The organism is Cytophagales bacterium (assembly GCA_033344775.1).
In the GTDB taxonomy this organism is placed as follows: Bacteria; Bacteroidota; Bacteroidia; order Cytophagales; family Cyclobacteriaceae; genus JAWPMT01.
Genome location: JAWPMT010000002.1, coordinates 576715 through 634385, shown reverse-complemented (window position 1 = coordinate 634385; position 57671 = coordinate 576715). Strand labels below are relative to the sequence as shown.

52 protein-coding genes (2 of these 52 only partly in view) are annotated in these 57671 nt (G+C 44.0%); 25 read left to right on the top strand and 27 right to left on the bottom strand.

What is annotated here, in order from left to right; genetic code table 11:
• The 3 genes in view from R8G66_07010 to R8G66_07000 are tightly spaced (at most 27 nt apart) and all read left to right on the top strand, a layout consistent with a single transcriptional unit that may run on beyond the window.
• Positions 1–715 carry the 3' end of a sulfatase gene (locus tag R8G66_07010; GenBank protein ID MDW3192094.1) on the top strand. The gene continues 947 nt to the left of window position 1, outside the view, so only the last 715 of its 1662 coding nucleotides appear in the window; its start codon lies beyond the left edge, outside the window; it ends in the stop codon at positions 713–715.
• 27 nt (positions 716–742) lie between these two features.
• Positions 743–1660, top strand: a complete 918-nt coding sequence (gene mmuM / locus R8G66_07005; GenBank protein MDW3192093.1) for a homocysteine S-methyltransferase — start codon at positions 743–745, stop codon at positions 1658–1660.
• A 21-nt stretch (positions 1661–1681) separates the two neighbouring features.
• Positions 1682–2608 carry a glutaminase gene (locus tag R8G66_07000; GenBank protein MDW3192092.1) on the top strand — a complete coding sequence of 309 codons (927 nt, stop codon included), beginning with the start codon at positions 1682–1684 and terminating at the stop codon, positions 2606–2608.
• A gap of 52 nt (positions 2609–2660) precedes the next feature.
• On the opposite strand, the gene R8G66_06995 is transcribed toward R8G66_07000, so the two are convergent.
• Positions 2661–3425 (bottom strand): SDR family oxidoreductase, encoded by a 765-nt coding sequence (locus tag R8G66_06995; GenBank protein ID MDW3192091.1) that lies wholly within the window; start codon positions 3423–3425, stop codon positions 2661–2663.
• Positions 3426–3619: 194 nt separating this feature from the next.
• On the opposite strand from R8G66_06995, the gene R8G66_06990 reads away from it, so the two are divergent.
• Entirely contained in the window at positions 3620–3970 is a 351-nt protein-coding gene (locus tag R8G66_06990) for a hypothetical protein (GenBank protein ID MDW3192090.1), read from the top strand.
• Positions 3971–4046: 76 nt separating this feature from the next.
• Positions 4047–4433 (top strand): alpha/beta hydrolase, encoded by a 387-nt coding sequence (locus tag R8G66_06985; protein ID MDW3192089.1) that lies wholly within the window; start codon positions 4047–4049, stop codon positions 4431–4433.
• A 24-nt stretch (positions 4434–4457) separates the two neighbouring features.
• On the opposite strand, the gene R8G66_06980 is transcribed toward R8G66_06985, so the two are convergent.
• Together R8G66_06980 and R8G66_06975 are read right to left on the bottom strand one after the other, a co-directional pair.
• Positions 4458–5195: a LytTR family DNA-binding domain-containing protein gene (locus R8G66_06980; GenBank protein ID MDW3192088.1), complete on the bottom strand. Its 738-nt coding sequence runs from the start codon at positions 5193–5195 to the stop codon at positions 4458–4460.
• On the bottom strand, positions 5196–6737 hold the full coding sequence (locus R8G66_06975) for a histidine kinase (protein MDW3192087.1): 1542 nt from the start codon (positions 6735–6737) through the stop codon (positions 5196–5198). It lies immediately after the preceding gene.
• A gap of 94 nt (positions 6738–6831) precedes the next feature.
• On the opposite strand from R8G66_06975, the gene R8G66_06970 reads away from it, so the two are divergent.
• Both R8G66_06970 and R8G66_06965 read left to right on the top strand, forming a co-directional pair.
• Positions 6832–7377: an NADAR family protein gene (locus R8G66_06970; protein ID MDW3192086.1), complete on the top strand. Its 546-nt coding sequence runs from the start codon at positions 6832–6834 to the stop codon at positions 7375–7377.
• Between the two features lie 172 nt (positions 7378–7549).
• Entirely contained in the window at positions 7550–10978 is a 3429-nt protein-coding gene (locus R8G66_06965; protein MDW3192085.1) for a HEAT repeat domain-containing protein, read from the top strand.
• On the opposite strand, the gene R8G66_06960 is transcribed toward R8G66_06965, so the two are convergent.
• From R8G66_06960 to R8G66_06940, 5 genes are all read right to left on the bottom strand, one after another.
• Positions 10979–11671: a hypothetical protein gene (locus R8G66_06960; protein ID MDW3192084.1), complete on the bottom strand. Its 693-nt coding sequence runs from the start codon at positions 11669–11671 to the stop codon at positions 10979–10981.
• Positions 11668–12027 (bottom strand): hypothetical protein, encoded by a 360-nt coding sequence (locus R8G66_06955; protein MDW3192083.1) that lies wholly within the window; start codon positions 12025–12027, stop codon positions 11668–11670. The genes R8G66_06960 and R8G66_06955 overlap by 4 nt, the downstream gene beginning before the upstream one ends.
• Before the next feature lie 24 nt (positions 12028–12051).
• The gene (locus R8G66_06950; protein ID MDW3192082.1) at positions 12052–13173 is read right to left on the bottom strand and encodes a hypothetical protein; all 1122 of its coding nucleotides are present in this window, start codon (positions 13171–13173) and stop codon (positions 12052–12054) included.
• Positions 13174–13382: 209 nt separating this feature from the next.
• Positions 13383–14588 carry an MFS transporter gene (locus R8G66_06945; protein ID MDW3192081.1) on the bottom strand — a complete coding sequence of 402 codons (1206 nt, stop codon included), beginning with the start codon at positions 14586–14588 and terminating at the stop codon, positions 13383–13385.
• A 129-nt stretch (positions 14589–14717) separates the two neighbouring features.
• Positions 14718–15395, bottom strand: a complete 678-nt coding sequence (locus tag R8G66_06940) for an HAD family phosphatase (protein ID MDW3192080.1) — start codon at positions 15393–15395, stop codon at positions 14718–14720.
• Positions 15396–15581: 186 nt separating this feature from the next.
• Between R8G66_06940 and R8G66_06935 the strand changes: the two genes are divergently transcribed.
• On the top strand, positions 15582–17675 hold the full coding sequence (locus R8G66_06935) for a PQQ-binding-like beta-propeller repeat protein (GenBank protein ID MDW3192079.1): 2094 nt from the start codon (positions 15582–15584) through the stop codon (positions 17673–17675).
• A 7-nt stretch (positions 17676–17682) separates the two neighbouring features.
• Positions 17683–18177: a hypothetical protein gene (locus R8G66_06930; protein MDW3192078.1), complete on the top strand. Its 495-nt coding sequence runs from the start codon at positions 17683–17685 to the stop codon at positions 18175–18177.
• On the opposite strand, the gene R8G66_06925 is transcribed toward R8G66_06930, so the two are convergent.
• From R8G66_06925 to R8G66_06915, 3 genes are all read right to left on the bottom strand, one after another.
• The gene (locus R8G66_06925) at positions 18178–19944 is read right to left on the bottom strand and encodes an ATP-binding protein (protein MDW3192077.1); all 1767 of its coding nucleotides are present in this window, start codon (positions 19942–19944) and stop codon (positions 18178–18180) included.
• 116 nt (positions 19945–20060) lie between these two features.
• A complete protein-coding gene (locus R8G66_06920; protein ID MDW3192076.1) occupies positions 20061–23204 on the bottom strand; it encodes an ATP-binding protein in 3144 nt (1047 codons plus the stop codon).
• A gap of 321 nt (positions 23205–23525) precedes the next feature.
• Complete coding sequence (locus R8G66_06915; protein ID MDW3192075.1) at positions 23526–23900, bottom strand: response regulator; 375 nt, start codon at positions 23898–23900, stop codon at positions 23526–23528.
• A 173-nt stretch (positions 23901–24073) separates the two neighbouring features.
• Between R8G66_06915 and R8G66_06910 the strand changes: the two genes are divergently transcribed.
• The 8 genes from R8G66_06910 to R8G66_06875 are packed head-to-tail and all read left to right on the top strand — an operon-like array spanning position 24074 to position 31389.
• Entirely contained in the window at positions 24074–24919 is an 846-nt protein-coding gene (locus R8G66_06910) for an EboA domain-containing protein (GenBank protein MDW3192074.1), read from the top strand.
• Positions 24920–24942: 23 nt separating this feature from the next.
• On the top strand, positions 24943–25848 hold the full coding sequence (locus R8G66_06905; protein ID MDW3192073.1) for a TatD family hydrolase: 906 nt from the start codon (positions 24943–24945) through the stop codon (positions 25846–25848).
• Positions 25845–26741, top strand: a complete 897-nt coding sequence (gene eboC / locus R8G66_06900) for a UbiA-like protein EboC (protein ID MDW3192072.1) — start codon at positions 25845–25847, stop codon at positions 26739–26741. The genes R8G66_06905 and eboC overlap by 4 nt, the downstream gene beginning before the upstream one ends.
• A 19-nt stretch (positions 26742–26760) precedes the next feature.
• Positions 26761–27921 carry a 3-dehydroquinate synthase gene (locus R8G66_06895; GenBank protein MDW3192071.1) on the top strand — a complete coding sequence of 387 codons (1161 nt, stop codon included), beginning with the start codon at positions 26761–26763 and terminating at the stop codon, positions 27919–27921.
• Positions 27911–29122, top strand: coding sequence for a metabolite traffic protein EboE (eboE, locus tag R8G66_06890; protein MDW3192070.1), 1212 nt, complete (start codon positions 27911–27913; stop codon positions 29120–29122). The genes R8G66_06895 and eboE overlap by 11 nt, the downstream gene beginning before the upstream one ends.
• Positions 29119–30480, top strand: a complete 1362-nt coding sequence (locus tag R8G66_06885; GenBank protein ID MDW3192069.1) for an alkaline phosphatase family protein — start codon at positions 29119–29121, stop codon at positions 30478–30480. Before eboE ends, R8G66_06885 begins: the two co-directional genes overlap by 4 nt.
• Positions 30481–30494: 14 nt before the next feature.
• Positions 30495–30893: a hypothetical protein gene (locus tag R8G66_06880; protein ID MDW3192068.1), complete on the top strand. Its 399-nt coding sequence runs from the start codon at positions 30495–30497 to the stop codon at positions 30891–30893.
• A 40-nt stretch (positions 30894–30933) separates the two neighbouring features.
• Positions 30934–31389 carry a nuclear transport factor 2 family protein gene (locus R8G66_06875; GenBank protein MDW3192067.1) on the top strand — a complete coding sequence of 152 codons (456 nt, stop codon included), beginning with the start codon at positions 30934–30936 and terminating at the stop codon, positions 31387–31389.
• An 89-nt stretch (positions 31390–31478) separates the two neighbouring features.
• Here R8G66_06875 and R8G66_06870 read toward each other — a convergent pair whose 3' ends face one another.
• From R8G66_06870 to R8G66_06860, 3 genes are all read right to left on the bottom strand, one after another.
• On the bottom strand, positions 31479–34598 hold the full coding sequence (locus R8G66_06870) for a HEAT repeat domain-containing protein (GenBank protein MDW3192066.1): 3120 nt from the start codon (positions 34596–34598) through the stop codon (positions 31479–31481).
• A gap of 110 nt (positions 34599–34708) precedes the next feature.
• Entirely contained in the window at positions 34709–35374 is a 666-nt protein-coding gene (locus R8G66_06865; GenBank protein ID MDW3192065.1) for an alpha/beta hydrolase, read from the bottom strand.
• Between the two features lie 3 nt (positions 35375–35377).
• Positions 35378–36451, bottom strand: coding sequence for a GDSL-type esterase/lipase family protein (locus R8G66_06860; protein ID MDW3192064.1), 1074 nt, complete (start codon positions 36449–36451; stop codon positions 35378–35380).
• A 98-nt stretch (positions 36452–36549) separates the two neighbouring features.
• Between R8G66_06860 and R8G66_06855 the strand changes: the two genes are divergently transcribed.
• Positions 36550–36765, top strand: a complete 216-nt coding sequence (locus R8G66_06855; GenBank protein ID MDW3192063.1) for a hypothetical protein — start codon at positions 36550–36552, stop codon at positions 36763–36765.
• A 20-nt stretch (positions 36766–36785) separates the two neighbouring features.
• On the opposite strand, the gene R8G66_06850 is transcribed toward R8G66_06855, so the two are convergent.
• Positions 36786–38750, bottom strand: a complete 1965-nt coding sequence (locus R8G66_06850; protein ID MDW3192062.1) for a bifunctional aldolase/short-chain dehydrogenase — start codon at positions 38748–38750, stop codon at positions 36786–36788.
• Between the two features lie 253 nt (positions 38751–39003).
• Between R8G66_06850 and R8G66_06845 the strand changes: the two genes are divergently transcribed.
• The 5 genes from R8G66_06845 (at position 39004) to R8G66_06825 (ending at position 45084) form a co-directional block, all read left to right on the top strand.
• A complete protein-coding gene (locus tag R8G66_06845; GenBank protein MDW3192061.1) occupies positions 39004–39894 on the top strand; it encodes a response regulator in 891 nt (296 codons plus the stop codon).
• Between the two features lie 172 nt (positions 39895–40066).
• Entirely contained in the window at positions 40067–41074 is a 1008-nt protein-coding gene (locus R8G66_06840; protein MDW3192060.1) for a glutamine synthetase beta-grasp domain-containing protein, read from the top strand.
• A 137-nt stretch (positions 41075–41211) separates the two neighbouring features.
• Positions 41212–42324, top strand: a complete 1113-nt coding sequence (locus R8G66_06835) for an AraC family transcriptional regulator (GenBank protein MDW3192059.1) — start codon at positions 41212–41214, stop codon at positions 42322–42324.
• A 79-nt stretch (positions 42325–42403) separates the two neighbouring features.
• A complete protein-coding gene (locus tag R8G66_06830; GenBank protein ID MDW3192058.1) occupies positions 42404–43954 on the top strand; it encodes a serine hydrolase domain-containing protein in 1551 nt (516 codons plus the stop codon).
• The gene (locus R8G66_06825; GenBank protein MDW3192057.1) at positions 43951–45084 is read left to right on the top strand and encodes a serine hydrolase domain-containing protein; all 1134 of its coding nucleotides are present in this window, start codon (positions 43951–43953) and stop codon (positions 45082–45084) included. Before R8G66_06830 ends, R8G66_06825 begins: the two co-directional genes overlap by 4 nt.
• 115 nt (positions 45085–45199) lie before the next feature.
• On the opposite strand, the gene rplT is transcribed toward R8G66_06825, so the two are convergent.
• The 8 genes from rplT to R8G66_06785 form a co-directional block, all read right to left on the bottom strand.
• Complete coding sequence (rplT, locus tag R8G66_06820) at positions 45200–45547, bottom strand: 50S ribosomal protein L20 (protein MDW3192056.1); 348 nt, start codon at positions 45545–45547, stop codon at positions 45200–45202.
• 80 nt (positions 45548–45627) lie between these two features.
• A complete protein-coding gene (rpmI, locus tag R8G66_06815; protein ID MDW3192055.1) occupies positions 45628–45825 on the bottom strand; it encodes a 50S ribosomal protein L35 in 198 nt (65 codons plus the stop codon).
• 18 nt (positions 45826–45843) lie between these two features.
• The gene (infC, locus tag R8G66_06810) at positions 45844–46395 is read right to left on the bottom strand and encodes a translation initiation factor IF-3 (protein ID MDW3192054.1); all 552 of its coding nucleotides are present in this window, start codon (positions 46393–46395) and stop codon (positions 45844–45846) included.
• Between the two features lie 127 nt (positions 46396–46522).
• Complete coding sequence (gene thrS, locus R8G66_06805) at positions 46523–48460, bottom strand: threonine--tRNA ligase (GenBank protein ID MDW3192053.1); 1938 nt, start codon at positions 48458–48460, stop codon at positions 46523–46525.
• Positions 48461–49531: a hypothetical protein gene (locus tag R8G66_06800; GenBank protein ID MDW3192052.1), complete on the bottom strand. Its 1071-nt coding sequence runs from the start codon at positions 49529–49531 to the stop codon at positions 48461–48463.
• A 1-nt stretch (position 49532) separates the two neighbouring features.
• Positions 49533–52019 carry a DUF5686 family protein gene (locus R8G66_06795; protein ID MDW3192051.1) on the bottom strand — a complete coding sequence of 829 codons (2487 nt, stop codon included), beginning with the start codon at positions 52017–52019 and terminating at the stop codon, positions 49533–49535.
• An 81-nt stretch (positions 52020–52100) separates the two neighbouring features.
• Complete coding sequence (locus tag R8G66_06790) at positions 52101–52877, bottom strand: LexA family transcriptional regulator (protein MDW3192050.1); 777 nt, start codon at positions 52875–52877, stop codon at positions 52101–52103.
• Between the two features lie 101 nt (positions 52878–52978).
• Complete coding sequence (locus tag R8G66_06785) at positions 52979–53314, bottom strand: hypothetical protein (GenBank protein ID MDW3192049.1); 336 nt, start codon at positions 53312–53314, stop codon at positions 52979–52981.
• Between the two features lie 92 nt (positions 53315–53406).
• Between R8G66_06785 and dinB the strand changes: the two genes are divergently transcribed.
• On the top strand, positions 53407–54609 hold the full coding sequence (gene dinB / locus R8G66_06780) for a DNA polymerase IV (GenBank protein MDW3192048.1): 1203 nt from the start codon (positions 53407–53409) through the stop codon (positions 54607–54609).
• Between the two features lie 107 nt (positions 54610–54716).
• Positions 54717–55112, top strand: coding sequence for a TM2 domain-containing protein (locus tag R8G66_06775; protein MDW3192047.1), 396 nt, complete (start codon positions 54717–54719; stop codon positions 55110–55112).
• A gap of 232 nt (positions 55113–55344) precedes the next feature.
• On the opposite strand, the gene R8G66_06770 is transcribed toward R8G66_06775, so the two are convergent.
• The 4 genes in view from R8G66_06770 to R8G66_06755 are tightly spaced (each overlapping or abutting the next) and all read right to left on the bottom strand, a layout consistent with a single transcriptional unit that may run on beyond the window.
• Complete coding sequence (locus tag R8G66_06770) at positions 55345–56112, bottom strand: hypothetical protein (GenBank protein ID MDW3192046.1); 768 nt, start codon at positions 56110–56112, stop codon at positions 55345–55347.
• Positions 56102–56965 carry a TM2 domain-containing protein gene (locus R8G66_06765; protein MDW3192045.1) on the bottom strand — a complete coding sequence of 288 codons (864 nt, stop codon included), beginning with the start codon at positions 56963–56965 and terminating at the stop codon, positions 56102–56104. Before R8G66_06765 ends, R8G66_06770 begins: the two co-directional genes overlap by 11 nt.
• Positions 56949–57335, bottom strand: a complete 387-nt coding sequence (gene yidD, locus R8G66_06760; GenBank protein ID MDW3192044.1) for a membrane protein insertion efficiency factor YidD — start codon at positions 57333–57335, stop codon at positions 56949–56951. The genes R8G66_06765 and yidD overlap by 17 nt, the downstream gene beginning before the upstream one ends.
• Positions 57332–57671, bottom strand: the 3' portion of a protein-coding gene (locus R8G66_06755) for a hypothetical protein (protein ID MDW3192043.1). The gene runs 347 nt beyond the window's last position; only the last 340 of its 687 coding nucleotides appear in the window; its start codon lies beyond the right edge, outside the window; its stop codon occupies positions 57332–57334. Before R8G66_06755 ends, yidD begins: the two co-directional genes overlap by 4 nt.

Genomic DNA, 57671 nt, shown 5'->3' with positions numbered 1-57671 from the left:
GCCTAACATGACCGACGAGGAGAAAATGAAATGGAAGTACCAAAGATACATGCAGGATTATCTGGGCTGCATTTCATCCGTAGATGATAATGTCGGACGTGTGCTGGATTATTTGGAGCAAAGTGGACTGGATGAAAATACCATTGTGGTTTATACTTCTGATCAGGGATTCTATCTTGGAGAACATGGCTGGTTTGACAAGCGATTTATATATGATGAGTCTTTCAAAACGCCATTGCTGGTCCGATGGCCTGGCAAAATAGCTCCGGGATCTGTATCTACGGAAATGGTTCAAAATCTGGACTTTGCACAAACATTGTTGGCAGCAGCCAACATCGATGCTCCAGGAGACATGCAAGGGGAAAGCATCATGCCATTGCTCACTGGCAAAACGGAAGATTGGGACCGTGATGCGGTTTATTATCATTATTACGAATACCCGGCTGTCCATATGGTTAAGCGACATTATGCAATCGTAACCGAGGAATACAAACTTGCGCACTTCTACTACGATGTGGACGAATGGGAGCTCTACGATCGTAGAAAAGATCCCAGTGAGATGAAGAATGTCTACGACGACCCCTCCTATCAGGAAATCGTTAAAACACTAAAAGCAAACCTCGGTGAACTTCGCAAGCAGTACAAAGATTCTGTGGGATTGGATCAACAGTATATCGAGATCTATCGGGAAAGAGGTTGGATTGAGTCAGAGTAATCTGGCTATTTAAGTAATCAGATTACTGTGCAAGTCTCGAAAATCCTCGACGAACGAGGCCCTATTATTCTTGATGGAGGATTGTCCAACGTATTGGAAGCGATGGGCCATGATCTCAATCATGAACTATGGACGGCAAGGCTGCTGAACGAAAATCCTACTGCCATTATTGAAGCCCATCTTGCTTACTTAAAGGCGGGTGCCCGCATCATTACCACGGCAAGCTATCAGGCTTCATTGCCAGGTATCATGAATTTAGGTTTTAATCGGGATGAAGCAGTGGCATTGATCCTGAAATCAGTTGCACTTGCGGAAGAAGCCATTCGTCTATTCTTAAAAGACCATCCTACTGCGCAAAAACCACTGATTGCAGCAAGTATTGGCCCTTACGGAGCTTATCTCGCAGATGGATCGGAGTATCGAGGTAATTACGGAATTGAGGAAAAAGAACTTGAATCCTTTCATCGAAGTAGAATTCAGCTACTAGATAAAACTAATGCAGACTTATTGACTTGTGAAACCATTCCTTCCTTTGATGAGGCGAAGGTCCTCGGTGAAATCCTGAAAGAAACGAACAAACCCTCCTGGGTCTCTTTTTCTTGTAGGGATGATCGATTGCTCAATGACAGCACGGATATCGAGAAAGCTGTTGCATTTTTTACCGATAATGCTCAAGTGATTGCCGTGGGCATCAACTGTACACATCCAAAATACATTACTGGATTGATCCAGCGCATCAAGCATGCCGCACCGATGAAAAAAGTTGTGGTTTATCCCAATTCAGGTGAGGTCTACAACCCTGAAACAAAGCAATGGGCTGAACTCACCGAAGATCATGCTTTTGTGGACATGGCTCAACAGTGGCGACAATTTGGGGCGCATTTCATCGGAGGATGTTGTAGAATTGGACCTGAACAAATTAAGCGTCTTGCTGCATCCATTTAGCTTTAAGTAAAATCAATTGCCATGGAAAAGAAAATGGACTACCAATCCGTGATCAATGACATCTGCCAAATCGTCAGAACAAGTGATAACAAAGGCGAGGTAGCCTCTTATATCCCCGAATTGGCCAAAGTTGATCCTGAGCAATTTGGTGTTTATTACCTTTCTGTGGACAATGAAGCTCATGGGGTCGGTGATTGGGATACTAAATTTTCTATTCAGAGTATCTCTAAAGTCCTTACGCTCAGCTTAGCCTATAAACTGTTGGGTGATCAGATCTGGTCTCGAGTGAGTGTAGAACCTTCTGGCAGTGCCTTCAATTCCCTGATCCAACTGGAGACCGACCATGGTATCCCTCGAAATCCATTTATTAACGGCGGTGCCCTGGTAATCTGCGACATGCTGATGAGTCATCTCTCAGATCCTCGTAAAGACTTTCTAGACTATGTGAAAGGTGTGAGCTCTTGCAGTGACATTCACTATTCTGCTGCCATCGCACAATCAGAATTATCGGTTGGGTACCGCAATCGGGCATTGTGCAACTTCATCAAGTCTTTTGGCAATCTGGAAAATGATCCTGAAGAAGTGTTGAAGTTCTATTTCGATATATGTTCTCTGGAAATGACGTGTTGGGAGTTAACCCATACATTCATGTTCCTTGCCAATACGCAGCTCAAGGTCAAAGATGAAAGAAATATGCCCAATTCAAGTCAGTTGAAAAGGATCAATGCCATCATGCAGACTTGTGGATTCTATGATGAATCGGGCGAATTCTCCTTTAAAGTAGGCCTGGCAGGAAAAAGTGGTGTGGGTGGCGGTATTGTTGCCCTCCTTCCTGGAAAGTATTGCATTTCCGTTTGGAGTCCCAGATTGAACGACAAAGGAAATTCGTACCGTGGCATGAAATTCCTGGAGATGTTCACCACTCAGACGGAGCTTTCGATTTTCTAGTAACCTGATTGCTTAAAGCAGTAATCTGATCATTTGAGTGATCAAATTACTATCACATCTTCCGCAACATCTTCAATGACATGAACGGCATCAGTAATTTGATGGGATACCAGGGCCACCAGGGCACATAAGCGTTGTTGGGTTCCTTATTGATGGCTTTGACCAATAACTTAGATCCTTCGTCCAGCGGAATTATAAACGGAGGTTTCTTACCGTCAATGGAACCGGTCATTTCGGATTCGATGTAGCCCGGAAAGATTGAAGATACTTTGATCGGTTTCTTCAGTACATCCACTCGAAGGCCTTCCGCCAGGCTTTTGAGGCCAGCTTTGGTGGCGGCATAGACATTTACTGCGCGCGGCAATCCACGGAATGCGGACATAGAAGAAATGGCCACCAAATGCCCGTTATTTTGTTCTCTAAATATCTCCATGGCCGCTTCCATCTGACTGATAGCCCCACAAAAATTGGTGACCGCAGTTTGCATGTTTTGTCCTGCAAACCCTTTACCCAGGGAAGCACCCTTGCCCAGTCCGGCATTTACAATCACGCGATCCAGAGTCCCATCAATTCCTTTAAAGTCACCTTCGAATGCCCTGAAAACTTCGAAGACCTGTTGTGCATTGGTCACATCCAAGGCCCTTAAGAAAACATGAATGTTAGAATTGATCTCCAGTAGCTCTTTTTTCAGCTCTTCCAGGTTTTCAACCCTGCGGGCACACAGCGCCAGATTGCGACCTTCTTTGGCAAATTCTTTGGCCATGCCTTTGCCTAATCCAGAACTGGCACCCGTGATCAATATGTTCTTTCGTTTCATCGGTAGATTGGGAATTGATGTTGATTTTCAACTCCGAAAATAATCCAGAATTACCATTAGCCTTTCTATTGCGAATAGAAATTAACGCAGGATATATTCAGTGCTCCTACCCTTTTCAAAATGAAAAAAATACCTTAGTAAACAGCAATCGAAACTTAAAACAACATTATCGGTCAATTCAAAACTCAAAATTCATGCGAAAAATATCAATCCTTATCTTATGCTTAGTAAGTCAAACCATTTTCGCACAATCAATTCCGTATGGATACAATAGCAAAGTGGGCAAGTACTTTGATGCGGGAAACAATACCCAGCTATACTACGAAACCTATGGAGAAGGAGAACCAATGCTGATGTTGCATGGTGGCGTTTACGGATACATTGATGAATACTCACCTTTTATTCCCAAACTGGCAGAAAAGTATCAAGTGATCTGTTTAGCTACAAGAGGGCATGTCAAATCGGATATTGGCCATGAACCTTTCACCTATGATCAGCGTGCAAGTGATGCTTTCAAACTCATTCAGCATCTAACGTTACCGTGATTGGATTCAGTGACGGTGGTGTGCCGCTTACAAACTAGCTGCCAGTTATCCCGATGTAGTCAAAAAAGCCATTGTGATGGGAGCTTCCGATATCCCTAAAGCACCAGGCAAAGGCTCATATAATTATTCCCCGGAAGACCTCATGAATGATACCCCGGATTACTTCCAGAAAAGGCTGAACAACATGCCTGAACCTGATCGTTGGGGAGAATGCCTTGATATGCTGAACGACCTTTATGATACTAGCATCATCAGTGAAGAGACTTTCAGCAAAATCAAGTGCCCTGTGCTCATTATGAGTGGTGAAAGTGATGGATATTCAAGTCCGGAAAGCTGTCTGGCTGCTCACCGTTACATCCCGAACTCTCAACTTTCCATCATTCCAAATTGCGGACATGTCATATTTTTCTGCAATTTTCCGGCAGTATGGGAATCCATGCAGCCATTTCTGAATATTGAATAATGGAGACTGAAAAGGATGAGTGATTCAACTCAAAAACAACCGTTTCACTTCTTCTTTCTTTAACCGTGCAATCGGTATTTGGGCACCATCGGACATTTGAAAATAACCTCCTTCAGATTTCACATATTTACTGATATGCCGCATGTTGATCAGATGTGATTGATGTGGACGGTAAAACTGCTGATCTTGTAAAAGCTTTTCGAAATGACCCAGATTACCGGAAAGCAACACTGCTTCGTCACCTTTGAGATAGACACGGGTATAGTTGGCTTCGGCCTGCAAGCGAATGATCTCACTCACTTGCGCAAAAATCACTTCTTCTTGTGTCGCTAAGGCAATTCTACGATCCTGCGGTTGATTGAGGTTATACGAAAGTAGATCAAGCTGCTCCCGCTGTACCGTTGAAGCTTCCAGCTTTTCTACTGCAGTCTTTAGTTCCAATGGATCCACAGGTTTCAGTAGATAATCCAGCGCACTGTATTTGATGGCTTTGAGGGCATAAGCATCGTATGCAGTGACGAAAATGACCTTAAATTTGATTTCAGGAAGTTGATTCAATAAGTCAAACCCTGTTCCACCAGGCATTTCAATGTCTAAAAAGACAACATCGATCACCTGCTGATTCAGCACCTTTAAAGCCTCTTCCATGGAGTCCGCTGTTGCTACACGACCGATCTGGGGGCAATGCGCAGCAATAAGAGCAGTCAGCAATTCACGATTGCCCAACTCATCGTCCACAATTAATGCCTGGTAATTTTTCATCTATCCTATAGGCAAGGTAATGCGTACACAAACACCGGAAGCGTCTTTTCTATTTGCAACGGTGATCCTGGCTTCATCCCCATAAAGATCACTCAAAGGTCTAATGCTTCCATGGCTCAGTTGCAGACCTGACGAGTTTCCATTGGGTTGAGACAATCCTGCTCCATTATCCAGAATTTCAATCTCCAGTTTTGAATCCCTCACATGAATATGCAGAGATACTTTACTATCATCTCGTCCTGCTACACCATGCTTGATGGCATTCTCAATGAAGGGTTGCAGCAACATGACAGGGGTCAATGTATCTTGATCAACCTCCTCTCCTATGATTAATTCAAATTCAAAAGGAAAACGCAATTGCTCCAATTCAAGGTACAATTCAATCAGCCCCAGCTCACTGCGCAACTCATGAAAGGTATTCTCCGAAGCAGAAAGCACGTTTCTCAACAACCTGGAAAGTTTGGTCAGATAGCTATTGGCTACTTCATTTTTTTGCTGTACCACGAGATTCTGTATGGACCCCAGGGCATTGAACAGGAAATGAGGGTTGAGCTGTGCTCTTATGGCTTTCAGTTCTGCTTCTGATAATTTCTGTTGCCACAATAGTTGTTGCTCACGTTTTCGCTGTTTGTTTCGATAGACAAGGAAAAAAATACCACTTTGTATGAGGACCAAAATTACCGTAAGGGTTGCCAAGGCCCATTCCTGATACCACCAGGGCTTTAGGATGGTGAAAGGATAAATCAAGCTTTTTTCATCGGGAGCACCTTCGTAAGGCCTTACCACATATTCGTATTTACCATCTGGTAAGTCCTCATAGATGAACAAATCAAAAGGCTCCTCTTCATTGAAAATTTGTGCAGTTTCGTGAAAGCCTTTTAATTGTATCGTAGCATTTTCGGTAACATTCTCAACGACAAAGAACAAATCATTCTGATGATACGGGAACTCCGGGTTGACTGGAACTCCTTTTTGATCCAATTCTGTTATGTAATTCTCTTGCGACCAATCATAGAGGGTGCTATCGACATTGTCCTTAAATAAGTTCTGAAATTGATAATTGACATAATTGGGAAACACCTCAACTGGATAGAGATGAATCATTTCTACGTTAGAGTAGTCGACTTTCCAGGAAACAATGAGGGTATCTGCAGTTGTCTCATCAATGAATGTGTAGGTATTCGAAGTTCCTCCTGAAGAACTCAGAGCAAATCCTGCACCTTCAGATGGCTTATTGACGTATTTAGGTTTTTGTGAATTAACTTGATAGGTCAAGAGATGCATGGAAGAGTCCATTCCCAAAACGAATGTACTTTTTTCCGGGATCACCAAATTGATGGGGTGGTTGGTCTCAGGATCAAAGCCCTCACACAGACTATCGAGTGACAAGAGTTTCCCTTTCATGGAGACGCTGACGGTCACACTCAACGACCCTTTTTGAATGTTGTGGGGTTGGGCCTGAAGGGCAACAGATAAAAAAAGAAAGAGCCAAAGGAACAGGTATTTTGGACGGGTATCAGACATAGAGTTTAGAACAGACATAAAGATAATTTTTTCCCCAAGATGCCCCCTCAAACTATTGGCTGGTGGTAATGATGTAGCTTTGGCATGATTAGATGTATATCTGGAACAACTCATGAATATCAGGACCAGACAAGACCTTGCCGAGTACGTAAATTATGGCAATCAAGTAGCATATCTCTTCTTCTGGGGCCACCAAAAGCCCACCAAAGGAGTCACTAAAACGTGCTTTAGTCAGTGGTACGAAGCACCGTTTGAGATAGCCGGTGATCACTTTATGACCGCAGAGCATTACATGATGTACAGCAAAGCACTGTTGTTCGGTGATCAAAGTGCTGCTAAAAAGCTATTGAAAGCCACCAATCCGGGAGAAGCCAAAAAGATTGGACGCGAGGTTCAGGGGTTTGATCAGCAGGTCTGGGAAGCAAATCGCTTCGAGATAGTAGTCACAGGCAATGTCGCCAAATTCAACTCTGATCCTGAATTAAAAGCCTTTCTTTTGGGAACGGGAGATCGAATCCTCGTTGAAGCCAGCCCCGTCGATCGCATCTGGGGCATCGGACTTGCCCAGGACCACCCTGATTGCAGCAATCCCAATAATTGGAAAGGTGATAATTTACTGGGCTTTGCATTGATGGAAGTCCGGGAAAGATTTCGTTAAAGGAAAAGTCATGCATTCAATTTAAGAACAACTTTCGGTCCGGTATTTAGTGGCTCATCACACGACTCTTGTTCCAATTTGGCTGCTACAAGTGCCATTCTTTGAATTAAGGTTTACAGATCATCTGTAAGGATTAAATTTGACTTAGTTGAAACATCAATCGGAACCCTTGATGAATTTTTTAAGACCTGCCCTACCCAAGCTGACTTATCTGTTTCTTCTAGCGATATTGCTGGTACAATGCGAGACACCTGAAGAAAGTAAGGTAATTGCCGTTGAATACCCTCAGACGATTAGGCAAATCCCATCCAGACTGGCCCAAAAGCTGGCCACAGATATACGTTCTGAAGTATCCGTCGAAGTGGATGAAGGGCTGGAATTGAGTCTTTGGGCGGCTGATACCCTGGCCGGCGATCCGGTTGCAGTAACAATGGATGAACAGGGACACCTGTACTTTACGCAAGGTTCACGTTTGCAAAACTCGGAATTCGATATCCGTTCGCACCGGGACTGGATGACGGCTTCCATTTCCTTTCAATCTGTGGAGGATCGTCGCAACTTCCTGAGAACCACCTTTGCTCGCCAAAATGAACAAGGTGAACGATTCCTCAAAGACCTGAACGACGATGATACCCTTGATTGGCGCGACCTGACCGTACAAAAGGAAAAGATCTGGATGCTGTCTGATGAAGATGAAGATGGTATTGCTGAGAAAGCACAGTTGTACGTTGATGATTTTAACGAAGAGGTCTCTGACCTTTCTAATGGCCTGACGTATCATGACGGTGACATGTTCATGGCGGTGGCTCCGGATCTATGGCGGCTCAGGGACCTGGATGGCGATAATATCGCGGATACCAAAGAATCCATTAGTCATGGCTGGGGGGTTCACATTGGTTTTGGGGCGCATGGCATGTCGGGCGTTACCGTCGGTCCTCAGGGACGGATCTGGTGGGGCATTGGTGACATAGGAATGAATGTCGTCGATCAGGACGGCAAGCGGTGGAAATACCCTAACCGAGGTGTGGTGGTACGTGCAGATCCCGATGGAAGCAACTTCGAAGTATATGCGATGGGTGTCAGAAATACGCATGAGTTCGTCTTTGACAAATATGGTAACCTAATTTCAGAAGACAATGATGGAGACCATGCCGGGGAACGAGAAAGACTGGTCTACCTCATAAACGGCAGCGATACCGGCTGGCGCATCAACTGGCAATTTGGTAAGTATACCGACCCGGACAACAATGGCTATAAGGTCTGGATGGATGAAAAAATGCATGTACCACATTGGGAAGGTCAGGCTGCCTACTTCCTCCCACCTATTGCAAACTACGTCAATGGACCAACAGGTATGGTCTACAACCCTGGAACTGCGCTCGGCCCTGAATGGCAAGACCACTTTTTCATTTCAGAATTCCGTGGTACCGCCTCAGCTTCCCCGATCCATGCATTTAAGCTCAAACCAAAAGGCGCATCCTTTGAGCTGGATCAAACCAAAGAAGTCACAAAAGGATTATTGCCTACAGGCATTGAGTTTGGCCCTGATGGCGCCATGTATTTTGGTGACTGGATCACCGGTTGGGGTGTCAAGCAGAAAGGTCGCATCTGGAAACTGGATGTTCCCGGAGGTGATGAAACCGAATTAAGAAAAGAAGTTGAACGATTGATTTCTTCTGACTTCTCGAGTTATCAGCCGGACGAACTACGTGCATTTCTAGGACATGCGGACATGCGGATTCGCCGAAAATCTCAATTCGAATTGGTGAAACGAGGCCAAATTGGATTTGAAGTCTTCAATAATACTATTGCTCAAACAGACAATCAACTAGCGCGTATTCATGGCATCTGGGGCATCAGCCAAATGGCAAGAACACAAAATTTAACTTATGCGGATGTATTGATCCCACACCTGACTGATGGTGATCCCGAAATTGTAACACAAGCAGCGAAAATGCTAGGGGATGTCCGCTATCAGAATGCAGGAGATGCCCTGTTGCCTTTACTGAATCATGCTTCACTTCGCGTACAGATGCACGCCATTGAGGCATTGGGAAGATTACAATACAATGCCGCCTTCCAACCTGTTGTGGAGGTAATCGCAAAGAATGACAATCAGGACCTTTGGCTAAGACACGCGAGCATGATCGCTTTATCGAGGCTAGGTACCAGTGAAGCGCTGGTCGGTTTAAGACAACATGCGTCTGAAGCTGTCCGAATCGCGGCAGTGGTTGCTTTGCGTCGCATGGAAGATCCTGGAGTAGCTGTCTTCCTTGATGACACAGAATTCATTGCAACAGAAGCAGCCAGGGCCATCAATGATGATTTCTCGATTGAGCCTGCACTATCGCAGCTGGCTGGTGCGTTGAAACATTCAACTTTTACGAATGAAGCATTTCTGCGACGGGCGATCAATGCCAACTTAAGAGTGGCCCAATCTGAAAATTTGGAAATTTTACTTGATTATGCCAGCAATTCAAAAGCTCCTGAAAGTATGAGAGCAGAAGCCATTGCCGCATTGAGTACCTGGGCCAAACCTTCACCCCTGGATCGTGTAGATGGAAGATATCGCGGGGAAGTTGAAAGAGATATTGCACCTGTGATTGAGGCACTGGAACCAGTAATCAACGAACTATTGACAGCAGAACCTGCCATACAAATTGCGGCTTCAAAAGCCGTTGGAAAACTAAAACTGACACGGGCAGATGCTGCCCTCATCAATCTGGTCAATACCGGAACGAATGCAGCGGTCAGAAAATCGGCGTTAGAAGCACTGGCAAGTACGAATTCCAATTCACTTTCGGATGCGTTATCCATTGCCATCAATGACCAGGAAGTACAGGTACGATCCACTGCACTAACGATTCTTCCAAAATCAGCCATAGAAGAGCAGCAAGCGGTAACTTTCTTTACCAAACTGCTGGCAACGGGAGCGATTGAAGAACAACAAAGCATTTATAATTCATTAGGAACATTCAAAGGACCCGAAGCCGTGGCAACTCTAGGTCAGGCTTTAAAGACATTGCGAAGTGGGCAGGCTGCCCCTGCTATCCAGTTAGATATTATTGAAGCCATTGAAAAACAGGGAAATGCAACATTGATGGCAGAACTTAAGTCCTATCACGATAGCAAAGCGTCTGATCCGGTATCACAGCACATTGAAGTATTGGAAGGTGGTGATTCCGGAAAAGGTTGGGAAGTCTTTTACCAACATGAAGCGGCTCAATGTGTCAGATGTCACAGCATTTTCGAATTGGGAGGTAATGCTGGACCTAACCTGAAAGGAGTGGCTAACCGGTTGTCCAAAAAAGAACTACTCAAATCGCTGGTAGATCCTAGCGCTCAACTGGCTGCGGGTTTTGGTGTGGTATTGCTTGACTTAAAGAACGGAGAACAATTGAATGGCACTCTGATGGCGGAAACGAGCACAACACTGACCGTCAAATCAGGCCAGGAAGAAAGTATTACCGTCCGAAAGTCCGAGATCGAGCAACGTCGAAATATGCCAAGCAGCATGCCGGTGATGACTTCTTTATTGACCAAAAGAGAATTGAGAGATGTTCTTGCTTTTATATCAGGGCTTAATCAGGAAGTGGACTGATTATGGTTCCAAATTGAAAATTTCCATTCTACGATTAAAACTAGGCTCTATACACAAGGCTCCTTTTTCCGGATTACTTAAGTTCAGACAATATTGTAATCGATAAGGATCATCAGCGATATTCTCTACCTTCCAAATGATTCGGTTTGGCGAAATTCCTTCTTCTTCTAATATTTCCTTGAACAGAACTATTCTATTCATGGAATAATTGTATTGTTCAAGGCTATCAGAGCTTACGTTCGTTAAACAATTGATCTCAATGCCCCAAAAGGGTTTACCTCTGATTATATCCAAATAACTAACAAAATTATTCTTAACCAATGGATCAATGGTAGTTTCTGTAGCTAATAGATAAATGGGACCGGGATCTTCGATCACTGCACTTACATTGATTGATGTTCTCTTTATACCATTGCTTTGTTCTGCTTCTTTTTCTTTTTCTGCTTCTTTAACCTTGATCCTATCTTCACACAAACCAATGGCGGAGATGATCGCACGGTTTAACTCCGGGTGTCGTGTAAGGTAATCTCCATTCGCTCCTTTGAATTCAGAGAAACTTGCCAGTGCATCAACATACTTACCACGAGCGAAACTTTTTCTGGCTGCTTGATACAAATCTTTCTTTACCGCAGATTGTGCCACTACTGAGAAACCAGCTACCAAAAAGCACAAGAATATTAGCAATCTTTTCATTCGGGTAACTCGTCTGGTAATTGATCCAATACCTCTTCCTTTTCTTTAGGGTCAGCTGTCTTTTTAGGGGGTTCAACGGTAGAAATCCTTGCTCCATTTTCTTTTTGATCGATATCAAGTCCCTTCCACAAAGTGAAACAAATAACCACGGTACCCAAAACGGCAAAAAAAGTCCCAGGTGCGGCTTTTTTTAATACTAGCTTATTGTCTCCGAATTGGGCATTTAGATCGCCAGCCTCTCCCCAAACGCCATTCATAAACAGGCGATAACCCATATAGCAACTGGCCAGTCCTACCAATAATGACATTACTTTGTAAATAACAACTCCCCATACGATGCTTGTTTGAATATCCACTTATCGAAAATAATAGATTATTGATTAATCCATGTCTGACAATCGAAGCTCCAGGTCATCCCAGTAAGCATCATCCCGAAAAGCATATTGGGTGGGCTCATATTTACCGACAATACTGACATCTGCCTTGGCAGGAACTTCTTCGTCCAGTAACCAGAAAGCCGCATTGATTAGTAATCGGCGGGTACCTTCCTCCAGGAGATCCGTGGATGATCCGATGGTGCTAGTAAAAGCGGTACCTCTCTGACCTCCGTCCAACTGATAAGATTTGGTCCAGGCGATCGGCATCATGGGATCATTAGGATTAAACGGAACTTCTTTACCAGAACGATCTTTACGCATTTCCATCGCAGGTAATTCTCGATCGGTGTTCCGCATCCCGTACATCAGGTCATCCATATCCTCCTCTCCTTCCCGGTTGGTCACTTGTCCAAGCACAATGGGTTGTGAGTCTCCTGGCAGCGGAAGGCGCACCCCATACACGTCGGTAGGTCCCCAAATGTCTCCATCATTGATGCCATTGAGAGTTGGATGGCCCTTTGCCTTCGGGGCTGCTAACCCAACCGTACTTTGGTGCTTATGGCTACCATGATGACTGATCCACTTCTCACCTAAGATCATGCGTCCAAATCCGTCTTCCCAATCATCTTCGCCATCGTAGTAGTTGCCATAATGTCGATAATTTGATGCAAAGGACGTATCCTGAAACATGAACGCGTGGGTAGAAGTTCTTAAGGCAAGAACGGGTTTTCCATCTCGAAGGTATTGATCAATGTAAGCCATTTGCTCATCCGGCAAGGCTCGGAAACGAGTAAAAATGATCATGAGATCTGCACTTTCCAGTTGATCCAGGCCTGGTATGTGATGTACATAATTTGGATCAACAATCCCGGGTTTTGCAGGGTCTTGGGCGAACAGTACCGTGCAATTGAAGTCGTGTCTTTCTGATAAAATCTTCGCTAATTGTGGCAGGGCTTCCTCTGATCGGTATTCTTCATCCCCGGATATCAGGACTACCCTGGGTGCATCTGATTGGCCATTGAAAGTAAGCCACTGCTTGATTTGATTACTCGACTCTTTTGTTTGTGGCACATTGCAGGCCACCACGGCAATTACAGTCAAAAAAACTAGCGCACGATTTCTCATCGACTAAAAAATATTTAAAGGATGTGTTGATCGTCCAAAATTGTACTTTGCCTCTGTTGGAGTTATCTCCAACAGAAATTCGCACTAATTATTCATTTTGCTTGCAGGTGAAAAATACCTGCAATGGCTAAAAGGCTGGAGGTTACACATCCACTAAAAATAAAAATCCCATCAAAAGATGGGATTAAAAATACCTTAAAATTTATGAATCAAGCGTGACCTGCCTGCTGCTTTCGTTGCCAAATGAACACCACAACGAAAAAGGCAATTAGAATCACCGGTAAGATTGCAATGTTCGCAAGCGTCGCCTGACCGGCTGCCAATTCCAATGCATCACCTGATAAACCTTCAGCACTTTTCGCTGCACGATGACCATCGATCCAGCCACCAATGATCGGCTGAAAAATCGACAAACCCAGCATGCCTACACCGCCGATTAAAGACATACCCAAGGCTCCCGTTTTAGGTAGATACTCCGCGACAAAGCTGATCATGGTTGGCCAGAAATAACATACGCCGATCGCAAACAGAATGGCATATAGATAGACAATACTTCCTTCGGCCGAACTCATCAGAAAAATAGCAATGGCAGAAATCACAGCAGAAGATAACAATACCCCTGTGATGTTCAGTCGGTGGATCAACGGACCGGCGAATAATCGGCCTAAAGCCATCAATACAGTAACCAGTGCTAACACCAACAAGGGTTGTGCACCAGAACTATCTAATATTCTTTCTACCCAGGATTGTGTTCCCAGCTCAGTGGTGGCAGTCAACGCCATACAAACCAGCATCAACCAATAGATCGGTGAGCTAAGAATGGCTTTAAAGTTTTCCGCAGTGCTGTTTGACGACTCTTTAGAAGTCTCAGGAAAAACCTGGCCTCTGAACATGAAGAAGTAGATCAGTGCAGGAATGTACATGATTCCTAATTTCAATTGCCAGCCTCCGCCAGTCATGTTCACCAACAGGACTAAAACTGATCCTATAGCAATCCCGCCGGGAAACCATACGTGAAACCGATTGAGCATGACCGCTTTTCTATCCTCGTACATATCCGAGATCATCGGATTGTAGGCAGCTTCCACCATTCCATTTCCGAAACTGATGAAAAACGTAGAGAAAAACAGGGTGATGAAACTCCCCGATAGAATCGAAAAGGTGATCCCGACAATGTGACAGATAAATGCAATATCACCAATTCGTTTTGGTCCGAGTGAGTTGTAGAGTGGACCACCGATCAGGGTAGCAATGGGAAATCCAAAGATCCCCATGAAGTTGATCCAGCCCAATTGTGAATCACTGAGGCTCATGTCACTGACCAGGTCATTCATGATACCGGCCCGGATGCCAAATGCAAAGGCTGTAGTCAGCAATGCAAAACAACTGGCAATAAATAATCGATTACGATTCATATGGATTTATTCTTCTTCTAGATTTAGGTTTCAAGCCAATAAAAATAGGCTTTTTTTAATTTCTGCCAATTCTTGGAGCAACTGCACCCCTGCTTTTGGAACATTTGCAATTCCACGTGGGGGTGTGGCCTACCCTATTGCTCCTTTCAGACTTGTAAAATGATAGTCTTTAATGAATCGCTGTATCCCAGTGATCCCATCAAATTCAGCCTTTTCATGGGTATTCAGGATCACGACCACTTTACATCCTGCCGCACTTCCTGACTTTGCTCCGGTAGGTGTATCTTCAAAAACCACACAGTCTTTCGGGTCAACACCAAGACCAGCAGCTACTTTATGATAGATCTCCGGATCAGGTTTTCCTTTCACCACATCGCCTGCATGCTTGACCACCTTGAACAAGCTTCTGATGTTCAATTCATCCAGGACAAAGTCCACATTCTCAACTGGAGCTGCCGAGCCAATACCCATAGGTAATCCCTCCGATTTCAGTACTTCCAGAAAGCCATCCAGTCCGTCGATCAGTTTCAATTCATCTTTAAAGATTTTACGGTATTCTTCTTCCTTTTCCCATGCAATCCGTTCCCGATCTTCATCGGTAAAACGATCGCCAAACAGTCTTTGAAGGATCTGCTTGTTCACACCATGGATCTCCTGACGCACTTGTTCCAGGTCCATTTCCAGCCCTAATTGAGCGAGTTTTCTTTGCCAGGCCCGGTGATGGACCATCATGTTGTCCACCATGGTACCATCCATGTCGAAAATCACCGCTTTCATCTGATCAGCCATCTTAAAATTGTGTTTCATAGAAAATGAAGTTCCACTCAATGTTAGTAGAGTCTACTGTAAATCAAGCTTCTAAAGGAAAATTTACCTTGGAAAACGTTGCCACTGGTGATTGATGACTCAAATCGCATTTACAGCGGTTTGCACGACCTATAGCATTAGTTCATCATTGTTTAACTTCCAGATGAAGTCGACAACCTATAATCCATGCGATCTGTTTTTCTATTATGTACTATTATTTCCCTTGCATTAGGATCATGTGAACATCCATCTAACGAATACTCCGATCCAAACTGGGCACACTATCAAGGAGGGCCGTCCAGAAATCAATTCAAAACATTCGATAAAATCAATACAGGAAACGTTCATCGTCTGGAGCAGGTCTGGGAATACAGTTCCAATGGAGGTAGTGAAACCAACGGTCAAATACAATGTAATCCCCTGATCATTGACGGTATTTTATATGGAACCTCACCTGGCCTCAAACTATTTGCTCTAAATGCGGCAACAGGCGCAGAGCAATGGACATTCGATCCTGTTAAGTTGATAGATGAGCAATTCGGAACAGGTGTTAACCGAGGGTTGAGTTATTGGACAGACGGAAAACAAGCTCGTATCTTGTATACCGTGGGGCCCAACCTGATTGCTGTTGATACCAAGGATGGTCAACCTCTTTCATCCTTCGGGGAAAATGGCGTCGTGAACCTCAAAAAAGGGCTTGGGAGAAACATCGATCGAACCTATTATGTCAATAACACACCAGGAACCATTTATCGTAATCTACTCATCGTAGGCGGCAGAACTTCAGAAGGTGCTGATCATGCCCCTGGCCACATCCGTGCATTTGATGTACTTACCGGAAAGATCTCCTGGATCTTTCATACCATCCCTCCTCCTGGATCATTTGGTGCAGAGACCTGGCCGGATAGTGCCTATTGGAAGAGCGGAGGAGCCAATGCCTGGTCCGGATTTAGCATTGATCAGGAAGCTGGGATCGTCTATGCGCCAACTGGCTCTGCTTCATTTGATTTCTACGGTGGCGATCGACACGGCCAAAACCTGTTTGCCAATTCAATTGTAGCCCTCAATGCCAACACGGGCGAAAGAATCTGGCACTATCAAGTCAGACATCATGACTTATGGGATCGAGATCTTCCTGCACCGCCTAACCTGATCATGCTGAAAAAAGAAGGACAACAGATCAAGGCATTGGCCCAAATCACGAAATCAGGAGATTTATTTGTCTTGAATCGATTGACAGGTAAACCGATTTACCCCATCAATGAAGTACCTGCAGAACCGTCCACACTTTCCGGCGAATCCGCGTGGCCAACCCAACCTGTCCCAACCGTTTACCCTCACTTTTCGAGAACTACCTTCTCTGAAGCTGACATACCCATTCGTAGTGAACAGGCAAAAGCAGAGGCCTTGTCCGCATGGGACTCTATCCGCTGGGGTGAGTTTATCCCACCCGCATTAAAAACCAAAGTCTTGTTTCCAGGCATGGATGGCGGTGGCGAATGGGGTGGCGCGGCTTTCGATCCTGAGGATGGATGGCTCTTTGTTAACTCGAATGAAATGACCTGGAAATTTCAGTTCAACAAACATAAACCGCTCTCGCTAGGACAAAGCATCTATCGAACTAATTGTCAAGCGTGCCATGCTGCCAATTTCAGTGGCAATCAATTGTATGGCAACATTCCGGACCTGCGAGGGGTGAGTAAACGGATGACAAAACCTGAAATAACCACTCTCCTAAATCAAGGAAGAGGTATCATGCCACAATTCTCGAAATTGACGCAATTAGAAACTCAGGAAGTCATCAAATACGTTTTTGGCGAAGCGACTATCGTAAAGGATGCCGGAAGTTGGCCCTATCCCTATGCTTTCAATGGCTATGAGAAATTCCTTACATCTGATGGTCTTCCTATTATTCGCCCACCCTGGGGTCAACTCACCGCAATAGACATGAATGAGGCCAAGATCAAGTGGCAGGTACCCTTAGGAAATATTGACTCGCTAGATATCCCTGGACACCCAGTGACAGGAACAGAAAACTATGGAGGACCTGTAGTGACCCGTGGAGGTCTTGTCTTTATCGCCGCTACCTCTGATGAAAAAATGAGGGCTTTCGACAAAACTACCGGAGAGCTTCTTTGGGAAGTAAAACTTCCTGCGGCAGGTTATGCCACTCCTTCTACCTATCAAGTGAATGGGAAACAATATCTGGTGATTGCTTGTGGGGGTGGCAAATTAGGGACTGCAAGTGGAGATAAGTATGTAGCTTTCGCCATTAATTAACGACACCTTGCAATACAAAACACACGTCTTCGAAGAAAAAGACAAAAAAGATCGATCCTATCAATCCCATTATTGGATGGTTTTTATTTTCCTTACTCTCAACGTTATTGGATTTATATATTTCGGTGCTGGCATTGGAGTCATTGGAACAATTGGGATGGTTGTTTATTTAGTTAACGCAGCCCAGGAAGAGAAAAAGAAAATGGGGTTGAAAGCTTATGGTAAAAGAAAGGGAGAACTGACCGTTGCCGAAGATTACCTGATTGTAGAAAATAGAAAGATTGTTTTTGATCAAGTCAGTAACCTAACTATTTATGTCGATGAATTTACGGGCATGACCAAAGACTTTTTCTGGTCTTATCATGGAGGTAACAATGAAATTTGCTTCGAGCATAAAGGCAAACATTACTCCTTCAATTACATCATCCGAAACAAACTAGATTTTTTACATGTGGAAAAGCTTGTGACCACTATTGAAGCGAAGTATCCCCCGAACGTTTAATCACGCCGCCATTGGCAGCCGCACGTAAAACGTAGTGCCTTTGTTGAGTTCCGTCTCGAATCGGACACTCCCGTGCATGATCTCTGAAAAGAGCTTGACGATCCAAAGTCCTAATCCTGTAGAGGCTTCACCTCCCGTAGGAAGGGCGGCGGTTTGGTATTTGTTAAATAGCCGTTCGCGATCTTCTTCTTCAATACCGGGGCCTTCATCTTTTACTGCGATACAAATGAATTGTCCTTCTACCCTGGCCATGTAGTCAATGCCTTTGCCTTTAGGACTGAACTTGATGGCATTGGAGAGCAAATTCTCAATGATCTGACGCAAGTAAAACCGATCCCCCAGGACATAACAACCGTCACAATCCTGAACATGGATGCTGATTGATTTTGCGTTGGCTTTGTCTTCCAATTCGGAGATCACCTCCTTACCAAGGACTGAAACATCGAGCTTTTCTAATTGCAGGTTTCGGTTACCGGACTCGATGGCTTCCACATCCAGGATCTTAGAAATCATAGACTCCATTTCCTCCGAGGATTTCATGATGTATCCGTTGAGTTCCTTTTCCTCCGGGCGGATCTGATCACTCTCACTCAAAAGCCTTGAGAACCCGGCAATCTTAGAAAGTGGAGAACGAAGGTCATGCGCCAATACTTCAATCAGGTCATTCTTTTCCTGGTTTAAGCGTGTCAATTGCTGATTGTGATTCTCAATGGTCCGTTGCTGACCCATGAGCAATTCGGTACTCCGTGCTTTGATCTGGTATCGGGCATACAAGAAAATCACACTGAATAGTGCAATGATGGCTATACTGGCAAGTAGATAAATTCGCGCATTCTTGTCCTGATCCCTTTGTGTAGCTTCCAGCAACTCCCTGAATTGCATCTCTCGTTCTCGAGCAGAAATGACGATTTCTTCAAAGGGGCCAAATTCGGCTGAACGGGCCAATTGATCAAAAATGGCCTCCACATCTTCTCCCAGGTACTTTGTAATGATCCTGGTTTTGTCTTTCATGAATTGTTCACTTGCGTAGTACTCGTTGATCGGAACATCCCAATCACTTTGCATCGGATAGACCAACGCTAGCCCTGAAAGCTTGATCGGATAAAAAAACTGACGTTGAATACGTGGATCCTTGGCAGTGACATCCATGAAATTGGGCAAATCGATGTACCCAAAACCATTTTCTAATTCCCCGATCCGCCCCAGGATCTCGCCACTGTTCTTCACCAGCTCAAAATTAAAATTGAGGTTTTCCTTTTGCTTCAAATCTTTCAAAGCATTGATCAACGTGGTATGCTCGATGGTAACAGCAGTCGCCTGATCAAATATCTCTCTGAACTCTTCCTCCGTATGGGCCAAAGGCATGCTGGCACTTGAAACCAATACGGCAATATCTGAAAGGTAAGGTGGTGCGAACCTGAGAAACTGCGACCGTTCTTCTGTGATAGAAATCGAGGAAGCTCCCATCATCCCGCCGGTCCCATCTTTGATGATGTCCATCACCTCTTCGAAACTATCTGTTTCTATCAAATCTACTTCGACCTGGAGCTGATACTTCTTGTTCAGGTAAGCTGCAAAAGCATAGATCAAATCCTGTTCTACCCCATCCAATACATCCTTGGAATCAGGGATCTTAATGTTATTAGGATACCAGTAAACCTTCAGCGTTCCTTCCCTGTTGGCCACAACTTCTTCCCAGGACATACCTTGTCCTAGAACGATAATTGAATTCACTAGAATCCATGCAATAAGAAAGAGTCGTTTCATGTAATGGTTAAGCTCACATCAAGCTATCTAAAAACCCTTGTAACGCCAAAGTGTTTCGACCAACAGGAATTAACCTTAGATCATCGTTTAAAATATGACAGTGAACTTGAAGAGGGTTATACCAGGGACAATGGTAACTTGATGGTCACGCTTGTCCCCTCGCCTTTTCTGCTCTGAAGAGAAATTGACCCGCGATGATTCTTTATGACCGAATAAGCAATGGGGAGACCAAGTCCTTCGCCTTCACCCGGTTCTTTCGTGGTATAAAACGGATCCCACACCCTTTTGCGGTCATGGGCGTCTATGCCATCACCTGAATCGGTGATTTGAATTTTCGCGAATGCCCCGTCTCTGGCCGTTTCTATGTGTATCTCACCCTGTTGGGTAATTGATTGTTCGGCATTGGAAAAGATCTGATGCAGTGCCTGTTGCAATTCACCGTTGTATCCTTTCACGTACAGCTCCTCCGACTCTAAGTCTTTGCTAATGATCACCCGGTCACTGATCTGACTTCCAAACACAAGTAAAGCATCTTCGATAAGCGCTTTGATTTCACATGGTTGCTTCTCTCCGAGCCTGGACTCACCCAGCTTTTCAACGGAACCTACCAACCTGGTAATCCTTCTCACACCAGATTCGATCATTCCCATAAAGCTCTCAGTTTCTTTGTCCTTGTGCTCCAATTTTCGTCCTAATAGTCCCAGACCTCCTTTGATAAAATTGAGCGGATTATTGATCTCATGTCCCAGACCCGCGGCGAGTGTTCCGAGTGAAGCCATTTTCTCAGAATGAATAAGTAATGCTTGTGTCTTTTTGAGCTCAGTTAAGCTATTGGATAGCTCTTTATTGCGTTCAAGTAATAATCGCTTCTGCATCTCAATTTCAGACGTGCGCGCTCTCACAAGTTTTTCCAGCTTTTTGTTTTTGTAACCCATGTAGAACACCACTGCGATCAGCAATAGTAAAATCGCCGCAGCGATCATGAACCTGAACAAAACAGAACGCCAAAACGGTTCTGAGATGATCATTACTAACGAGGCGTATCCCTGCTGAGGAACCTTGCCTACACTGTTGACAGCTCGCGCCTGGAACTCATAAGTCCCCGGAGCCATGTTGGTATAGCTGGCTGCGTTGTGACTACCCGCGTCTATCCAATCTTCATCAAAGCCCAGAAGACGATATTGGTATTCGTTCGAATGGGCGTCACGGAAGTTGATGTTCGCAAATTGAAATTCGAAGGAGTTCTGATCATATTCCAATCTTAGGGTGTCTGTCTTTTCAATGGAACGACTGAGCAAGGGGCTTTTACCTGCTAAAATCTCTTCGTGATTGAGTAGGAACGAATGGATACGGGTGGTTTGTGGTGGTTCACTTACGAGTATGTCCTGAGGTCTGAAAAAGTTTAGTCCATTGACCCCTCCGAAATACATCATACCTGATGGTGATTTAAAATAAGCCCCTGAATTGAATTCACGGCTCTGAAGCCCTTCAACGTTGGCGTAGTTGTAAAAACGTTCTTCCGTCGGGCTAAATCGGCTAAGGCCATTGTTGGTACTGACCCAAAAGTCTCCATCACCATCCTCAAGAATACCATAAACGTTTCCATTGGCTAGCCCTTGACGTTCATCAAACTGCCTCGCCTCACCTTTAGCCAAGTCCAATAATATGATCCCATTGTTTGCACTCGCCAACCAGACATCACCATTCTCTCGTAGATAAGCAGATCTCGCATTCTGTGATAATTGAGGAAGGTCAAACTCCGGATAGAATTCCTCAAAATCGACGATCTCACTTCCGTCGACTACTTTGACACCTCTGTTTGAAATCATCCAAAGGTGGTCGTTGACCAACAGCAATTGGTTGATCTTACCTACTTTGTAGCTCGCTACCCGAGTGATATCTACCGAACTAGCGTCCCGACCACCATTTCGTAACGCTAAGAGCTGTGCTTTAGGGACGCTGTATACCCCTCCTGATGCGCCGAAATAGAAATCGTCCCCCCATTCCAGGGCCGTCCACACGCGACCTTGCACCTTTATTTCAATAGCCTGGCCCTCGGGATGAATGAGGTAAACCGCGTTTCTACCTCCTGACAGGATGACATCATTCAAATCGACAAAAAAATCTGAGTTCCGGAGCTGATCTCCATATTGATTTATCACCGGATAAAATTTCCGTTTCTCACGATCATACCACTCAATCGATTTGTTAGAACTGACTAATACCTTTTGATCGTCTTTCGTATAAACAGCTTTAATGAATTTTGGGATCAATTTTTCACTAGATCCAATGATCGAGAGTCGTTGAGACTCTGGGTCGTATTGATTGATTCCAAGACCGGGTGTGCCTACCCAAACCATTCCTCCTTCTGACGCGTAAAGGGAAGCAACCAGATTGGAAGATACGCTCGTGGGATCAGTATCATCATGCACTATTTCCCGGATAGAGAAATCGCGCTTATCCAGGATTTTTAAGCCACCTGCAGAAAACCAAATATAATTCCCTTGTTCTGTGATAGATTGTCTTCCGCCGCCGGAAGACTTATCAAAGCCGGTCGTAAAAAATACCTCACCAGCGGCAGTCAACCCATTGATCCGATCAGGCTCCAACATCCAAATCTGACCATCCTTGTCCAATAGTAATTTCTTCACATTTGTGACTGGGATCATTGATGATTTTTGCTCCTTGAACTGATGGGTGGAAAGGTCATAGATAAATAGTGAGGAATTTGTCCCTATCCAGATCTCATTACCAATCGTTAGGATTGTATTGACGCGATGCCCCTTTAGCTGATTCCTTAACAGAGAGAATCTTTCGACTACAAATTGTTTATCTGCAAAGCGAAATAAATGGACTCCATTATTGGTTCCGACTAGCAAAAGCGAATCTCCTACCCGGTGTAAGGCGTTGACGATATTGGCCCCATTCTCCTTATCAGGCACATAATAGCGTTGGAAATTTCTTAACTCGGGATCATAAACATTGATACCCTGAGCCGTGCCAATCCACAAATTATTTTCAGGACACTCAATCAGGGAAAATATTTCATTGTTACCTATAGAGGACGAGTCTTCCGGATCATTGCGAAAGACTTCAAAAGAATGTCCATCATATCGATTGAGTCCATCCAATGTTCCAAACCACATATAGCCTTCATGATCCTGATAAGAAGCGTAAATTGCCGATTGGGACAGGCCATCATCTACGTTCAGTCGTCTGAATTGATAAGGTTGCCCAGTGAGCTTGCATAAGACAACCATGAAAAGGATAGCACAAAGACCGGATTTTAGGTAGCTCTCTTTTAGCACGTTAAATAAAAAATAATACTCACTCTTAGGTCAAATCGGCGATGCTGAAAACAGGCTGATTTGAAGCAACAAGTTTAGCGAATCCTTGAAAGAGAATTACAAAATAGCGGGCGGCAATAGGGTGACAAAAATTGAAATATTTTCAGCTAATGGTATGCCACCTAGAGAGAAATCCTATCAAAATGTTATGATGTAAATATTGTGAGATGATCTATACAACCTCTTGTGTATGGTCAAAACAGCTCTGTAGACATCCCGAAAAAGAGGTGCTAATTAACTGGCAGTATTCAGCACGGCCTTTTGGATCATTTCCATATCAAAAGGCTTGGAAAATGAATTAATGATCAATTGGTCTTTCAATGCAGAACGTACCTTTTCGTTGGAAGGAAATCCCGTAAGGATAAAACATCGCAGATGAGGAAATTTTTCCTTCGCTTGTGCAATGAAGTCTACGCCATCCATGCCCGGCATACGCATGTCACTTACCACCGTATCCAGTTCACGTCCTTTGTCTTGAAGTAAAGAAAGGCCTTCCTGGCCATCTCTGGCGATATGAATTTGAAATTTGTCCTGAAAGGTGATTTTGAAGAGTGTAAGGTTCATCTCTTCATCATCAACATACAAAACAGATGGTTGGCGAATGGACATCTAAACAATTTAGTGGCGTATCATAAATGTAAAAATAATTCTTATAAATCCCAGCATTGGACGACTAACTTAGTTTACAACGCCGTGTACCTCAAGTATTATTTCGTCTTGATCGCTAAAACTTCAAGCCTTGATTTCTTAGTTTAGGGCCTTCGAATGTGGCATCGCAATTCATGAATGACTTAAACACGGTAATCACGGGGGAATGTATACAACTGATCCCAGACGAACCAGCTAAACAATGGTTTTCCAGTCAGATCAGCAACTTATCAGCCGGAAGCAGTTTTTTCCTTGCATTTGGGATGGCACCTAAAAAAGTTGGTAAGCAACCCATCATTCTTTCAAATGCATTGATTGGGGCACTTTCAAGGATCAATCCCGATGCGAATCAGGTGAACTGGAGTTTAGATGAACTGGTGAGGCTGGCTCTGCTCCTTCAGTTACCTATGGAAGGCAGAAACGAAAGCATCACGAAACTAATCGCTACTTCAGATATTAGGGAACAAAAGTTGATCTTCAAGTCCCTCCAATACCTGCAGCAAGCTGACGACTTTGAGCTACAGGTGATTGATGGCATTCGCACCAATATGACTGATGTATATGATGCAATCGCACTGCACAGTAGTTATCCCAAAAAGTATTTCAAGGAAGGCGCCTGGAACCAAATGGTCCTGAAAGGTATTTTCATGGAACGACCAATTTATCGCATCTATGGATTGGACGAAAGGAGAAATGCGGACCTGGCCCGAATTGCCATAGATTTCGCTCATGAACGGCAATCGGCAGGTCGTAAAGTCACACCCGAACTCTGGCGGTTAGTGGTGCCTTTTGTGGATGATGCGGTCATGGAAGATCTCATCAAAGTGGCTCAATCATCTGATGAACTGGAACAAGATGCAGGCAAAAGAGCACTTACAGAATCCAAACATCAAGCCGCACATACCTGGCTTAAACAAGCGAAACAATCCAGCGAATTAAGAAGTTGGAATGACATTGGCAGCGCCATCTTTGAAGCATGACAGATAGACATAACTTATTAGAAATGAAATACATAGATCCACATATCCACATGATTTCTCGAACCACTGACGATTATGAAGCTATGCGCAATGCTGGAGTTGTCGCAGTGATCGAACCAGCCTTCTGGTTAGGCCAGCCCAGAACAACCGCAGGGAGTTTTCAGGATTACTTCAGTACCATTGTTGGATGGGAACCATTTCGTGCCTCACAGTTTGGCATCAAACATTACTGCACCATTGGACTTAATTCTAAGGAAGCCAACAATGTGCCCCTGGCAGAAGAAGTCATGGAATTGCTCCCACTTTATGTCATGAAAGACAATGTGGTAGCCATTGGTGAAATTGGTTATGATGATCAAACGGAGGCAGAAGACAGGTTCTTTCGTGAGCAAATCGAATTGGCAAAATCAGTGGACCTGCCCATCATGGTACACACGCCACACCGCGATAAGAAGAATGGAACCATCCGAAGCATGGACGTACTGGAAGAACATGGATTCGATCCTTCGAAAGTAGTGATCGATCATAACAATGAGGAGACCGTACAGAGCGTACTGGACCGAGGGTATTGGGCTGGGTTTACCATCTACCCTAAAACGAAAATGGGCAGTGAACGCATGGTAGAAGTTGTCCGACAATATGGATCTGAGCGTATCATCGTAGATAGTTCTGCTGACTGGGGCGTAAGTGACCCCCTCTCGGTCCCAAAGACAGCCAATCTTATGCGTGAACGAGGTATCTCTGAACATGACATTCATTTGACTTGCTATCAAAACGCGCTGGACATGTATGGCCAGAGTGGTTCCATGAATGAAAGTGATTGGGCTGATGGTGTCTCTTTTGATCAATCGATATTGTACGGTGGCAACAGTGTATTACGCGGACAAGAACCCAAGAAATCTTCTGATCCGAACATTGTAGAAAATTGAGCGACGGCAGACCTAATCCGTACCTGGTGCTCGTTCGGCCAGCCAATGTAGTCACCGCAATCGCAGACATCTTTGCAGGCATTGCCTTATCTGGTGCATTGGTCAGCAACTTCTTCAACGATCATATTTGGTCGGGATTGGCATTGGTGCTGACTACCGCCTGCCTATATGCCGGTGGAATTGTGTTTAACGATGTATTTGATTTTGAACTGGATAAAAAGGAACGTCCTGAACGACCCTTGCCTTCCGGTCAGATCACAAAAGAAAAAGCCGCCTGGTTTGGGTTAACACTTTTCATCATTGCACTATCGGCTTCAGCACAAGTTTCCACCATAAGTGCCATGCTTGCCATTGGTATCATCATTTGCGCGACGAGTTATGATAAATATTTCAAGCAAACCCTGGTTGGTGGCCCATTGGTGATGGGCATGTGCAGAGGGCTCAATCTATTGTTGGGGGTCAGTATCATTCAAGGTCAGGTGTTTGAACTTTGGTGGATCAGTGGACTACCAGTCTTGTTTATCGCCGCGATTACGTTGACCAGTAAGGGCGAAGTACACGGTAATAATCGGTATTCGGTGATGCTTGCCTTAGGTTTCGACCTGATCGTTGCAGGGGCCATTATTTTTCTGGCCTATCAGGGATATTTTCAACTCCTGATGGTACTTCCTTTTCTGCTCATCTGGCTGCTGATGAATCTAAGAGCAAAAGGGAAAGCCATCATCGAGAATACACCTGGCAACGTCATGAAAGCCGTGAAAATGGGCGTTATTTCCCTGATCCCTTTGAACGCTTGTTACGCCGCTGGAAGTAGCTACTGGTGGTTTGGATTAATTACCCTGTTGCTTCTTCCTCTGTCTTTATTACTTTCACGAAAATTCGCGGTAACCTGAGCAGACAGAGGCGCTACAGATGAAAATTCAGCAAAATTTTACAGTCCAGTACAATTACGATATCCACTTCACGCAGCATTTATTCAGGGAAGACAATCCCTTGTTTAGAACAGTGATTGCCGCCCAGAGGCAAACTCGTGTAGCATTTGTGATCGATTCAGGTGTAGTTGATCATCATCCAGATTTGATCGCTCAACTGACAAACTACATATATAATGCAGACCTGCTGGAATTGGCCGCTATTCCTCTCGTTGTTCCTGGAGGAGAAAAAGTAAAGAACGACTTGCAATATTATGACCAGACCCTGGCATTGATCAACGACGCAAAAATCGACCGTCATGCATATTTAGTTGCCATCGGTGGTGGTGCGTTGCTAGACATGGTTGGGTTTGCTGCGGCAGTGGGTCATCGAGGCATAAGACACATTCGGATCCCAACAACGGTACTCAGCCAAAATGATTCTGGTGTTGGCGTGAAAAATGGCGTCAACTTTTTTGGGAAAAAGAACTTTATTGGAGCCTTTTCACCGCCCCAATCAGTGATCAACGACACCATCTTTCTCACCACGCTTGATCCTCGCGATTGGAGGGCAGGTGTCGCAGAGGCAATCAAAGTAGCCCTTATCAAAGACGCACCATTCTTTGATTGGCTTGAAGCCCATGCTACTGCCATCAATGAACGCGACCTAAACACGATGACCGATCTGGTCTATGAATGTGCCAAATGGCATTGCGATCACATTTCTGGTGGAAATGATCCTTTTGAACGAGGTTCTGCCCGGCCACTGGACTTTGGACACTGGGCAGCACATAAACTGGAACAATTGACCCGATTTGAGATCCGACACGGTGAGGCGGTGGCCATTGGTATTGCTTTGGATGTCGTCTATGCCACTAAAGTTGGATTACTGAATCAGACGGATTGTGATCGTATTCTGGCAGTCATTGCCAGCTATGGTTTTGATCTTTTTCATGAAGCATTACTATCTGAAGACGGGGAAAACGTCAATTCTGCTTTGCTGTCAGGCATAGAGGAATTTCGTGAGCATTTAGGTGGTGAACTGTGCATCACTCTGATTAATAAAATAGGTCATGGCCTCGAGGTACATGAAATGAACCTGAACCAGATCGAAGCGGCTGTTTTGACATTACAAACCAACTACCATTCACATGCGCATTAATCATCACGATGGACTGCTGACCTATTGCAGTAATATCCATCCTGGAGAAAGCTGGCAAGAGACCTTCGAAAACTTAAAAAAATATACAACTCAGGTCAAAGCCGAGCTGGGCGTTGATCAGTTTGGCATTGGCCTCCGGTTATCTCATGAAGCTTCTTACGAACTGGTACAGGAAGGCAAAATTCCAGCGTTCAAATCCTGGCTGGAGGAGAATGGCCTATATGTCTTTACCATCAATGGTTTTCCTTACGGCCAGTTTCATTTTGATGTCGTGAAAGACAAAGTCCATGCGCCCGACTGGACACATCACGATCGGCTGCATTATACCAAGCGCTTGTTTCACATCCTGGCGGCGCTGCTTCCCGAAGGCATGGACGGAGGCGTGTCAACTTCTCCCCTTTCCTATCGATTCTGGCACAAGAGTGAAGCGGACTTAACACGAGCCAAAATCGAATCCTTGTCTCAGCTGTGTGAGGTTGTGTCCACCTGCAGGAAATTTAAAATGATCACAGGGAAAAGCATGCACCTGGACATGGAGCCTGAACCCGACGGGATCCTGGAAACTTCACAGGAGTTTGTCGATTTTTATGAGCAATATTTGTTAAGTCAGGGTATTCCTCAAGTACAAGAGCATCTTAGCTGCACGGCAATCGAAGCTGAAGACGCTATCCGTGAACACGTGCAGCTCTGTTATGATGTTTGTCATTTTGCCGTCGGCTATGAAAGCCCTGAAGAAGCCATCAATCGAATAGAAGCAGCTGGCATTCGTATCGGAAGAATTCAAATCAGCGCAGCCTTAGGTTCTCCATCCATGAATCCTGAAAATCAGCAGGAAACCATTCATCAGTTGAAAGCCTTTGACGAACCCGTCTATCTGCACCAAGCTGTTGTCAAAACGAATTCAGGAAGATTGAAACGTTTTCAAGATTTAGGAGATGCTCTAAAGGCCTTTTCTCCAGAAGATCAGGAAATTCGAACACACTTCCATGTACCAATCTTCACAGAAACATATGACCAACTGGTTTCTACGCAACAAGACATTGTTGAAACGCTCAAGGTCTGGAAGAAGAAGAACTTCACGAATCACCTGGAAGTAGAGACCTATACCTGGGATGTACTGCCTGATGATATGCGTACCGATCTCGTCAGTAGCATTGTGAGAGAACTGAATTGGGTAAAAGACAGCCTCGATCAGCCATGAAGAAAAACGCCCTGATCAATGTGGTTGGTCTTTCGAAAAGACTCATTGGCGAACAAACCCCCTTTTTGAAAAAGTGGAGTGAGCAAAAGCAGATTGCCAGCGTAGATCCTGTATTACCCGCAGTGACCTGTTCAGTGCAGACTACTTACCTCACCGGAAAATGGCCCACCGATCATGGCATAGTCGGGAATGGTTGGTATTTCAAAGATGAGCAGGAAGTCAAGTTATGGCGTCAATCCAATAAGCTCGTTCAGTCACCAAGTATCTGGGAGCAAGCACGAGAACGTAACCCAGACTTTACCTGCGCCAATATGTTCTGGTGGTACAACATGTACTCTTCTGTGGATTACTCAGTTACTCCACGACCACAATATCGGGCCGACGGACAAAAAATTCCTGATTGTTATTCACATCCGGCTTCTCTCAGAGACGAACTACAGGAAGCGCTGGGGACCTTTCCCTTATTCGATTTCTGGGGACCAAAAACCAGCATCAAATCCAGTCAGTGGATCGCGGATGCAAGTCAGTTGGTTTTTGAAAAACACGAACCTGATTTGCTGCTAGTATATCTACCCCATTTGGATTACGTCCTACAGAAATTCGGTCATGACGAAAAACACCTTCCTAAAGACCTTCAAGAAATTGACCGGGTATGTGAAGGGCTAATCACATGGTTGGAAAAACGAGGTGTGGAAGTCTCTGTGATTTCGGAATATGGGATCACCCATGTAGAACACCCCATTCACATCAATCGGGTGCTGCGAGAGATGGGCCTCGTCAATGTACGCATTGAAAATGGACTTGAATTACTGGATGCAGGTGCTTCCAGGGCCTTTGCACTGGCGGATCATCAGATCGCACACGTGTATCTCAATGATCCCTCCACAGAAGAACAAATCAAAGAAAAGCTTTTAGAGGTCCCGGGAATTGAAATGGTACTGGATAAGCAAGGAAAGAAAGACCATCACATCGATCACGAGCGAAGTGGTGACCTGGTTTTGGTGGCTGACACCAAAAGCTGGTTCACTTATTATTATTGGATGGATGATGAAGTGGCTCCGGATTTTGCCCGAATGGTTGACATTCATAAAAAGCCAGGATACGATCCCGTCGAGATGTTCCTCGATCCGAAAAAGAAATTGATCATACCCCGCATCATTCTTACACTTCTGGCCAAAAAAATGGGGTTCAGAACGGTTATGAATGTAATCCCACTTGATGCGACTTTGGTGAAAGGTTCACACGGTAGAATTGGCTTAAAAGATGAGGATAAAGCAATTTTCATTAGTCAAAATCAATCCGAATCACCCATAGAACCCACTAACATTCAGGATATTCTTCTCGACAAAATCTTTTAAAAAATCAACAGCGCATGTCTTTCATTGAGCGGGTAAGTCAAGATCCTCATTTCATCTTCCTGATTGATGGCATTGGAGCCAATATTACCGCGCTTTCCTTGTTATTGGTATTGCCGAACCTACCTGAAGTCTTTACCATGCCTGCCAACATCCTGAATTACCTGGGAACCATTGCTTTGGTATTTGCTACCTACTCACTCTGCAATTTTTTCTTAAAACCGAGGAAGGCCAAACTACTGATCTGGATCATTGCCATAGCCAACCTTGCGTATTGTCTATTTTCAGGACTCATTGTAGCGCGACTATTATGCCGACTTTCCATGTTGGATGTGGTTTACTTTTTGGGAGAAATTCTAATCGTTGCTGTTTTGGCGACGATTGAATTTAAAGTGGCTAAAAGCATTAAAGCATAAGGCCTTAAACCAAATTATTGATGATTGTCGTATAAGGAATATGAATCTTTCATCGATTATAACCCGATCCTTTTTCTTCATCATTGTAATAAGCTGCTATTCCACTTCAGTCTTTTCACAATCTTCCAGTGATGATGAGGCCATCCAACAAGTCATTGATAACTATGTTGTCGGTTGGCGAACTGCAGATACGGTTCTATTATCTCAGGCCTTTGACCTGAATGCCGGTGTGGTACTTTGGGTGGACAGAAAGTCCAACCCCGAGCGACTCAACTCCATGACCCTCAAAGCGTTGATAGGAAGGATGAAAAAACAGGAAGGTTATGGCATCAATTATACCATAGGGGAACTGAAAGTAATTGACTCACAACTTGCCATTGCCATGGTAAAGATCCCCTCCAAAAAAGGACATTACATCGATACGCTTGAATTACAGAAGATCAATAGCCAATGGAAGATTGTACTGAAGTCATTTGTCTACTTCCCGGATGCATGACGATCTAATATGAGTTCACATATGCACCGCATAGACCCATATCTCATAAATACGTATCAAAAATTCATTTATTGGTACACATATCTATCCTATTCCAACTCCGCCGGTGCATAATACCCTTTCTTATCAGCGATTTCATTACGAACACTGGCTACTTCTTTACTGGTAATTTCACCTTCCGCATTCCCAAAGGCGTTTCGCACATAAGTCAAGACTGCCGCTGCTTCCTCATCGGTTAGCAAGCCTTCGAATGGCGTCATAGGAACTTGTCCTGGATAATCTACATCATTCACCGTAATTGGACCTAATAAGCCCTTCAATGTCAGTTTGATCAAACGATCCTTGTCCTGTAACCAATCTGATTGTGCCAATGGAGGAAATCCCGCAGCAGGAAGTCCCTTTCCATCATATTGATGGCAAGTACCACAGTAGCCATCCTTTTCATAAACCTGTTTGCCTAACTCCCAGGTAGCAGCCAGTGCTCCTGAAAAAGGATTTTCAACCTTCTCTTTGACACCCAGGTCTAGCTTTTCGTCATTCAAATGCGCCTGAGCGGTAAGGAATGGAACAGAACTCCATTGGTCCAGTGCCTGAGTAGATGCAGCTTCCAACACTGCTAATCCCTCCTCTTTATCCATCCAGGAAGCTGCGATGATTGCTTCAAGCCGAACCCTTCCATGCTCATCAATAGCGGCTCGCTTCATCCAATCCAATGCATTCGGAATCTGATGATGACTGTACCTCAATACACGTACTGCAGCAGCTCTGGCACGGTAATCTGCCGCTTGCAGTAGCTGATCCAACAGATCTACATCCACTTTATTCAGACCCCAGGAAACCCACAAGGCTTCAAGCAAGTGGTGTTCATATCGTGAATCAGATTGATCCAACGCGTCAGCCCATTTATTCAATGCCGCTAAGACCAGTTTCGGTTCTTGTGCACGTAAGGCCCTTCTTACCCGATAGCGAGAACGGTATTCCGGTAACTTGAGCTGATCTAGTAATTCCGTAATTGAGGCCTCTTCTACTTTAGCAGGGGTAACCAAAGGCCGGGAAGGATAAGTAATCCGATAGACCCTTCCGTGCACATGATCTCTCAAGGGATCCCGAGCATTGTGCTGCATGTGGCCAATGAGTACATTGTGCCAATCCAACAGGTATAGCGATCCATCAGGAGCAAATTCCAGGTCTACAGGACGGAAATTCTTGTCAGAAGAAGAAATGAGATCCTGACGGTATTTGAGTTGATATCCGGTGCCATCATCGGCAACCGCATGCTGTTTTATTCCCAGGTAGCCGATCGTATTATTCAGAATGATATCACCCTGAACCTCATCAGGAAAATGCCCACTGGAAATAAACTCCAAACCCGATGTGGGTCGAACCAAATGCGCCTCCTCGATCAATTGTTTGGGATTGGTAGTTGCTACACCATATCGCGGATTGACAGATCCCTGCTGCATCCACCGTAAAGCTGGTCCGGATGTATCCAGGAAGAAATTCTGGCCCCACTCATCAAAAGCAATCCCCCAGGGATTTGGAATGGGTAGCTGCGCTGTTCTTTCCAGGTGATGGCGTTGAGGGCTGTAGCGGTAGAAGCCACCATTGGTCGCACGAACCGGACCATAAGCGGTTTCTACGTTGGTATGTAGAAACACCCCTTCCGCCATGTAGATGGCGCCGGAAGGATCAGCGCTAAAGGCACTGATGGCGTGATGGGTATCATGGTCATCAAATCCACTCAGGACGACCTCTTCCCTATCGGCGCGATCATCACCATCTTCATCGATCAACAATTTGAAATGGGTCCCCTGAGACACATAGACACCTTCCGGAGCAAACTCAAAACCAATGGTCAAATGAAGTCCTTCAGCGAACGTAGTTTGTTTATCAGCTATGTAATCTCCATCTGTGTCTTCCAGAATGATCAGCTTGTCATTTGGTTTGGAATCGCCGGGTTTATAATGCGGATAAGACGGCATCACCCCAACCCATAATCTGCCCTTATCATCGAAAGACATCTGGACTGGATTGGCCAGATCGGGAAATTCCTGCTCGGAAGCAAATAAAGACACTTCATATCCCGGCGCCATTTTAAAACTGGCAAGGGCCTCGTCCCCATAGTGGTAACGGGATTTTCCACGACCATAATCTCCTTCAATGTAATTGGTTTCTACCTCTGGTAAGGTCCTCGTTTTAGCATCAGCTGTAGTAAGGTCCATTGGCTCTCCTTTGACTGCCTTCCAAATTGCGGTATCCCGATTGGCCGTCATTTGACGGATCTTCTCCAATTCATATGGGTAGTTATCAGGTCCAAAAGGATCATATCTCCGACCAAAAACATGGACCCCATTGGGAATTTTATAGTCATTGTGCCAAAACCAGTTCTTTTCAAGTACAGCCTCTCGCACCAACTCTTCATTGGTGCTTAGTGGTACTTCTTTATTGAATATTGCCTCAATTAGGAACTGACTGAACTGCTCACTTCCTAGTTCATTCAATTGAAAGCCATCTTGTGTCAAAGCGTCATTTCCCGCCATCCAGCGTTCGCTAACCTCAAAAGCATCCACAAACTGGACATGATTTGTCGCACAAACTTCCTTCATGACCTTTGTATACAAGGAAAGTCTTGCATTCTCCATAATTCCATCCGGCAAATCAAATTGATCGGATAAGTTCTCGAACGCAATGGGAGATACGATTGTCAGCTTCGGAGCGGTTGTACCATTGTATTGCTGCGCCAGGGTGTGTTTGATAAAGGCGTCGAGTTCGTCCTTGAAAGCTTGTAAACCTTCTACTCCCTCAAATGACTCATTATAGCCAAAGAAAGCGATGATACGATTGATCTTATGACGTGTCAACCACTGGTCCGGGTATTCGAAATGACCTTCACTTCCTGATGGTTGCGCTAATTCCGTTTGAAATTGTTCGGCTCCTTCGAAAGCCCAGGGGGTATTTCTGCCAGAATGAGCTCTAAACCCTGGCGTATCACCAGCATCACAAAAATTCCGAATGTACAACTGCTGATCAGGATAAGCCAGGTGCATACTCGTCTCAAAGTGACCATACAGCATCAAGCGTGCACCGAGGTTATTACCAATCAATGCGATCCGTTCTCCTTTTTCCAATTCCAGGGGAGTACTGCACTGTGAAAAAATCAAACCGATCAATGCTAGCAAAAGAGTAGAAATGGGTTGGCTGTTGTTCATCGAAATAGGTTAAGGTATAGCAATCGAATTTAAGCAGTTTATAGCTTAAGCCATTTACCGATTTTCTCGAATAGTACACAATCCATCTAAATATGGAATGTGCACCTGGGTTATACTTTAACTAACAACTGGTTAATCACTTCTAAAATCTCCTTTCCTTTCAAATAAACCATGTTGTGGTCGCCTCCTTTTACCAGATGGTCTACATGCTGGATTTTTTGGATCTCGAATGTAACATCCTTGTCCCCATGAATCCTAAAAACGGGTATTTCCAAAAGATCGATATCCTTCCAGGTTGAGATATGATACAAGGCCCATCTGAAATAATGCGAGGACAAACTTCGAACTGATGCTCGAAAAACTTGTCTCAGTTCAGGCGTTCTATAGCTATGCGTCCTGGCCCAAAACGGAAAAGTCAACAAGATTATTTGCCTGGTGATCAATCGATGAAGGCCATATTGTCCGAGCAACTTCAACCTTACTGGGATTTCATGATGACGCATCATACTAGAGATCAATATGATCTGTTTGACCGGTCTAAGCCTGGAAATTTCCTGAGCCAGTACTCCTCCGAAAGAGTGCCCGATCAGGACGATCTCACCCTCCGCGTCTAACAAAGGCTCACTCAACCGAAACGCATATTCCTTGATTGATTCCCACCCTTTAGGTTCTATCCAGTCAAGCATGATCAGCTCTCCGAATTCAATAGCTAGCTGATCAAAAATCCTGGTTGAAAGTCCAAGTCCGGGCAAGCAAAAGATGGACAGCCTGGACATGATTCAATACTTGTTCTGCTTCCTTGCTTTCAGAAATTCATTCAGCACTTCCCCAATGACCCTGTGTCCTTCCGCGGTAAGATGTCTGTCGTAATAGTAATATTGGCGAACCTGATTTTCTTGAAAAGAAGCAATCATTTGTGACCTGGGATCGATTAATGGAATTCCATGCCTGGCGCAATAGGCTTTTAGAAAATCTTGCACTTCATAATTCAATGGATTGATGTTCTTGACCCAATCCTCAGGATCGATTTGACTTTGGTCCGGGATTACTAACACTGCCAGTTCGGTCCCGATCTGTTCAGCCTGACACCTCATCACATCAAATAACTCAGCTGTAATGTCCAATGCTTTTTGCTTTTGCTCTTCTGTTCGAATAAAGCGCTTTCTAATGCCGAAGAAGCGGTATCTCAAGCCTCTAAGTCCTTCATCAATCGCTACTTTTAGCCTCCACCCTGTAGCAACTGGTTTCAGTTCTCCCTTTTCAGCAATTGACATGGGATTTTCATCCCAATCCAATTCATCCTTCCGAACGCAATTCCCTTCTGCATCAAATCCATAATCAGGAATGGCATTCCCCAAGTTGCCTTCCAGGTCATTCCAAAAAAAGCAGAGAATGGTGAGGTCTGGTTGAAAGGCAGCTCCAAACTTATCAAAGACCGCCAACTCATTTCTGGTATCGTAGGCCGCTGCTCCGGTATTGGCTACTTCATCATCAGAAAAACGAGTAGCCACTTGATGAACAAATGTCTCTTGATCTGCCACTCCCATTCCGTAAGTAAAAGAATCGCCTAGAAACAGGATCCTCCGAACGGAATCTGGCTTAGGAGTAGCAAACTCCTGATTACCCCTTAAACCCTGCAATGTATGGTTGGCTGTGTGTCGGAATTCGCTTTCAGCAATGGTCGCCTGAATGCCGGGAATAGGTCGATGGTGATAATAAGGATGCCTCTCATGGACATGTGTCCCATAAAAGCCAGGATGATCCCAAAACAGACGCAGGCCTAATTCAGCAATACCCAGGGCCAGAATAATGCCGATACAGATCGTAATCGCTGCAAATACCTTTTCTTTCATCAGACGCAAATTTGTCCTTCAGGCAAGAAAGCAAATAATAAAAATCAAAATTTTTCGAGCCTTGTAATATTCAATTCGAATTTGATACTAATAAGGAAATGATTAAACACATTATGAAAGACAAAAACCCAGTCCGTTTTACAGTAATCGCTATCGGATCATTGAGTATCATTGCCGGAATCATTCTCGCTGTTACCCAAAGTGAATTTAACGAGTGGTTCTCTGCAATCGTTTTGGGATTATCCATGATTGGAGGTGCTCTATTTCATGATTTTCGAGAACCTCTTGAAGACGAATTGAACTTAGATAACTAAATCGAGATTCACATTAATCATCAAATCACCCGCTCATTTCCTCCATCGATTGGCACCTGAGCTCCAGTGATTTTGGCAAAAGTTTCACCAAGCATTTCAGTTACCAGGCGGGCCACATCCTTAGATGTCACTTCAGATTGTAAGACATTATTTGTTTTGTATTCCTCAATAGTTAGCCCGTAGTAGGCTGCACGTGCCTGCAGCACTTCCTCGGTCCAGATGGCAGTATCGTAAACCGCATTAGGATGTACTACATTCACTCGAATACCTTTTCCTCCTAGCTCCAGCGCGGCTACCCTACTCAATTGGGTAAGGCCAGCTTTTGCCACGGAATATGCGGCCGCACCTGGCCCTGGTGCAGGGACATTTTTGGAACCAACGATCACAATAGCGGGATTAAATCCTAATTCAAGGTAAGGGACACAATACTGGATCAGTTGCTGATGACTGGTCAGGTTGATATCCATGCTCCGTTGCCAGGTTTCCGCAATCATCTCAGCAATTTTTGCACTGGTAGGGAATATACCAGCATTACTCACCAACATATCCAGTCCTCCATATCTAGTAATGATCGCATCCAAAGCCTGTTGAACTTGTTCCGGGTTCGTCACATCTGCTACCAACGGTAACACTTCAGTTGCAGAAAAAGCCTGTTCAACTTCCGGACTAATGTCCATGGCGCCAACAACTGCGCCATTAGCAACCAAATACTCCACGCAAGCCTTGCCTATACCGCTAGCTGCCCCTGTTACCAACGCCACTCTCCCCTGAAAGGCCTTAGGGGTTCCGGCCTTTTTCAACTTGGCTTGTTCAAGGCTCCAATACTCCATTTCAAACAAGTCTGATGGAGGTAATGGCTGCCAGCCACCAAGTTGCTCCGCCCGGTATATTGCTCGCTGCGTATGCGAAGCTATGTCTTTGATGATTTTGGTATGTTTTACGGAAGGGCCAAAGAGTAGTGATCCTGAACCCGGTATTATTGCCCAGCGAGGGGCTTGATCCAGTAAGGTTTCTCCATCGGCATGTAGCTCAAAGTAACTCCTGTAATTCGCAGCGAAATCATTAATGCTCTTTTCCGGGTCATTCTCTAACACAACCGGATGTTGTTTGGTCCGAATGATGTGGTCGGGAGTTATTGGTCCACGGTTAGCTATTTCACTGACACTAGATAAGCCACTAAAGGCGGTTGTCGCTTCCGATAGATCAGATTCGGCTAATACAGGTTGTCCCCAAACCTCAGAAACACTCCTCCTTACTTTTGCAACCTCCAATGAGTTGATCTTTCCTTCTTCTCCTGATAAAAATTCAGGTGCCTGTTCATCCAGATAGCTTTCCGCTTCGGAAACCAGCCTGATCATTTGTTCATAGCTAGCCTTCGCGTCATCATGAAAGGTAAAAACGCCATGATTCAGTAAGATCATGCCATCAATGGAACTCCAATCGAGACCTTTGGTCATCTCGAAGATCTTACTCGCCAGGATAAATCCCGGCATCACGTAAGGAATAATCAGCACCCTGTCACCGTATATCTCCTTGATCTTCTGCTCCCCTCCCGGGGTATTGGTGATGGTCACTACGGCATCGGCATGCGTATGATCTACAAACCTGAAAGGAATAATTGCATGCAGAATTGCTTCCACCGATGGATTTGGAGCTGCAGGATTGGTCATGGCCATTCGCTGATATTTCACCATATCAAGATCTGACATGCTTTCCAGGTTGGCCATTTTTAGCAGCATCTCCATCTTAACCGGCGCAAATCCCTCTGCCTCAATGGTGGCAAGGTCCCATCCACTGCCTTTTACATAGAGGATTTCTTCCTCTTCTTCAAACAGATTGGTGTCTGTGATCTTGACTGAAGTGTTGCCTCCACCGTGCATGACCAGGTCTTCATCTAAACCCAGCAACCTGGATGTATAAACCCGTAATTTCAAAGGGTCTCCATGGCAATTGCTTGCTTCGTCATCATTCCATCTACTTTCCATAAAACTGTGTTCGTTTGCTGACTGGAAATATCGATAAATATTAAATGAAGAGGCAACCGTTTCGTCAAAATATCCGAAAAAAGAGAAATTGCCTGATAGAAATGATTGCTTACCGCCAACCCGTGTATGATAATTTCCATACTTTTGATCCGATACCTCTTATCGGTCATCCTTTTCTACTAGCACGATGGATACTTTTGGTGAACTGTCAGTTTACCCTATTTTCAATTTCAGACCCTGAAATATTGGATAGATGGTTGTAACGGATCAGGAACATACTATTCACGGAAAGCTTTTGGTGGCTGATGACAGTCCCAAAAACCTCAATGTTATTCTCAATTTCTTTTCTGCGGATCACGTCGAAATTCTATACGCCTCCAATGGACAGTTGGCCATCGACATTGCAAGGAAGGAATTGCCCGATCTGATCATCATGGATTGGGACATGCCTGTGAAAAATGGTATAGAAGCGACCAGAGAAATCTCTCAGGACCCCCTCACCCGAGAAATTCCAGTCATTATTGCTACGGGTGTCATGACTAGTCCCGAAAACCTGCAATTGGCACTGGAATCTGGAGCAGTGGACTTTGTCCGAAAACCTTACAATCATATCGAATTGCTCGCTCGTGTCAGCAGCGCCCTTCGGCTAACACGTGCGCATAATGAGATCAGGCATCTGTTGGAAAAGGAAAAAGATTACCTGCAACAGCAAGTAGACCTCAAAGAACGAGAACTCTCCTCCTTTGTGATGAAAGCCCACGAAAGGAATCGGGTTTTTGAAATGCTATTGGAAACGATTGATAAACTGGATCGACAAACACCGGAAACGGGCAAGACACACATTAAGGATCTTAAGAGAAGCATCAAAGCTCAGATGAGCAATGAGAATAACTGGGAGCACTTTGTACTGCAATTCGAAAAAGTGCATCCTGAATTTCTGAACAAGCTCAAATCGAGACATGAATCCCTCACCATCAATGATCTCAAGCTTTGTGCCTACATTCGAATTGGCCTGAATAACAAAGAAATTGCCAACACCAGTGGTATTGCTTATTTCTCTGTCAAAAAGAACATCAATCGCCTGAAGAAAAAGCTCGGCTTGAATCAACAGGATGACATTAGAAATTTTCTATTGCTAGGTTAAATAGCACTTTTCAAAAATCGCAATACACCCACTCTCCTTCATTGCGAATTTTGAATATTTCAAAAAAAACAATAATTCCTTTCGAATAATATTATTTTTCATCGGAAATATTACCAATCAATGAAGTTTAGATAAATTTGGCCACTTAAATTCAAACCATCACGCAAAGAACATGGCAAAAAGCAAGCTTGAATACATCTGGTTGGACGGTTACAAACCGACACAGAGTCTAAGAAGCAAGACAAAAATCCTATCCGATTTTAGTGGCAAACTGGAAGATGCACCAATGTGGTCTTTCGACGGTAGCTCTACTGAGCAGGCAGAAGGAAATTCATCGGATTGTTTATTGAAACCCGTTGCGATTTTCCCTGATCCGGCACGTAACAACGCTTACCTGATCATGACGGAAGTTCTTAATGCAGATGGCACCGCTCACGAATCAAACGGTAGAGCGACCATCAATGATGATGACAATGATTTCTGGTTCGGATTCGAACAAGAGTATTTCTTGTGGGATCCTGCGACCAACTTGCCATTAGGTTTCCCTGAAGGTGGCTACCCTGCTCCTCAAGGACCTTACTATTGTAGTGTAGGAGCCAGTAATGCTTACGGCAGAGAGGTTGTTGAAGAACACCTTGACCTGTGTCTGGAAGCTGGTTTGAACGTAGAAGGGATCAATGCGGAAGTAGCTGCAGGTCAGTGGGAATTCCAAATCTTCGCAAAAGGTGCTCAAGAAGCTGGTGACCAAATCTGGGTTGCAAGATACTTATTGGAAAGAACCGCAGAACAGTACGGATACGCCATCAACTGGCATCCTAAGCCACTTGGTGATACCGATTGGAATGGTTCTGGAATGCACGCTAACTTCTCGAACAGCGTATTGAGAGAAGCAGGCAATAAAGAAACTTATGATAAGATCTGCCAGGCATTTGAGCCAGTCGTAGCGGAGCACATTGCCGTATACGGTGCAGATAATGATCAGCGATTAACTGGTAAGCACGAGACGCAATCTATCGATCAGTTCAGCTACGGTGTATCTGACCGTGGTGCCTCTATTCGTATCCCTGTAGCTACAGTGGAAAATGGCTGGAAAGGCTGGTTGGAAGACAGAAGACCTGCTTCTAACGGAGATCCTTACAAAATTGCTGCTCGAATCATTAAGACAGTAAAAAGCGCTTAATTAGCTCTTTAACTTATACATTGATGAGCCTCAACGAAAGTTGGGGCTTTTTTTGTGCTCTACTATTACAAGCTGATCATCATTTTTAAAAATCAATATTCATATTAACAGTGGTTCTTTCAGCGTATTTTTAGTCCATGACCTTTTGGGACACCATTATCATGTCTGGGGCCATACACGGCTTTGTGTTGGCTGGCATTATCTTAATCCGTCGGGTCAGAACGCTGGCCTCAGTCCTACTCTCCAGTCTATTGATGGTTCAGGGCTTAGCATGTTTGATTACTGCAGCCTTCATTTTTCAAGGCCATTCTTCCTCATTTGCCTGGATCAATTCCACGGAAGACTATTTCCCCTTCTTTCTCACTTTCGGAGTTGGCCCGCTCATTTATCTTCATACTGATAGTATCCTAAAGTCCAAAGAAGCACTAACCAAAAAGGACCTTATACACTTCTTGCCTATTGTTTTTAACCTCCTACCTCCTGCACTGAATGTCAGCGCTATGGTCAGACCTTCTTTTCCAATCTCTGATGAGGCAAGAATTAGGATCAATGAATTCTTGTTATCAGAGAGCGATTACATCGCCTGGCTGCACATTACTATTTACCTTTTGTTATCAATTCGCCTGGTACGTAGGTCTAAATCAGCCATTTTCATTCTAAAATCCTATCAAGAATGGCTTCGTAGTTTCCTATACGGATTTATGGCTTTTCAATTGATCTGGTTTCCTGTGGAGATGATTTATCTCACGCCATATGTCCATGTATTTTCTAATCATGGCCTTTACTATTATCCGATTTACATCCCACTAGTTGTTTTGATCTACTGGATTGGAATCAAGTGGCTTATGCTCACAGCAAAGTACCGACAGCCTTCGGAACAAAAAGCCGTTAATCCACTTAATTCCCATCAAATGGACCTACAAATTCAGCGACTCAAGCAATTGATGCAATCCCAAAATCTCTATAGAAACCCTGACTTGAAACTTGCAGACCTGTCCAGGCAATTGAACATTGCCCCTCAAACGCTTTCCTTCCTTCTTAACAATCACTTGAGAACTAATTTCAACAAATTCGTAAACGAATACCGCATTGAAGAAGCCATTTCTAACATACAATCTGATGATATGAAGAAAAAAACCCTGGAAGGCCTATCAATGGAGGTAGGATTTAAGTCCAGGTCAAGTTTCTACAGATCCTTCAAAGCAATCACGGGTCAACATCCGCGTCAATACCTAAAATCGGAAGAATAATTTGTCCGAAATCTCAATCTGGGACATTTCAGTTCATTTCCTGTTGTTAATTGTCCTCTTGAATTCAGACGAACAAGTTGTGATAACATTCAAATACTCGCTTCTGTTGATCATCATTAATGTGAGTACTCATTCGCTTTGGTCCCAAAGTCCTAGGTATTCAGCCGCCATTGAAGCAAAAATCCATCGCGTAGAAGATAGCCTTATTTACCACGGAAACACCTATTTAAACGCTCCCAGATATTCCCTTGCAGATTGTATGCGAAAGGAAGGTGTTCCGGGCGTTAATGTGGCTGTTATTAAAAACTTTGCCCTTGAATGGGTAAGAAGTTGGGGACTTGCGGATGCTCGCAGTGGACGTCCTTTGACTCCCCAAACCCTCATGAAAACCGGATCGGTCAATAAATCCATTAATGCCTTCGCTTTTTTGAAACTAATGCAAGATGGCGTCATTGACTTTGATCAGGACATCAATGAAATCATGAGAGAATGGCAGTTTCCCTATACCAGAAACAAACCCATCTCCACTTATCACCTGCTTAGTCACACGTCAGGACTGTGGTTTCACCCAGTGAGTACTTACGATCATGGCCCCTTTAAACCCAACCTTGTCAAGTTTCTAAATCGCAAGAAAAGTCCTCAAGATAAGTCGAAGCCGTATCTACATACCCTATGGGATCCCGGTCTTAAATACCAATATTCCAACCTCGGTTATTCGGTCTCGCAACAAGTTCTTATCGAATCTACCGGGTCTGACTATGAATCTTTCATCAAACAAGCAATTTTAGACCCGCTGAACATGGTCTACAGTCTTTACACCATCGATAAGAAGCAACATAATTTCGCGTCAGGACACTGGAATGGCGGGAAGCGCGTACCTGGCAAATTCCGTCCTCAGGTAGAATTTGGACCCGGAGGTCTGTGGACCACTCCGGAAGATCTGGCCAAATATGTCATTGAACTCCAGTTGTCGTATCAGGGAATTTCCAACAAAGTCCTTACGAAAGAAAGTACAGATTTTATTTTTACTCCTATTCAGCAAGAACTCCCCCATTCTTCCATTTTAAATCAAGGGCTAGGATCTTTCCTGGTCAACAAAAAGGGAGGTCGAAAATATTTTTTTCATGCAGGACTAAGTACGGGATATACGGCAATGTTCATAGGTTCTGTCGAAGGAGGCAACGGAGCGGTCGTTTTGACCAATGGTCCTTCAGAGAGCCTTGTGTATGCCATAGTTGCAAGAATTGCTGAAGTATACGAATGGCCGGATTACCTGATCGATGAAGCTCGCATCTCCGGACCTATCGATCGCACTCCTAAAGAGTTAGCACCTTTCCTGGGGAAATTCAGATGCCAGGAACACCCTGAAAATGAAGTGGAGATTTCTTTATGGGAAGACAAACAATTAGTTATGAATTTTACCGGAGGAGAATACGCACATCCTATTCTTGCCCCATTAGACGAACCTCACACGTTCTGGGCCGAAAGTTTCTCTCTTTATTCTTTCACAAAACTCATGTTTTCGCGCGAGATCAATGCAAAAATGAACCAGTTTCAACTTTCAAATGCCGAAAAAACTACAAATTGGGAAAGAGTGAAAATGGAGTCACTTATTAACGAACAACCATGAAAGTAGTATTATTCAATTGGTTCACTTTTCAATTCCTGTACTTGATCAGTACTACCCTTTGTGCTCAAATTAACATTGATCAGCTTGCAAAGGACTTTGATACCGAGATACCAAAAATCATGAAAGCCAATCATGTGCCCGGTGCTTTCGTTGCTTTGATTGAAAGCGATCAAGTGATCTATCAAGCGTATTTTGGGTACTCAGATCTAAAATACAAGCTTCCTATTACAAACCAAACTGGATTTAATATTGGATCCATTTCAAAAGTTTTCGCCGCATGGGGCATTATGAGACTGGTGGAAAAAGGTAAAATTGGATTGGATAGCGCAGCAAACAAGTATCTTAATCAATGGCAGTTTCCTGAATCAGATTATGACTCAAACTTGATCACCATAAGGAGTCTTTTAAGTCATACAGCAGGCCTTAGTGTCCATGGCTATTATGGGTGGAAGAAAGTGAAAAATAAGCCCACACTTCTGGAATCTCTCTCCGGAACGCCCAAAAAATACACGAAAGTAGCACTGATCGCTGAACCTCAAACCAAGTATCAATATTCAGGCGGTGGATACTCCGTCTTACAACAAATCATAGAAGAAGTAACCGGAGATAAATTCGAACATTATATGGATACAGCGGTCCTATCCCCAATGGGCATGTACAACAGTAGTTTTACTATTGATGACCGAATCCTTGCTCAATCATCCAAAGAATACAACAAGCGGGGCAGAGAAATTCAATTCGAACATTTTACTGAAACAGCTGCGGCGGGCTTACATACCACTCCAGATGATTTAATCAAGTTCATAAAATTGACATTTTCTAAGTTGAATTCTGGAAAGAGTGATTCGACAGTAATTTCAGCATCTACCCTAAATGAAATGTTGAAAGTTGTGCCCGCATCAGAAAAAACAATTCCTTATGGATTGGGATACCGCAGGCAGCATTCCAGTAATTCCTGGTGGCATGGTGGAGCGAATTCAGGGTGGTGGGCAATTATTGGCATTAACCCTCAACACAATTTTGGATTAATTGTATTAACTAACTCCTTCTCGGGAAACAAGGTTGAGCGTTTCGCTTTTGAAGCCTGGAACAAACGGCTAATTGAAATAACCAACTCCCAGGGAAATTAATACCCTTTCTTTCACCTTGCTTGTGACAATGAGTCTGACGAAATGCAACAAGCAAGGACAACAAAAAAGGCCTCTCTCACGAGTGGCCTTCTATTTATAAGTTCTATAAAGAACCTTATTTGTTCACTTTATCAACGATGGCTTTGAAAGCCTCTGGGTTGTTCATGGCTAGGTCGGCCAATACTTTTCGATCAATCTCGATCTCATTGGCTTTCAACAATCCCATGAATTTGGAGTAAGACAAACCATACTCTCGAGCTCCTGCATTGATCCTTTGGATCCAAAGTGCTCGGAATTCTCTTTTCTTGGCTTTTCTGTCTCTGTAGGAATATCCCATTCCTTTCTCGACAGCATTTTTGGCTACGGTCCAAACGTTCTTCCTTCTTCCGAAGTAACCTTTGGCCTGCTTCATCACCTTTTTACGGCGAGCCCTTGAAGCTACATGATTTACTGATCTTGACATTTTTAATTTTCTTTGACAAAGGGCGTCACGCTTTAGCGCGATCTTTCAGCCTCTCTATCGGGTTAAAACATTAAACCTAATTATGAAGCGACCATCATTTCTTTGATGGCTTTTTGGTCTGCTTTATGCACCACAGACATGCCACGAAGGTTACGCTTTTGCTTGGTCTCCTTCTTGGTCAAAATGTGGTTTTTAAAAGCATGCTTTCGCTTCACCTTACCAGTACCAGTCAGCTTGAATCGCTTCTTGGCGCTGGATTTCGTTTTCATCTTCGGCATCTCTCTATTTTACAACATTTATTTTTTCTTCACCTTAGGTGCCAGAATGATCGACATCCTTTTACCTTCCAATTTCGGTAGCAATTCTACCTTGCCCTCTTCTTCAAGCGCTTGTGCGAATTTCAACAGGAGAATTTCACCACGTTCTTTGAAAACGATCGTCCTTCCTACGAAATGTACGAAGGCTTTCACCTTTGCTCCTTCATCCAGGAATTTCTTGGCGTGATTGAGCTTAAAGTTGAAATCGTGATCGTCTGTGTTGGGCCCAAATCGAATTTCCTTAACTACTGTCTTGGCTGCTTTCGATTTGATTTCCTTCTGTTTCTTCTTTTGGTCGTACTTGAATTTGGAGTAATCGATTATTTTACAAACAGGAGGATCTGCCTTGGGCGAAATTTCAACAAGGTCTAAACTTTGTTCTTTCGCCATTTTAATGGCTTTTTCTACGGGATATACGTCTACTTTGACATTGTCCCCTACCACACGCACCATGGGTGCCTGGATTCTTTCATTGACTTTATAGGGCTCTTCTACTCTACCTCTATAAGGCCTTCTTCTCTGTTTACCGATTGTTAACCTCCTTTTCTAATTGGACCATCTAAAAAAACAAGACGCAAATATGATGATTATTTCATTGATAAACGAAAATATCGTTTGGTCAAATGGAAAATAATGGATCATTTACGATATTTTATGTTTAAACCGCGCTGGCTTCCTTGAAATAGCTCACAAAATCTTCTTGAGACTTGGATCCAAGGTCACCTTTTCCATGTTGTCTGATAGAAAGCGTACCATCCGCAGCCTCTTTCTCACCTACGATCAACATGTACGGGATCTTCTTTAGTTCCGCATCACGGATTTTCTTCCCGATCTTCTCATCGCGTTCGTCGATCGATCCACGAATGTCATGCTCTTGCAAGCCTCGGAAGACCTCCTGTGCATAATCGTGGTACTTCTCAGAGATAGGCAGGATCGCGAATTGCTCCGGAGCCAGCCACAATGGGAAATTACCTGCTGTATTTTCAATCAGGATACCAATGAATCGCTCCATGGAACCGAATGGCGCCCGGTGGATCATCACCGGCCTGTGTTTCTGATTATCCGTTCCTGTGTACTCTAACTCAAATCGCTGAGGCAGGTTGTAATCCACCTGAATGGTACCCATTTGCCAGCTTCTACCCAGGGCATCTTTTACCATGAAGTCTAGCTTGGGACCATAAAACGCGGCCTCTCCGTACTCAACTACTGTATTGAGTCCTTTTTCATCGGCCACTTCCTGAATTTCTCGTTCCGCACGATCCCAGTCTTCATCCTTCCCAATGTACTTAGCAGGGTTTTCAGGGTCTCTTAGAGAAACCTGGGCTGTAAATTCACCAAAATCCAGTGCCTTTAACACATACATGACCAGGTCGATCACCTTCGCAAACTCCTCTTTTACCTGATCAGGGCGACAGAAAATGTGCGCATCATCTTGTGTAAAGCCTCTTACCCTTGTTAAACCATGCAGCTCTCCACTTTGCTCATATCGATACACCGTTCCAAACTCAGCATATCGCAAAGGCAACTCTTTGTAAGACCTGGGCTTAGCCTTGTAAATCTCACAGTGATGTGGGCAGTTCATGGGTTTCAATAAGAACTCCTCGTCTTCATTAGGTGTATGAATAGGCTGAAAAGAATCCTCTCCATACTTTGCATAGTGCCCGGAGGTCACATAAAGGTCTTTGCTACCAATATGCGGAGAAACCACCTGATCATAACCCGCCCGAATTTGAGCTTTGCGCATGAAATTCTCGAGGCGTTCCCTCAGTACCGCTCCTTTTGGCAACCATAAAGGCAACCCCTTTCCTACTCTTTCAGAGAAAGTGAATAACTCCAATTCTTTGCCCAGTTTCCGGTGATCACGTTTCTTGGCCTCCTCCAGCATTTCCAGGTGTTGCTTCAATTCCTTCTGCTTAGGAAAAGTAATGCCATAAAGACGTGTCAATTGCTTCCGCTTTTCATCTCCACGCCAGAAGGCTCCGGCTATGTTCAGGATCTTAGCCGCTTTGATGGTCCCTGTATTTGGGATGTGAGGGCCACGGCACAGGTCTGTAAAATTTCCTTGTTGATAGAAAGTGATGGTACCGTCTTCTAATTCATCGATCAGTTCCAGTTTGTACTCATCACCTTTTTCCTCAAAATACTTGATCGCATCTGCCTTACTGACTTCTGTTCGTACGTAAGTATTCTTCTGCTTCGCCAGTTCAAGCATTTTATTCTCCAACTCAGACAGGTCTTCCGAATTGAATTTCTGATCACCAAAATCCACATCGTAATAGAACCCTGAATCAATCGCTGGTCCTATCCCTAATTTAATGCCCGGATACAACGCTTCCAGCGCTTCCGCCATAAGGTGTGCCGATGAGTGCCACATCGTGGCTTTTCCATCCTTGTCATTCCAGGTCAGCAATTGCACCGTCGCATCCGTGGTAATGGCTCGGGTAGCGTCCACTACCTCTCCATTTACTTTGGCTGCCAAAACATTTCGGGCCAACCCTTCACTGATACTCATTGCTACGTCCATGGCAGTCGATCCGCTGGCATAGCTCCTCTCGCTCCCATCCGGGAGTGTCACGGTAATGTGCTCCTGGCTCATTTACTGTATTGCTTTTTTTGAATTTAAATTGATGGTAGGGATATCTTGATCTGCCTCCCTAATTCTCCGCAAATATGCAATTTTTCGGTTTACCAGATCCAGACTTTCTTTTGCTTCCTGGTGTGTTGAATCAATCTCCAACACTTGATTGAAGGCTGAAGCAGCACGATACAACCAGCCTCTACGATCATCGATTTTTCCTTTTTGAAGCAGGACCTCCAAATCGTTGGGTTGAGTTACCAATATTCTTTCCAAACACAAAGAGGAAGAATCTAATTTTTGCTCCTTCAAGTACCAGGCGTACAAGGTCTCCAAATTACTTCTTACCGGAATGGACCACAGGAGCTGCTTTGCTTCGCGTGTTTCCCCCAATGCATAAAGTGAACGGGCTTTGTAAGGCAGGGTGACATCAACCGCTCGGTCATCGTAATTTTCGATTACGTTCAACACTTCGTTATAGGCCCCGTTGTTATAAGCCAATGGTACATAAGTCTTGATGAATTCACTATTGTCCTGCATGTCCTTTTTTACCTTTTGAAGGTGATAGAGCGCTAACAATGAATCACCGGCAACCAGGTATTCCTGACCTCCGAAAAAATGATCTGCATCACTTCTACTAACGGTAAAAAAATTACGGAGCAGTCCAATCGCTTCCTCAAATCTACCCGTCTTATTGGCTGCGCTGATTTGGTATTGCCACATCCAGTCCGGAGTTTCATATCTCTCTCCCAATTGATCACGTAATGCTAAGAGCTCTTCGAACTTCCCATTGATTACATAAAAATCAGCGAATTTCTTGGCAACGATTGGTTCCAATTCCAAAACTTCCTGTGCACGTTTGACACATTCAGTGGCCTCCGACGGCCAACCTAGTTTCTCGTAATAAGAAAGCTGTAATTCAATCAAGCTGACATTTCGAGGGCTTTTTTCAAGCTCATCGCCCAGGCGTGTGGCGGCATTCTCATAAAAGGAAGCCGTAACCTGTGGGATACGAATACGATCTTCGGAGGGTCGAAGCTCGCAAGAAAAAAACAGACATAGCAATGGCAGATACAGTGCCGAAACCTTCATTCTACAAAATAAGCTGGAAACTGATCTTAACTCCAAACTTGTTTGCACCAGGATTATCTAAATAGGTCAGTCGATGAAAGAAATCCACACGTGCTACCTTGAAAATATTTTCGATACCATAACCGAGTTCAACATAGGGCTTGCTTCCCAACGTGTTAAACGGCTGAACGGGCACACCACCTTCGTCTACCACCAAATTTCTATTGTCTTCCCGGAGGCTTCCGTAAAGGACATTGGCATTGGCCACCAGACGCCATTTTAACTTACGTAATAAAGGAATATGATTCAATATCAATCCTTCAAACGAATGACGGTACCTAAGTTCCGCATACCGATCAGCCGTAAAATCGAAGAAATTCAATAAGTTATATGCAAAATTCACATAGAAAGGGGTCTCGTTTCCAATGGTGTTGTACAGTAACGGATAAGGTAAATCGCCAATCACCATTCCAGCATTGAATTGATAACGTGAGATTCCCAAAGAAGCCACCTTTTGTCTTTTCTCAATACGCAATCCTAATTTATGGTATTCAAAATCACTGCCAAACAGTCCTTTGATCCCGTAGGTATAAGTAAACGTTACAGCCGGCCATTTGACGGTTCCCAGGCTGACCCGCTCATTATCGTTCATCACGAAAATCTCATCTTTACCCCAGCGGGTACTTACTTTCACTTCAGTGATGTCAAAATCACTACTGGTCGTCAATGGATCATTGACTTCACTGGTTCGATAATTAAAATCGAACAAGGGTGTGAAAGATTGTTGTTTGAAATCGATGTTCTGTTGCCAACCTGCCTTCAATTGCCGGGTAAGTGAAACTCGGTTTTTATTAAACAGGAATGGCTGTGTAAGTGTCCCAAATCGACTGAATGTATAAAAGAAACTTCCCCCCTGAATATCTCTATTCAGCAACCAGACCTGATCCACTTCTTTTTGCTTTTCGACCCGTAGCTTGGTCCAGCGCTTTCTTGAGAGGATAAAGTCTCCATAAAGCTGGAATTTATGGCGTTCATCATCAATGCCGTAACCGTAATAACCTCCCAGGGTGAAATGTTTACTCAAGCCAATCCTGGTCTTCCCTCCTATGCCTAATCGAATTCCTTCAATGTCATTGTTTCCAAAAAAAGTACTGTAGTGTCCAATGTCAAAGTGGTTATTCAACCTGAAATAGCCTGTTGCTGCGATCTTGGCCGCATCTGTCATCAGTTTGATCATTGGGATATATCGCAACGTATCGATCATGCGATATACATTCATTTCCGTAGCACTTAAGGTATCATGTCGATGTTCCCGCCAATAAGCTTCATCGTAGACCTGTACATCTTCCTCCATGGTTACCGGGTTCTGATAAAACTGCAGGTCTTTGGGTTCATTCACCACAAAGTCTTTAGCAGAAATGTAGAATTTGGCAATCAAACCAGCGGTCTTCTTGGTCACCTGCGCCACATCCACGACTACTCTGGATTTCTCGGGTAACCACGCACCTGCCTTTGTTCGTTTGAGGTCCTGTTGAATTTTGATTCTTTCGATGTAATTCAGGTTTGCGGATTTTCCTACAGCAGCATCAATGCGCTTTAATGCATAATCATCTTTCGCGATCCACATCATGCCCCGAAAAGCCAGGTTTTGTTCATTCTTGGGCTCAAACTCGATCCGATAACAAAAGTCATCGCCGATGTATAGGCTGTCTTCCAGATAATAGTGATAGTTACCTTTCCAACCATTAGCGATCGGCGACACAAACTCCTTATTAACGATATTCAGCCAATTCTGATAGAAGTTGTATTCCTGTAACGTGGACCCGATGACTTGTGACGTAGTAGTGCCATCGGTCAATCCGACACCTCTGAGCTTTGTCTTAATGACATTTTCATGTCGATAAGTCGGATCGGTCCTGAAATAATAACGTGAAATGGCTTCTGAGATGAAAATTGGTAAAATCGGTTTTCCATCTTCTCCGGCAATCTGCTCGATGCTGTCCAATACAGAGGTGATCTTACGCACCAGTTTCCGGTTCTTGAATTTATCCGAAATGTTATCTACATCAATCTCGATTTTGGTATAACTCTCATATTCGTAAGCCTTCAGCGATCGTTTATCGTTTTTCTTCTTATTCGCGATGACATTACGCATGATCGGCCATGCCGGGTTTTCACCTGCATAAACAACCACCTCTTCCAATTCGGTAAGGTTTTCATCCAGTTGAAAATTAACGATTTGATCCTTACCTCTTTTAATAGGCTTCTTCTTCGAGATGTATCCGATATATCGAACTTCTAAAGAATCTACAGGTGTAGTTGTAGTGACCTTGAAATTTCCGTCAAAATCGGTAATTCCTCCTTCCGTAGTACCAACGAAAAACACATTAGCAAAAGGAATAGGTGTGCCCGTGCGGGATTCGATGACTTTACCGGTAATTGTTGTTTCAGACTGCCCCCAAGCAGTAAAACAGGTCAAAAAAATGACGAGGGTAGTTAGTGGTTTCACGTGTTTTTTGAGTTCCGACCTTCTATAACGCAAAAATGATGCAATGTGTGCGGGTTAGACTCAAAAAAGTGAAAATTCGTATTAAGAAAGACCTTTTTTTAGATCCTTCACATCTAGTCGGACTTCTTTTACCAAATTCGTAAGCTGTTCCAGAGAAATCTCATCTTCTGCATCAGGATCGGGAAACTCAATACTAATATACGCCTTGGCTTCCCAGATCTCTTCTACGGTCTCCGGGTCGGTCTCGTATGGAGAGTACGCTTTATTATCGGAAACCAGAAAAAGCTTGCCTTTGTCTTGGATATAGTTAAATACTCTTTTATAAACGATTCCTTCCAGTCGTGTGATTAGGATGTACGTCTTTCCATTTTTAATATCATCAGCTGATTCGATGTATTTACCAATAACAATAGTTCCTGGGGTCAAAGGCAACATGGAATCCCCCTGGATCTCAAATGCACGATAGGTCGCATTCTTTGGCAATACAGGTAATTGGAACTTCGGAAGTTCTGTAACGAACTCGGGATCTGCATAACCGTTCAGGTAACCTGCTGCTGCTTTCTGAGGAACCAGTTCGATGTTCTCATTGTCTTGTTCATCCACGGTAATGGACAGTATCTTAACTGGTTTCTGAGCAGGTGAAATATGTCCTTTGGTCAGGTCATCATTGATCAGGGCATCCGTAGATACTTCCAATGCCTCAGCAATAGCCACCAGGGTCTGTAAGCGTGGTTCCGCACGTGCCTCTTCATAAGCACCAATTAAGGACCGTTTGATCCCCACTTTCTGGGCGAATTGTTCCTGGGTAAAACCCAGTTTTTTCCGAAGTGACTTGATGTTATTGGCAATGACTGACATAATCCTGTTTTATAGATGTTTGAACTTCAATGTTGATCAACAAAAATGATATAATTTCTTCGACTTCCGCAGGTAAACTCCACCCTTATTATCATAGCAGGTCAGGCATCAAAAAAGATGAACCCCATGTCCTGTTGGCTTTGCTTACCAATAGAATATAAATGGATATGTTGAAAGTCAACTGACTCGTGAATGGTATGTAGCCGGTCCTTGATCCCATTGACTACACTCTTCAATGTCTGATCAGATTCTACCAAAACATAACCGTGCAAGTCTTTTTTATTTCGAACAGTGGCATAAAACTTCACCTGACATTTACCTGAGCGCAACTTCTTTGAACTCAGTTTTAGTTTGTACCGATCGCTAAAAGTGATGTCTGCATCTACTGCTTCAAATTCTTTGATCTGAAGGTCGGGGGAAAGTTGACTCGCTACCATTTGCTATATTTATTAGTATTTTGAGAGACTAATTTAGCGCATTTCTGCTTTTATTTCACAATTATACTAAATATTTTAGCAAAAAGAACGAAATGATTGAAGCAAACGATCCAAAACGCGCCATCATCCATATGGACCTGGATGCTTTCTTTGTGGCGGTTGAGTGCCTCAGAGATGACCGCCTCAAAGGCATCCCATTAATCATTGGTGGAAAGGATGGCCGAGGTGTCGTCACTTCTTGTAGCTACGAAGCAAGGAAATTCGGCATTCACTCTGCCATGCCTACGCGGCTGGCTCTTCAGCTTTGTCCGGATGCCAAAGTGATTTCCGGGGATATGGAAGCTTATAGCTATCACTCGAGGATGGTCACGGATATCATCAAAGAGGATGCACCGGTATTCGAAAAATCGTCCATCGATGAGTTCTATGTAGATGCTTCAGGAATGGACCGGTATTTTGGTACTTTTCAATGGGCCAGACAATTGCGTCAAAGGATAAACAAAGAAACAGGCTTGACCATTTCCATGGGTATGTCCACCAACAAACTAGTGGCAAAAGTGGCCACAGGTGAATACAAACCCAATGGTGAAAAACAGGTGGAACGGGGTACGGAAAGTGAATTCCTCTCTCCCCTTCCGGTAAGAAAAATTCCTTCCATTGGTCCAAAGACCACTTTATTTCTAGCTGAGATGGGAGTTACTCATGTACACATCCTCAGGAAAATGCCTTTGAAGCTTTTGGAGAAAGCATTCGGGAAACATGGAAAATCGCTTTGGCTCAAAGCCCAGGGCATTGATCACACGCCTATTCAACAATACGAAGAACGTAAATCTATTTCTACTGAATGTACGTTCTCGGAAGATTCTATTGATATCCCAAAAATGAAATCCATGTTGACTGCCATGGTCGAACGACTTTGTCATCAATTGAGGGAAGAAAATAAACTCACTGCCTGCGTTTCGGTTAAAATCCGCTATGCCAATTTCGATACGGAGACGAAGCAAAAACACATTGCCTATACAGGCTCGGATCAGGTGGTACTTCAAACCGTACAACGACTTTATGATGCCTTGTATACACGACGAATGCGACTCAGACTAGTAGGTGTACGACTAAGTGATCTTGTACATGGTCATCATCAAATTGATCTCTTTGCCGATACACAGGAATCGCTACAACTCTATCAAGCACTGGATCATATTAAAACGCTTCATGGGCCTCATAAAATCATACGTGCTTCTACCATGGGGCTCGACAGTCGTATTCGTATGAGTCGCAACGCCTTTCAGGCTTAATTTCAACCCCAATGATTGAATTGATATGCAAATCTTTTTTTATTTTGAAACCATTCAAAAAACCGCTATTCTTGGCAAAGAATAACTTTTATTAAATCACTAATTCTATGAAAAAATTCCTATCTGTACTAGTACTTGTTTTCGTCGGATACATGGGAACTGCCGCCAGCAGTGATTACTTTGTAAATGATGCGGAAGTAGAGCACGTGCTGACTACTTCTGTGATTAACGACCTGAACACGACTGAATTTGATCTACAAACTGCACTAGCAACTGCTTCAGTAAAAGCTGACAAAAGTGTTGCTGTTTCTGCGATCCTGGCATGGTTCCTTGGAGGTCTTGCGATCCACAGGGTTTATCTTGGTGGTAAAGGAGGTCTGATCCTAATTTACTTCATTACTTGTGGTGGTATCTTCGGTATTGTACCTCTGGTTGATTTCTTCGACATCATCCTAGGTAACATGGATCGATATATCGACAATGACAAGTTCATCGTTTGGTAAGCCAACGACTTAACGAAATAAGAAAGGCGGCCTCCCGATAGCTATCGGGAGGCCGCCTTTTTTTGTGGTCAAATAACACTATATCAAAAAGGGTATCATTTAAGCTGCCCTATCGGAGAATCTCAGACTTAGGTATTAGGTTTACAATTAATGAGATTTCGGCAGATCAAGATCATTTGCAATAATCTTTGTTCAAGGGAATAATGATCACCGGAATGACGGAATTATAAAGTCAAGACCCTTCCTCCAACTTCTCAAAGAACCTCTCCTTGATGATCTCTGAGCGTTCGTGGTTTTTTCGTAGGGCAAGTTGAGAAGCATAGCGGGCTCCTCCCAGGTAAAAAGTATAGAATAAAGCTACTCCCGTTAAAGTGCCGGAGAAGAAATACCCTTCAACCAGGCTATAGATGCTAAAAGCGCCCAGTACCAGTTGGATACTTCCGGACAATACACCTTTCCAGAAATACCCGGCATACCATTGTCCTATTCCAGGAAGCAATGATAAATTGTATGCCTTATCCGGATCTTTGAGTTTCCACTTAGGTGGCAAGATGTAATCAATGTCGGCTTGATCAAATTGAAAGACCGAATCCTGACTGATCAGCAAATCGCGGGCTTCCTCCCATTTCTGCAAATCCACATTGACCAGAAAAGAAAGGATCATCGTTTCTATCGTTTCTGTTTGCTTCGCCTTGATGCGAACAATTCTGGAATACGCTTCCTGATATTCGTGGTTGAGGTAATGCAGTAGCACCGTCTCATAATCCACCGCTTGTTTCAAGCTGTCTGAATTGAGGAACCGGATCCTTTTCAGATTTCTGACCCCAGCTTCATAATCACCCAGTGCCTTATAACACTGTGATTTAAGGATCAGGAACAGGTTTCTTTCCTGTATGTCCTTAGAATCAAAAAGCGCCCTTTCAAATGCAAGTGCAGCCTCCTGATACAGGTCCTCACCCATCAATTCATAGGCTTTCTGCTCCTGGGCATTAGTCCACAAGCACCCGCAGAGGAATATGCATATCCAGCAATATCGATGCATTCATTTGATCGTTAAATTCTTCTCTTCTTATTCGCACACCCAGGGCACTCCCCCAGATATTGGCCACGTGGCTGATGGTAAACAAAGAGCCAAAAATGATGAACCGGGCACTATCGGGTCCGTCCTTTCTATAACCTTCCCAGGCCTGTAGCCCAAAAACACCAGTCACAAAAAACGCAGCTATCCCTTGTCCGGGTTTACCCATGTAAAATCGACCTGCTCCGGGAACAATGGCAGACATCAACCCTGCTACAAACGGTGACTTTTTCTTATACGCCTGAAGGTCATTGTATCGTTCCATCATGCCTTGTTCATAAGGCTCCAATTCGTAATTCAAGGTAAACTGGCTTTGGCGATCCAGATAGCTGGTGTAATCTCTGTTCATCAAGTTCAATCCAGCTAATTGAAGGTTTTTGATCCGGATAGACAAACTATCCTCCGGTTGATAAGCATTCAGGAAATCAGTAGCTGAAGACACATTTCCAGTATATGCTGACTGAAACGCTCCAAAAAACCTCGCATATCGATAGTATTCCAAATTGGATTCATTTACCAATCGGAATGCTTCCACCGAAGCTTCTGGCTGTTTTGATTTATAAGTAAATTTCCCCTTAAAGAAATTGAGGGTATCTGCCCTGCCTGACGAGATTGCCTGTGGTTCCAATTGGGTGAGTAACAGCAAGCCTTCCTGCCACTCTTCCAAACCTTCCAGATGCTTTAGGAAACGAAAGTCCTCCTGAAAATTGGTTTGTGAAAAGGCAACGAATCCCAGCAGCAAGCAAACAACTAGTGCACTACTTTTTCTTGGCATAACGATACCAATGATCTGAAATTTTCCCAATTTCATTGAAACGAACGGGCATGGTTCCGGATTGAGATAGCCGGTTGCAACGCATCATGCGGTCCATGGATAACATCGAACCTTTCAACGGGCCAAAAGCACGCATCGCACCCTGACTGAATTCGGAACAGGATTCTTCATAAATGCAGTCATTGATGATCTGATCGGAAATGTGATTACTGTAAACCTTCAATATTCCTTTAAAAAAGGAGCTTTTCTCTTCCTTGAATTCCTCCTTATGCAAAGCTTCGGATTTAACGAGTGCCAGGTCTGCACGTAAATCCTGGCCTACTACCTGAACAGCCAAAAATAGAACTACTATAGAAAAAACAATTCTCATTTCAGTACCGTCGCGTCTTCGGGGATCACAAAATCAAAAAAGTTCTTATCTGTCCCATCATCGAATCGAAAGTTTTCAAAGTTCGATTTGGTGATCACCGAATCTTTTTTACCAACATATTCAATTTCAGTTATGGCATTGGGGAACATGATATAGCCCTCAAGCGGTGAATAGTCGTAGTAGTAAGCTTTTTTGACAAAATTCCCTTTTTGATCCTTGTGCCCGAGAAAAACGGGTAAGTCATTTTGATGAACCAATTCCACGGAAACAAAACCCGAGGCACTCATGTCCATGGGAGCTGCCCATTCGGTGATTAGAAGACCATCTTCATATTTG

Coding starts and splice junctions, on each gene's coding strand:
- R8G66_07000 (MDW3192092.1), top strand. CDS start 1,682: ATGGAAAAGAAAATGGACTACCAATCCGTGATCAATGACATCTGCCAA.
- R8G66_06995 (MDW3192091.1), bottom strand. CDS start 3,425: ATGAAACGAAAGAACATATTGATCACGGGTGCCAGTTCTGGATTAGGC.
- R8G66_06990 (MDW3192090.1), top strand. CDS start 3,620: ATGCGAAAAATATCAATCCTTATCTTATGCTTAGTAAGTCAAACCATT.
- R8G66_06985 (MDW3192089.1), top strand. CDS start 4,047: ATGGGAGCTTCCGATATCCCTAAAGCACCAGGCAAAGGCTCATATAAT.
- R8G66_06980 (MDW3192088.1), bottom strand. CDS start 5,195: ATGAAAAATTACCAGGCATTAATTGTGGACGATGAGTTGGGCAATCGT.
- R8G66_06975 (MDW3192087.1), bottom strand. CDS start 6,737: ATGTCTGTTCTAAACTCTATGTCTGATACCCGTCCAAAATACCTGTTC.
- R8G66_06970 (MDW3192086.1), top strand. CDS start 6,832: ATGAATATCAGGACCAGACAAGACCTTGCCGAGTACGTAAATTATGGC.
- R8G66_06965 (MDW3192085.1), top strand. CDS start 7,550: ATGAATTTTTTAAGACCTGCCCTACCCAAGCTGACTTATCTGTTTCTT.
- R8G66_06960 (MDW3192084.1), bottom strand. CDS start 11,671: ATGAAAAGATTGCTAATATTCTTGTGCTTTTTGGTAGCTGGTTTCTCA.
- R8G66_06950 (MDW3192082.1), bottom strand. CDS start 13,173: ATGAGAAATCGTGCGCTAGTTTTTTTGACTGTAATTGCCGTGGTGGCC.
- R8G66_06945 (MDW3192081.1), bottom strand. CDS start 14,588: ATGAATCGTAATCGATTATTTATTGCCAGTTGTTTTGCATTGCTGACT.
- R8G66_06940 (MDW3192080.1), bottom strand. CDS start 15,395: ATGAAACACAATTTTAAGATGGCTGATCAGATGAAAGCGGTGATTTTC.
- R8G66_06935 (MDW3192079.1), top strand. CDS start 15,582: ATGCGATCTGTTTTTCTATTATGTACTATTATTTCCCTTGCATTAGGA.
- R8G66_06925 (MDW3192077.1), bottom strand. CDS start 19,944: ATGAAACGACTCTTTCTTATTGCATGGATTCTAGTGAATTCAATTATC.
- R8G66_06920 (MDW3192076.1), bottom strand. CDS start 23,204: ATGGTTGTCTTATGCAAGCTCACTGGGCAACCTTATCAATTCAGACGA.
- R8G66_06915 (MDW3192075.1), bottom strand. CDS start 23,900: ATGTCCATTCGCCAACCATCTGTTTTGTATGTTGATGATGAAGAGATG.
- R8G66_06910 (MDW3192074.1), top strand. CDS start 24,074: ATGAATGACTTAAACACGGTAATCACGGGGGAATGTATACAACTGATC.
- R8G66_06905 (MDW3192073.1), top strand. CDS start 24,943: ATGAAATACATAGATCCACATATCCACATGATTTCTCGAACCACTGAC.
- R8G66_06895 (MDW3192071.1), top strand. CDS start 26,761: ATGAAAATTCAGCAAAATTTTACAGTCCAGTACAATTACGATATCCAC.
- eboE (MDW3192070.1), top strand. CDS start 27,911: ATGCGCATTAATCATCACGATGGACTGCTGACCTATTGCAGTAATATC.
- R8G66_06885 (MDW3192069.1), top strand. CDS start 29,119: ATGAAGAAAAACGCCCTGATCAATGTGGTTGGTCTTTCGAAAAGACTC.
- R8G66_06880 (MDW3192068.1), top strand. CDS start 30,495: ATGTCTTTCATTGAGCGGGTAAGTCAAGATCCTCATTTCATCTTCCTG.
- R8G66_06875 (MDW3192067.1), top strand. CDS start 30,934: ATGAATCTTTCATCGATTATAACCCGATCCTTTTTCTTCATCATTGTA.
- R8G66_06870 (MDW3192066.1), bottom strand. CDS start 34,598: ATGAACAACAGCCAACCCATTTCTACTCTTTTGCTAGCATTGATCGGT.
- R8G66_06865 (MDW3192065.1), bottom strand. CDS start 35,374: ATGTCCAGGCTGTCCATCTTTTGCTTGCCCGGACTTGGACTTTCAACC.
- R8G66_06860 (MDW3192064.1), bottom strand. CDS start 36,451: ATGAAAGAAAAGGTATTTGCAGCGATTACGATCTGTATCGGCATTATT.
- R8G66_06855 (MDW3192063.1), top strand. CDS start 36,550: ATGATTAAACACATTATGAAAGACAAAAACCCAGTCCGTTTTACAGTA.
- R8G66_06850 (MDW3192062.1), bottom strand. CDS start 38,750: ATGGAAAGTAGATGGAATGATGACGAAGCAAGCAATTGCCATGGAGAC.
- R8G66_06845 (MDW3192061.1), top strand. CDS start 39,004: ATGGTTGTAACGGATCAGGAACATACTATTCACGGAAAGCTTTTGGTG.
- R8G66_06840 (MDW3192060.1), top strand. CDS start 40,067: ATGGCAAAAAGCAAGCTTGAATACATCTGGTTGGACGGTTACAAACCG.
- R8G66_06835 (MDW3192059.1), top strand. CDS start 41,212: ATGACCTTTTGGGACACCATTATCATGTCTGGGGCCATACACGGCTTT.
- R8G66_06825 (MDW3192057.1), top strand. CDS start 43,951: ATGAAAGTAGTATTATTCAATTGGTTCACTTTTCAATTCCTGTACTTG.
- rplT (MDW3192056.1), bottom strand. CDS start 45,547: ATGTCAAGATCAGTAAATCATGTAGCTTCAAGGGCTCGCCGTAAAAAG.
- rpmI (MDW3192055.1), bottom strand. CDS start 45,825: ATGCCGAAGATGAAAACGAAATCCAGCGCCAAGAAGCGATTCAAGCTG.
- thrS (MDW3192053.1), bottom strand. CDS start 48,460: ATGAGCCAGGAGCACATTACCGTGACACTCCCGGATGGGAGCGAGAGG.
- R8G66_06800 (MDW3192052.1), bottom strand. CDS start 49,531: ATGAAGGTTTCGGCACTGTATCTGCCATTGCTATGTCTGTTTTTTTCT.
- R8G66_06790 (MDW3192050.1), bottom strand. CDS start 52,877: ATGTCAGTCATTGCCAATAACATCAAGTCACTTCGGAAAAAACTGGGT.
- R8G66_06785 (MDW3192049.1), bottom strand. CDS start 53,314: ATGGTAGCGAGTCAACTTTCCCCCGACCTTCAGATCAAAGAATTTGAA.
- dinB (MDW3192048.1), top strand. CDS start 53,407: ATGATTGAAGCAAACGATCCAAAACGCGCCATCATCCATATGGACCTG.
- R8G66_06775 (MDW3192047.1), top strand. CDS start 54,717: ATGAAAAAATTCCTATCTGTACTAGTACTTGTTTTCGTCGGATACATG.
- R8G66_06765 (MDW3192045.1), bottom strand. CDS start 56,965: ATGCCAAGAAAAAGTAGTGCACTAGTTGTTTGCTTGCTGCTGGGATTC.
- yidD (MDW3192044.1), bottom strand. CDS start 57,335: ATGAGAATTGTTTTTTCTATAGTAGTTCTATTTTTGGCTGTTCAGGTA.